General features: G+C 66.6%; 49 protein-coding genes, 1 tRNA gene and 2 riboswitches. Of the genes, 33 read left to right on the plus strand and 17 right to left on the minus strand.

Features of this window, described 5'->3' with window-relative positions; all coding sequences use genetic code 11:
- Positions 1–874: L-serine ammonia-lyase (locus ACTJK0_RS10460; RefSeq protein ID WP_440745105.1), on the plus strand; the 874-nt coding region annotated here is incomplete at its 5' end.
- 63 nt (positions 875–937) lie between these two features.
- On the opposite strand, the gene ACTJK0_RS10465 is transcribed toward ACTJK0_RS10460, so the two are convergent.
- On the minus strand, positions 938–1,480 hold the full coding sequence (locus ACTJK0_RS10465) for a TspO/MBR family protein (RefSeq protein ID WP_440745106.1): 543 nt from the start codon (positions 1,478–1,480) through the stop codon (positions 938–940).
- Between the two features lie 120 nt (positions 1,481–1,600).
- On the opposite strand from ACTJK0_RS10465, the gene ACTJK0_RS10470 reads away from it, so the two are divergent.
- From ACTJK0_RS10470 to ACTJK0_RS10480, 3 genes are all read left to right on the plus strand, one after another.
- Positions 1,601–2,734, plus strand: a complete 1,134-nt coding sequence (locus ACTJK0_RS10470) for a peptidoglycan bridge formation glycyltransferase FemA/FemB family protein (RefSeq protein WP_110543989.1) — start codon at positions 1,601–1,603, stop codon at positions 2,732–2,734.
- Positions 2,735–2,854: 120 nt separating this feature from the next.
- Positions 2,855–4,171 (plus strand): peptidoglycan bridge formation glycyltransferase FemA/FemB family protein, encoded by a 1,317-nt coding sequence (locus ACTJK0_RS10475; protein ID WP_440745107.1) that lies wholly within the window; start codon positions 2,855–2,857, stop codon positions 4,169–4,171.
- A gap of 34 nt (positions 4,172–4,205) precedes the next feature.
- The gene (locus ACTJK0_RS10480; protein WP_110543986.1) at positions 4,206–5,693 is read left to right on the plus strand and encodes a threonine/serine exporter family protein; all 1,488 of its coding nucleotides are present in this window, start codon (positions 4,206–4,208) and stop codon (positions 5,691–5,693) included.
- Positions 5,694–5,710: 17 nt separating this feature from the next.
- Here the strand turns inward: ACTJK0_RS10480 and ACTJK0_RS10485 are convergent, their stop codons facing one another.
- The gene (locus ACTJK0_RS10485; protein ID WP_440745108.1) at positions 5,711–6,550 is read right to left on the minus strand and encodes a siderophore-interacting protein; all 840 of its coding nucleotides are present in this window, start codon (positions 6,548–6,550) and stop codon (positions 5,711–5,713) included.
- A gap of 14 nt (positions 6,551–6,564) precedes the next feature.
- A complete protein-coding gene (locus tag ACTJK0_RS10490; RefSeq protein ID WP_440745109.1) occupies positions 6,565–7,335 on the minus strand; it encodes a uracil-DNA glycosylase in 771 nt (256 codons plus the stop codon).
- A gap of 141 nt (positions 7,336–7,476) precedes the next feature.
- On the opposite strand from ACTJK0_RS10490, the gene ACTJK0_RS10495 reads away from it, so the two are divergent.
- The 6 genes from ACTJK0_RS10495 to ACTJK0_RS10520 all read left to right on the plus strand — a co-directional run bounded on the left by ACTJK0_RS10495 (position 7,477) and on the right by ACTJK0_RS10520 (position 13,283).
- The gene (locus tag ACTJK0_RS10495) at positions 7,477–7,806 is read left to right on the plus strand and encodes a DUF3263 domain-containing protein (protein WP_043451408.1); all 330 of its coding nucleotides are present in this window, start codon (positions 7,477–7,479) and stop codon (positions 7,804–7,806) included.
- Between the two features lie 49 nt (positions 7,807–7,855).
- Positions 7,856–8,497: a LytR C-terminal domain-containing protein gene (locus ACTJK0_RS10500; RefSeq protein ID WP_440745110.1), complete on the plus strand. Its 642-nt coding sequence runs from the start codon at positions 7,856–7,858 to the stop codon at positions 8,495–8,497.
- A gap of 162 nt (positions 8,498–8,659) precedes the next feature.
- On the plus strand, positions 8,660–8,866 hold the full coding sequence (locus ACTJK0_RS10505; RefSeq protein ID WP_134165653.1) for a cold-shock protein: 207 nt from the start codon (positions 8,660–8,662) through the stop codon (positions 8,864–8,866).
- Between the two features lie 50 nt (positions 8,867–8,916).
- A complete protein-coding gene (locus ACTJK0_RS10510) occupies positions 8,917–10,173 on the plus strand; it encodes an ABC transporter substrate-binding protein (RefSeq protein ID WP_440745111.1) in 1,257 nt (418 codons plus the stop codon).
- 289 nt (positions 10,174–10,462) lie between these two features.
- Positions 10,463–12,097: a chaperonin GroEL gene (gene groL, locus ACTJK0_RS10515; RefSeq protein WP_110543978.1), complete on the plus strand. Its 1,635-nt coding sequence runs from the start codon at positions 10,463–10,465 to the stop codon at positions 12,095–12,097.
- A 136-nt stretch (positions 12,098–12,233) separates the two neighbouring features.
- Complete coding sequence (locus ACTJK0_RS10520) at positions 12,234–13,283, plus strand: RNase H family protein (RefSeq protein ID WP_440745112.1); 1,050 nt, start codon at positions 12,234–12,236, stop codon at positions 13,281–13,283.
- Between the two features lie 8 nt (positions 13,284–13,291).
- Here the strand turns inward: ACTJK0_RS10520 and ACTJK0_RS10525 are convergent, their stop codons facing one another.
- From ACTJK0_RS10525 to ACTJK0_RS10555, 7 genes are all read right to left on the minus strand, one after another.
- Positions 13,292–13,579, minus strand: a complete 288-nt coding sequence (locus ACTJK0_RS10525) for a WXG100 family type VII secretion target (RefSeq protein ID WP_440745113.1) — start codon at positions 13,577–13,579, stop codon at positions 13,292–13,294.
- Positions 13,580–13,685: 106 nt separating this feature from the next.
- Positions 13,686–15,197 carry a sensor histidine kinase gene (locus ACTJK0_RS10530; RefSeq protein ID WP_440745114.1) on the minus strand — a complete coding sequence of 504 codons (1,512 nt, stop codon included), beginning with the start codon at positions 15,195–15,197 and terminating at the stop codon, positions 13,686–13,688.
- Positions 15,198–15,199: 2 nt separating this feature from the next.
- A complete protein-coding gene (locus tag ACTJK0_RS10535) occupies positions 15,200–15,910 on the minus strand; it encodes a response regulator transcription factor (RefSeq protein ID WP_043451424.1) in 711 nt (236 codons plus the stop codon).
- 73 nt (positions 15,911–15,983) lie between these two features.
- The gene (locus ACTJK0_RS10540) at positions 15,984–16,484 is read right to left on the minus strand and encodes a DUF427 domain-containing protein (RefSeq protein WP_440745115.1); all 501 of its coding nucleotides are present in this window, start codon (positions 16,482–16,484) and stop codon (positions 15,984–15,986) included.
- A 62-nt stretch (positions 16,485–16,546) separates the two neighbouring features.
- Positions 16,547–18,193 (minus strand): DNA repair helicase XPB, encoded by a 1,647-nt coding sequence (locus ACTJK0_RS10545; protein WP_110543969.1) that lies wholly within the window; start codon positions 18,191–18,193, stop codon positions 16,547–16,549.
- Between the two features lie 13 nt (positions 18,194–18,206).
- Positions 18,207–20,687 (minus strand): helicase-associated domain-containing protein, encoded by a 2,481-nt coding sequence (locus ACTJK0_RS10550; RefSeq protein WP_440745116.1) that lies wholly within the window; start codon positions 20,685–20,687, stop codon positions 18,207–18,209.
- Positions 20,688–20,697: 10 nt separating this feature from the next.
- Positions 20,698–20,931 (minus strand): hypothetical protein, encoded by a 234-nt coding sequence (locus ACTJK0_RS10555; RefSeq protein ID WP_110543966.1) that lies wholly within the window; start codon positions 20,929–20,931, stop codon positions 20,698–20,700.
- A 240-nt stretch (positions 20,932–21,171) separates the two neighbouring features.
- Here ACTJK0_RS10555 and ACTJK0_RS10560 point away from each other — a divergent pair, with 240 nt between their 5' ends.
- Both ACTJK0_RS10560 and ACTJK0_RS10565 read left to right on the plus strand, forming a co-directional pair.
- Positions 21,172–21,555: a cold-shock protein gene (locus ACTJK0_RS10560; RefSeq protein WP_018762148.1), complete on the plus strand. Its 384-nt coding sequence runs from the start codon at positions 21,172–21,174 to the stop codon at positions 21,553–21,555.
- A 6-nt stretch (positions 21,556–21,561) separates the two neighbouring features.
- Positions 21,562–22,104, plus strand: a complete 543-nt coding sequence (locus ACTJK0_RS10565) for a DUF3027 domain-containing protein (RefSeq protein WP_440745117.1) — start codon at positions 21,562–21,564, stop codon at positions 22,102–22,104.
- 100 nt (positions 22,105–22,204) lie between these two features.
- On the opposite strand, the gene serC is transcribed toward ACTJK0_RS10565, so the two are convergent.
- Positions 22,205–23,335: a phosphoserine transaminase gene (serC, locus tag ACTJK0_RS10570; protein WP_440745118.1), complete on the minus strand. Its 1,131-nt coding sequence runs from the start codon at positions 23,333–23,335 to the stop codon at positions 22,205–22,207.
- A 281-nt stretch (positions 23,336–23,616) separates the two neighbouring features.
- Here serC and ACTJK0_RS10575 point away from each other — a divergent pair, with 281 nt between their 5' ends.
- The 10 genes from ACTJK0_RS10575 to ACTJK0_RS10620 all read left to right on the plus strand — a co-directional run bounded on the left by ACTJK0_RS10575 (position 23,617) and on the right by ACTJK0_RS10620 (position 34,922).
- Positions 23,617–24,318 (plus strand): metal-dependent transcriptional regulator, encoded by a 702-nt coding sequence (locus ACTJK0_RS10575; protein ID WP_110543960.1) that lies wholly within the window; start codon positions 23,617–23,619, stop codon positions 24,316–24,318.
- 124 nt (positions 24,319–24,442) lie between these two features.
- A riboswitch (cyclic di-AMP (ydaO/yuaA leader) is annotated at positions 24,443–24,667 on the plus strand.
- A 10-nt stretch (positions 24,668–24,677) separates the two neighbouring features.
- Positions 24,678–25,496 (plus strand): M23 family metallopeptidase, encoded by an 819-nt coding sequence (locus tag ACTJK0_RS10580; RefSeq protein ID WP_440745211.1) that lies wholly within the window; start codon positions 24,678–24,680, stop codon positions 25,494–25,496.
- Positions 25,497–25,624: 128 nt separating this feature from the next.
- Positions 25,625–25,805: riboswitch (cyclic di-AMP (ydaO/yuaA leader) on the plus strand.
- A 70-nt stretch (positions 25,806–25,875) separates the two neighbouring features.
- Entirely contained in the window at positions 25,876–26,559 is a 684-nt protein-coding gene (locus ACTJK0_RS10585) for a C40 family peptidase (RefSeq protein WP_440745119.1), read from the plus strand.
- 161 nt (positions 26,560–26,720) lie between these two features.
- Positions 26,721–27,488 carry an NlpC/P60 family protein gene (locus ACTJK0_RS10590; RefSeq protein ID WP_440745120.1) on the plus strand — a complete coding sequence of 256 codons (768 nt, stop codon included), beginning with the start codon at positions 26,721–26,723 and terminating at the stop codon, positions 27,486–27,488.
- Positions 27,489–27,757: 269 nt separating this feature from the next.
- Entirely contained in the window at positions 27,758–28,258 is a 501-nt protein-coding gene (locus tag ACTJK0_RS10595; RefSeq protein ID WP_440745121.1) for an HNH endonuclease, read from the plus strand.
- 65 nt (positions 28,259–28,323) lie between these two features.
- Entirely contained in the window at positions 28,324–29,034 is a 711-nt protein-coding gene (gene mobA, locus ACTJK0_RS10600) for a molybdenum cofactor guanylyltransferase (RefSeq protein ID WP_440745122.1), read from the plus strand.
- Positions 29,031–29,324, plus strand: a complete 294-nt coding sequence (locus ACTJK0_RS10605) for a DUF6457 domain-containing protein (RefSeq protein WP_181422470.1) — start codon at positions 29,031–29,033, stop codon at positions 29,322–29,324. Before mobA ends, ACTJK0_RS10605 begins: the two co-directional genes overlap by 4 nt.
- Positions 29,321–30,841 carry a molybdopterin molybdotransferase MoeA gene (locus ACTJK0_RS10610; protein ID WP_440745123.1) on the plus strand — a complete coding sequence of 507 codons (1,521 nt, stop codon included), beginning with the start codon at positions 29,321–29,323 and terminating at the stop codon, positions 30,839–30,841. The genes ACTJK0_RS10605 and ACTJK0_RS10610 overlap by 4 nt, the downstream gene beginning before the upstream one ends.
- 50 nt (positions 30,842–30,891) lie before the next feature.
- Complete coding sequence (gene fdhD / locus ACTJK0_RS10615; protein ID WP_440745124.1) at positions 30,892–31,767, plus strand: formate dehydrogenase accessory sulfurtransferase FdhD; 876 nt, start codon at positions 30,892–30,894, stop codon at positions 31,765–31,767.
- A 122-nt stretch (positions 31,768–31,889) separates the two neighbouring features.
- Positions 31,890–34,922 carry an alpha-mannosidase gene (locus ACTJK0_RS10620; RefSeq protein WP_440745125.1) on the plus strand — a complete coding sequence of 1,011 codons (3,033 nt, stop codon included), beginning with the start codon at positions 31,890–31,892 and terminating at the stop codon, positions 34,920–34,922.
- Between the two features lie 209 nt (positions 34,923–35,131).
- Here ACTJK0_RS10620 and ACTJK0_RS10625 read toward each other — a convergent pair whose 3' ends face one another.
- Positions 35,132–35,869 (minus strand): hypothetical protein, encoded by a 738-nt coding sequence (locus tag ACTJK0_RS10625; protein ID WP_440745126.1) that lies wholly within the window; start codon positions 35,867–35,869, stop codon positions 35,132–35,134.
- Complete coding sequence (locus tag ACTJK0_RS10630) at positions 35,866–36,597, minus strand: hypothetical protein (protein WP_440745127.1); 732 nt, start codon at positions 36,595–36,597, stop codon at positions 35,866–35,868. The genes ACTJK0_RS10625 and ACTJK0_RS10630 overlap by 4 nt, the downstream gene beginning before the upstream one ends.
- A gap of 249 nt (positions 36,598–36,846) precedes the next feature.
- Between ACTJK0_RS10630 and ACTJK0_RS10635 the strand changes: the two genes are divergently transcribed.
- Together ACTJK0_RS10635 and ACTJK0_RS10640 are read left to right on the plus strand one after the other, a co-directional pair.
- Positions 36,847–38,508 carry an ABC-F family ATP-binding cassette domain-containing protein gene (locus ACTJK0_RS10635; protein WP_440745128.1) on the plus strand — a complete coding sequence of 554 codons (1,662 nt, stop codon included), beginning with the start codon at positions 36,847–36,849 and terminating at the stop codon, positions 38,506–38,508.
- A 2-nt stretch (positions 38,509–38,510) separates the two neighbouring features.
- A complete protein-coding gene (locus ACTJK0_RS10640; RefSeq protein ID WP_440745129.1) occupies positions 38,511–40,424 on the plus strand; it encodes an ABC transporter ATP-binding protein in 1,914 nt (637 codons plus the stop codon).
- On the opposite strand, the gene ACTJK0_RS10645 is transcribed toward ACTJK0_RS10640, so the two are convergent.
- The 3 genes from ACTJK0_RS10645 to ACTJK0_RS10655 form a co-directional block, all read right to left on the minus strand.
- Positions 40,421–40,852 (minus strand): NUDIX hydrolase, encoded by a 432-nt coding sequence (locus tag ACTJK0_RS10645; protein WP_440745130.1) that lies wholly within the window; start codon positions 40,850–40,852, stop codon positions 40,421–40,423. The two genes, ACTJK0_RS10640 and ACTJK0_RS10645, sit on opposite strands and share 4 nt — an antisense overlap.
- Entirely contained in the window at positions 40,849–41,343 is a 495-nt protein-coding gene (locus ACTJK0_RS10650) for a DUF6314 family protein (protein WP_440745131.1), read from the minus strand. Before ACTJK0_RS10650 ends, ACTJK0_RS10645 begins: the two co-directional genes overlap by 4 nt.
- Before the next feature lies 1 nt (position 41,344).
- Positions 41,345–41,417: transfer RNA gene (locus tag ACTJK0_RS10655), tRNA-Arg, on the minus strand.
- Positions 41,418–41,500: 83 nt separating this feature from the next.
- On the opposite strand from ACTJK0_RS10655, the gene ACTJK0_RS10660 reads away from it, so the two are divergent.
- Positions 41,501–42,286 carry a DUF998 domain-containing protein gene (locus ACTJK0_RS10660; protein ID WP_440745132.1) on the plus strand — a complete coding sequence of 262 codons (786 nt, stop codon included), beginning with the start codon at positions 41,501–41,503 and terminating at the stop codon, positions 42,284–42,286.
- On the opposite strand, the gene ACTJK0_RS10665 is transcribed toward ACTJK0_RS10660, so the two are convergent.
- Positions 42,283–42,909 carry a hypothetical protein gene (locus ACTJK0_RS10665; protein ID WP_110543939.1) on the minus strand — a complete coding sequence of 209 codons (627 nt, stop codon included), beginning with the start codon at positions 42,907–42,909 and terminating at the stop codon, positions 42,283–42,285. The two genes, ACTJK0_RS10660 and ACTJK0_RS10665, sit on opposite strands and share 4 nt — an antisense overlap.
- Before the next feature lie 32 nt (positions 42,910–42,941).
- Here ACTJK0_RS10665 and ACTJK0_RS10670 point away from each other — a divergent pair, with 32 nt between their 5' ends.
- The 8 genes from ACTJK0_RS10670 (at position 42,942) to ACTJK0_RS10705 (ending at position 52,685) form a co-directional block, all read left to right on the plus strand.
- Positions 42,942–43,772: an inositol monophosphatase family protein gene (locus tag ACTJK0_RS10670; protein ID WP_440745133.1), complete on the plus strand. Its 831-nt coding sequence runs from the start codon at positions 42,942–42,944 to the stop codon at positions 43,770–43,772.
- Between the two features lie 120 nt (positions 43,773–43,892).
- Complete coding sequence (pcrA, locus tag ACTJK0_RS10675; RefSeq protein ID WP_440745212.1) at positions 43,893–46,409, plus strand: DNA helicase PcrA; 2,517 nt, start codon at positions 43,893–43,895, stop codon at positions 46,407–46,409.
- A gap of 21 nt (positions 46,410–46,430) precedes the next feature.
- Complete coding sequence (locus ACTJK0_RS10680) at positions 46,431–47,150, plus strand: hypothetical protein (protein ID WP_440745134.1); 720 nt, start codon at positions 46,431–46,433, stop codon at positions 47,148–47,150.
- Between the two features lie 223 nt (positions 47,151–47,373).
- Positions 47,374–48,543, plus strand: coding sequence for an ADP-forming succinate--CoA ligase subunit beta (gene sucC / locus ACTJK0_RS10685; protein WP_440745135.1), 1,170 nt, complete (start codon positions 47,374–47,376; stop codon positions 48,541–48,543).
- A gap of 11 nt (positions 48,544–48,554) precedes the next feature.
- A complete protein-coding gene (gene sucD, locus ACTJK0_RS10690) occupies positions 48,555–49,457 on the plus strand; it encodes a succinate--CoA ligase subunit alpha (RefSeq protein ID WP_440745136.1) in 903 nt (300 codons plus the stop codon).
- A gap of 142 nt (positions 49,458–49,599) precedes the next feature.
- Positions 49,600–50,331, plus strand: coding sequence for a FadR/GntR family transcriptional regulator (locus ACTJK0_RS10695; RefSeq protein ID WP_440745213.1), 732 nt, complete (start codon positions 49,600–49,602; stop codon positions 50,329–50,331).
- 217 nt (positions 50,332–50,548) lie between these two features.
- Entirely contained in the window at positions 50,549–51,898 is a 1,350-nt protein-coding gene (locus ACTJK0_RS10700) for an MFS transporter (RefSeq protein WP_440745137.1), read from the plus strand.
- 10 nt (positions 51,899–51,908) lie between these two features.
- The gene (locus ACTJK0_RS10705) at positions 51,909–52,685 is read left to right on the plus strand and encodes an SDR family NAD(P)-dependent oxidoreductase (RefSeq protein ID WP_440745138.1); all 777 of its coding nucleotides are present in this window, start codon (positions 51,909–51,911) and stop codon (positions 52,683–52,685) included.
- The last annotated feature ends 20 nt before the right edge of the window (positions 52,686–52,705 follow it).

Raw genomic sequence — 52,705 nt, forward strand, 5'->3', positions numbered from 1 at the left:
CGAGGAGGAGATCCGGGCCGGGCTGCTGCATATCTGGTCCGTGATGGAGGCGTGCGTGGCCACCTCGCTGAAACGGGACGGGGTGCTGCCGGGCGGGTTGAAGGTCCGCCGCCGCGCCCCGGACTGGTTTGAGCGGTTGAAGAAGGAATGCGCTACCGGCCCGCACGGCAAGGACCGGGGCCAGGACCAGAACAGCGACCCTGCCACCGGCCGGGACGGGGACGGGGATGCGGCGTGGGATGCGGGGCCGTTCGATCAGCGGTATTGGCAGGAGTGGGTTAACTTGGTGGCGTTGGCGGTGAACGAGGAGAACGCCTCCGGCGGCCGGGTGGTCACCGCTCCGACGAACGGGGCGGCCGGGATCATCCCGGCGGTGCTGTTCCATGCCCTGCATTTCGCCCCGGGCATGGAGAACGCGTCCGGCCGGGACCGCCAGGATGTGGTGGTGCGGTTCCTGCTGGCCGCCGGCGCGGTGGGGGTGCTGTACAAGGAACAGGCCTCGATTTCCGGGGCCGAGGTCGGCTGCCAGGGCGAGGTCGGGTCGGCGTCGTCGATGGCCGCTGCGGGTTTGGCGGAGGTGATGGGCGGGTCACCGGCGCAGGTGGAGAACGCCGCGGAAATCGCGATGGAACACAACCTGGGCCTGACCTGTGATCCGATCGGCGGGCTGGTCCAGGTCCCCTGCATCGAGCGGAACGCGATCGCCGCCGCGAAAGCGATCAACGCCGCGAAAATGGCGCTCTGGGGCGACGGCACCCACCGCGTCTCCCTCGACGAAGTCATCATCACCATGCGCGAAACCGGCAAGGACATGAGCGACAAATACAAAGAAACCGCCATGGGCGGCCTCGCCGTCAACGTCGTCGAATGCTGACAACCCGCCCACACAGCAGCGGCACGGCGGCCTGAGCGGACCGGGCGTACACAGTCCCATGCCCTAGTTGTGCACTGCTGCCCACCAGTTCAGGCTCGCAGCGAAGACAAGCCACGAGACATACGGCAGCAGCAGCAGGCCGGCTGTCCGGCTGATGAGGCCGAAGTACATAACCGTCAACGCTACTGCGGCAATCAACGCGAGGATGATGGCCATCCCCAGCCACAGGGCCGCCGTGCCGAGAGATGGATAGAGGGCAAAAAACGCCGGCGTCCAGGCGAGGTTGAGCACCAGTTGGATGGCGTACACGGTCACGGCCCGGCGGGTCATGGCGGTCCGCTGGCGCCAGACCAGCCAGGCGGCTACGGCCATTGCCACATAAAGGACAGTCCAGACCGGTCCGAACACGAAATTGGGCGGGGTCCAAGGGGCCTTGTCCGCCGAGGCATACCAACCGTTGACGTTTGCTGCGGACGCCAGGCCGCCCAGGCCGGCCACCAGCAGGGACGCCACCAGGAACCCGGCAAGGCCCGCCGCCTGGATACCTGCGCTGTAGGGCCGTCCGCTCTTCACGTCCACACTGCCCAGTTCCCGGTCCGGCCTCATACCCCCACCCTTGTTGCTGGCATGAGCCCCGTCAAGGAGGCACCCCACCGGCCGCCGGCGCCATGCCAGGCAGCCCGGGAGAAATGTCCGGGATGGCTGAGGCTTTAGACTTGAGGCTGCATGTCCGCACGCATCCAGAACTACCGAAACCGCGCACACACCCGATTGGACACGGCCCCCTTGCGAGAATTCACCGCACGTTTTGCCACTGCCGAGGAAATTGAGAACTGGGACAAGCACGTCACTGCCAACCCGAACGGCGGCAACATGCTGCAGTCCGCAGCCTATGCATCGGTCAAGAACGGAAGCGGATGGAAAGTCCGGTTCCTGGTGCTGGAAGGCCACGGAACCGCCAGCTACAACCTGGTCCTGGAGAAGTCGTTCCCGGTCCTTGGACGGCTGTGGTACCTCATCAAGGGCCCCGACGTCGCGGACGCAGCGGACCTGGGCCCGGCCCTCGCAGCATGCGCAGCCTTTGTCCGCAGCCAGAAGCTGAATGTCTTCACCATCAAGGTGGAACCGGACATCGTCGACTCGGTAGAAGCCCGGCAGGCACTCAATGCAGCCGGGCTGGTCAAGGCGCCGAACATCCAGTCCAACGACTCCACCGCGCTGCTGGACATCTCAGGACCGGAGGACGAGGTGTTCAAAGCCATCTCCTCCCGTGCACGGAACGCAGTCCGGCGCGCCGAGCGGGAGGGATGCCGGGTGGTCCGGCAGGAGCAGGGACCTGAGACCTACCGGGCCCTGTACGACCTGATGGCTGACACCGTCAACGCCAAGGGCTCCATGCCCCTCCGCAGCTACGAGTACTACGCACGGTTCTGGGACGAGTTCTGCAACCGCGGCCAGGGCAACTTCTTCTTCGTCCACGAAGACGGCAAACCCAGTGTGGGCGCCTTCGTCATCAACTACGGTGCCAAGGCAACGTACAAGGACGGCGGCTCCACCCAGAACCGGAAGCAGTACGGGGACTCGCACCTGGTGCAGTGGACCGCGATCCGCCGGATGCAGGAACTTGGCTGCACAGAGTACGACTTCTGCGGCACCCCGCCCGCTGCCCGTATCAAGGACAAAACCCACAACCTCTACGGCATGGGCATGTTCAAGACCAGCTTCACGAAAACCGTCACTGACTTTGTGGGGTGCCACGACTACGTCCTGTCCCCGCTCCGGCACCGGCTTTGGACCAAGGGTGGAGAAAAAGTGTTCCGCCGGATCGAAACCGCCCGGACCGGCCAGCAGTTCTACTGACCTCCGCCGCCAACTAAACCAATGCGCCTGCCGGCCTGCACCCATGACTGCGGCCCGGGCACGAGTACCGTCCGTCCAGCGCCTGCCCCAGGCCGCGAAGAGCCAGAAGAAGGTAACCCCTTGAATCCAGATTCCGCCGCCGGCGGGCTTGAGTATGCCAACCTCAGTGACGCCGAATTTGAGGCCTTCGCGCTGAAGCACCCCCAAAACTGCTTCCTGCAGTCGATCGACTTTGCCCGCTTCCAGCGCGCCCGCGGCCAGCAGGTGGAGCTCTTCGGAGTGAAACGCGACGGCGAACTCGTGGCCGCAGGCAAGCTCAACTACACCACCACCCGGCTGGGCTACACGGTCTGCGAATGCGCCAAGGGCCCCCTGATGGACTATGCGGACCGGGACCTGGTGGGTGCCGTCGTCGAACTTCTCCGCAAACATGCGGCAGGCCGCAAAGCCGCTGAACTGCGGATCTCGCCCAACCTCCGGTACATCGCGCGGGACGCCGACGGCGCCGAACACCCCGAGATCGAGGACAACAGGCCGCTCGTTGCGGACCTCGAGCGCCTGGGCTTCCGCCACCAGGGCCTGGACATGAACTTCGTCAACGTCAACTGGATGTTCGTCAAGAACCTCGTGGGCATCCAGGACTCCGAAGAACTGATCATGGGCACCAGCTACCGGACCCGGAAAGCCATCCGCAAGGCCGAAAAGAACGGCGTCTTCCTGGAACAGGCCACCCTGGAAACCCTGGATGACTTCTACGGCGCGCTGAGCCGGGCCGGGGACGAAAAAGGCTTCGTCTACCGTGAACGCGCCTACTACGAGCACCTGCTGGGCACCACCTCCGCCGAATTCACCAAGCTGATGATGGCCAAGATCGACATCCCGGCGTACCGCAAATCAATCACCGAACGCCTGGCCGCGGAATCAGCCGCCGCAGCCGACCTCCGGCGTGAAGTCGAGGAGACCGGCAGCAAGAAGAAAGCCAACCGGCTCAAGGTGGTCCAGGACCTGGTGGACAGCTACGAGCGGAGCCTGAAGGACATCGAAAGGTTCCCCGATTCCGTGGGAACCGCCACCGTGGCTGCCATCCATTTTGTCTGCTACGGCGACGAGGTGGTCTGCGTCATCGGCGGCACCGTCCAGGACTACATCTACTTCAACGGCGCAACCTCCCTCTACTGGGGCATGATGCTGCACGCCCTCGAGAAGGGGTACCCCCGGTACAACTTCTACGGCACCTTCGGCATCTCCGGGCAGGACGAGGAAGGACACGGCGGCTACGAATTCAAGAAGGGATTCGGCGGCGAGGTGGTCCAGCTGGTGGGGGACTTCGTCCTCCCGGTACGGCCCGCCGTGTTCCACGCCAACCGGCTCGCCAGGTCCGCGGCCGGAGCCGCCCGCACGCTGCTGGGCAAGCTGCCGCTGAAGCGTGCAGCCTGACCGTCCATAAACCGCACACAGGGAGGAAGCGGGCATGACTGACCGGCCTGAACGGCCAGGGTCCAGGCCGAAGACTGACGGCCTGCCCAGGACTGAACCGCTGACTCCTGCGCAGCTCCGGCAGGACGCTGCCGCCAGGAGAATGCTCCGCCGCCTGGTCCAGGGGGAGAATCCGCCCACGGCGCCCTTAAGCATCGTGGACCGGCTCGCCGGCAGTCCTTACGCCAACCCCACCATCCAGGTGGGCGGCGTGGACACCTCGGCCCGGAAGACCCTTGACTTCGCCCTGCACCTGGCCGAAACGATGTTCCGCTACGGCGCCGGCGCCCTTGAAGTGGAAACCAGCATCATTGCCGTCACCGCGGCGCTGGGCCTGAAGAACATCGAGGTCGACATCACCAACCAGTCTGTGGGGATCAACTATGCCCCCAAGGACCAGACCCCCATCGCGCTGCTGCGCGTGGTGCGGTCCTGGACCAACAACTATGCCGGCCTGGCCAAGGTCCACCAGCTGGTCACCGACATAGTGGCCGGCGGCGTGGGGCGCGATGAGGCGATCCGCCGGCTCAACGAAGCGATCACCAGTCCCAAACCGTATCCGCGCTGGATGGTGACGGCGGCGTTCGGTGTTTTCGCCGCCGTGTTCGTCGGGGTGCTGGGCGGAGGGCCTGTGTCCTCGGTGGTCGCCTTCGTGGCAAACATCGGCATCAGCCTGCTGGCCCGGCAGCTGGGACGCTGGCGCGTCCCGGACTTCTTCATCACCGCGAGCTGCTCGTTCGTGGTCACCATGCTGGCCCTGTTGCTCTGGCAGTTCGGTCTCACCGCCTCACCGTCGATCGTGGTGGTGGGCGGCATCCTGCTGCTCCTTCCCACCGGCCGGCTGGTTTCCTCCGTGCAGGATGCCATCAACGGCTTCCCGGTGACGGCCGCTGGGCGGTTCCTCTCCACGCTGCTGACCTTCGGCGCCATCGTTGCCGGCATCGCCGTGGCCTTCGTCGTGGGGGAGCTGACCGGCCTGGAGCGCATCGACGTCACGCAGACCTTCCCGCCCGCCTACGATCTGTGGGTCCTCATCGTCTTTGTGGCCGCCGCGGTGATGGCCATCGGCATCACGGAGCAGACCACCTGGAAGCTGCTCCTGCCCACGGCCGGGGTTGGCGTGGCTGGCTACCTGGTGCTGCTCGGCTGCGGCGTGCTGGGCATCGGGGACCGCTTCGCCCCCGCCATCGCCGCCGTGGTCATCGGCCTCCTGGCGCGGGTGGTGGCCCTGCGGATGGGGGCGCCGCAGCTTGTTGTGGCTGTTCCCGCGGCCCTGATCCTGCTGCCCGGGCTCACAATATTCCGGTCCATGTACGTGCTCACCGTAGAAGAGTCGGAAATCCTTGCCGGCGCAGGCGGCATGCTGAACGCCGGGGCCATCGTGCTGGGTACGGCAGCCGGCATCGTCCTGGGCGACGTGCTCGCCCGGCCGCTGACCCGCAGCCTGGCGAGCAACGAGCGGCGCCGGGCGCGCCGCCGGTAGCGTGTGCGGCGGGCGGCCTAGATCTGGCCGACCGGCAGTTTCTTCTCGGCCTGGAAGACGTCCTCCACCCGGCCCTGCGCCCAGTAGCCGGACAGCGAGACCTGCCGGCGTTCCAGTCCGCGCTGCTTGAAGAGGACCTCGCGCAGCGCCTTCATGTAACCGCGCTCGCCGTGCGCAAAGACATCCACGGACCCGCCGGGCCAGTCCGCATCCGCGACCGCCTTGATCAACAGGTCGCTGGACCCTGCGGGGACGCCGTTGCGCGGCAGCCAGGTGACATCCAGCCCTGCGGGAGCGGAAATAGGCTGGACGTCGGCCTCGGACCCGACCTCCAGGAAAGCCATCCCCGCAGCTTCCGGCGGCAGTGCCTCGATGCATGCGGCGATGGCCGGGAGCGCTGCCTCGTCGCCGGCAAAGAGGTACCAGTCCGCTTCCGGGTTGGGGTTGTAGGCGCCGCCGGGACCCGTGAAGGTGAGGGTGTCGCCAGGCTCTGCCCTGGCCGCCCACGGGCCCGCCAGGCCTTCGTCGCCGTGGACCACGAAGTCAATGGCCAGTTCCTGCGCCTGAGGGTCAACCCAGCGCAGGGTGTAGGTGCGGGTGAACGGCCACTGGTCACGGGGCATGGTTTCCCTGATTTCCCACAGATCCAGGGGCGAGGGGTACTCGACGCCGGGCTGGGGGAAGACAATCTTTACGTACCGGTCCACGAACCCGTTGTTGGTGAAGTCCCGGAAGCCGTCCCCGCCTGCCACGATCCGGACCATGTGCGGCGTCAGCTGTTCCTTGCGCAGGACGGTCAGGTTGACCTGCGGGCGGCTCTTCTTGGTTGCGCTGGTGGCGGCGGGAACGGTGCTCATAAGGCAAGCCTAAGCTAGGGCGACGGCGGGAGTTCCCAGGTTACGTCCATTGCCCCCTGGTCCCGCAGCAGCTGGTTCACGCGGCTGAACGGCCGGGAGCCAAAGAAGCCGCGGGAGGCGGACAGGGGGCTGGGATGGGCGCTGGTGACAGCGGGGACGCCGGCCAGGAGCGGCCGGACGCCCTCAGCCTCCTTGCCCCACAACACGGCCACCAGCGGCAGTCTGGTTCCGTCCGCTGCGGTGCGGGCCGCCAGCGCGGTGACTGCCGCCGTCGTAATCCCCTCCCAGCCCTTGCCCCGGTGCGAACCGGCAGCTCCGGCACGGACCGTGAGCACGCGGTTCAGCAGCAGCACGCCCTGCTCCGTCCAGGCTGACAGGTCGCCGTGTACGCGCGGCGGAATGCCCAGGTCTGCCTCCAGCTCGCGGTAGATGTTGGCCAGGCTGCGGGGGATGGGCCGGACGTGCGGGTCGACGGAAAAGGACAGTCCAACGGCGTGGCCGGGCGTGGGGTAGGGGTCCTGCCCGACGATGAGGACCTTCACGTCTGCCAGGGGCTGGCGGAAAGCGCGCAGGACGTTCGACGGCGAGGGCAGGAGCTGGTGCCCGGCCGCCTCTTCCGCGGCCAGGAAGGCCAGCACCTTCCGGAGCTGGCCTTCAACGTCCTGCAGCGCGTCGGCCCAGTCCGGGGACATGAGGTCGGCCAGCGGCAGGCCGGCCAGGTCAGCGAAGCGGAGGGCGTCCGCGGGGTCCTGCTGCAGCTCGAACAGCGCATCCGATTCAAACATCGTTCCATTCTTGCAGGACCCTCCCGCAGGCCGGCCGGGGAAGCCGGGCGGCGGCGTGCGGCAAGGTGCGAATGACACCAGTGTTATTCGGCCGCTAGCATAGGGGTAAGACATTTACCGTAACCAGCGAAGGAGTGTGCCGTGGCGGAACCGGCGCGGGAACACCTGCCGGAGCAGGATCCACGGAAACCCCTCCTGGCGGATTTCGCCCTCCGTGAGTCCTCCCTCTCGGAGCGGGAGCAGCAGATGCTGGCCCTGGAACGGCAGTGGTGGAAGTACGCAGGGGCCAAGGAACAGGCCATCCGGGAGCTCTTCGATCTCTCCGCGACCCACTACTACCAGCTCCTCAACGCGCTGATCGACCGCGAGGATGCGCTGGCCCACGATCCCATGCTGGTCAAGAGATTGCGTAGACTACGTACGTCGCGCCACCGTGCGCGCACCGCCCGCCGCCTGGGATCCGACGCTTAGGACGCTCCGGCGGGACAACAGCCACACTCTACAAGGATGTCCTTCCACCATGACCCGATACGCCCGCGATGAATTCGACAAGGTCCCCGAGGCCGCGTCGCGACAAGGTGTCCACCGGACGGCCACGGCCCCGTCCCGCGTGCGGCTCTGGCCCATCCTCGCGGTAGGCGTGGCGGCCCTGGCCATCGGGCTGGTGTCTTTCCTGATCCTTCCCAAACTTGGTTTCAGCGCTGCTGCGAGCCAGGCATCGGCCAGTGTGGAGTCAACCCCGCTGGCCGGAACAGGATCCACGCCGCAGGCAACACAGGCTCCCTCCACAGCTCCCGTCTCCCCGGCGCCCTCAGCAGCTGCCGGGCCAACCCAAAGCAACAGCGCCGAGCCTGAGCCCACTGCATCTGCCACCCAGCCGGCCGCCGTCGACCGGACCCAGCCGGTGGCGGTCTATAACGCCGCGGGAACGGCAGGGCTGGCCGGCCGCGTGGGCGGGATGGTCCAGGCTGACGGCTGGCGGCTGGGCCAGGTGGGCAACTGGTCCGGTGCTCCGCAAAAATCTTCCGTGGTCTTCTACGCCGGCCCCCAGCAGCTGGCAAGCGCACAGGAGCTCGCAGCGCTGCTGAACATCCCCACCGTGGTCAACAGCACCGAGTTCCAGGTTCCGCTCGTAGTGGTACTGGGCCCCGGATACCGGTAGCGGCTGCCCTTCCCGTTACGCCTGGATAACGTTCCGGGCTCCAGGCGACCGCCGCCCGCAGCCCCTGGCGGGCATTGGCTAGAGTGGGTGCCAGGCCACGGCCGGCCGCGGTTTCCGCAGGCGGTGGGCCCACCCGGCATCCAACGGAAAGAGTTGTTCATCATGGCACTGGGAACCGTCAAATGGTTCAACGCTGAAAAAGGCTACGGCTTCATCACCGTTGACGGCTCCGGCGATGACGTCTTTGTCCACTGGTCCGCGATCCAGGGGGAAGGCTACCGGGCCCTGGACGAGGGCCAGCGGGTGCAGCTGGAAGTTGGCGAGGGCGAAAAAGGTCCGCAGGCAGAAAACGTCCGGCCCGCCCAGTGATGCCGTTTTCCCGTTCCCACTCTTCCTGTTTCCCCGGCAGCCGTTCCGCCGTGCACCCTTCCCCACTCCGCGCCGGTGCTGCGCTGGCCGTGATCCTGGGAACGGTTCTCCTTGCCACAGGGTGCTCCGGCGCTGGTGGCAATGCCAGGGTGGAAGCCGTTGAGGCATCCGGTGACGGTGTCCTTCGGGTGGGCCTGATCCTGGACAACACCGGCGACGCGGCCTTCCTCAATGCACCGCAGTTGGCCGCCGCGAAGGCCGCCGTCGAGGACATCAACGCCGCCGGCGGGCATAAGGGCCGGCCGGTGGAGTTGCTTCCAGTGCATCCGGGGGAGGAGGCCGCAGCCCAGGCAAAGGACCTGCTGGCCGCCAAAGCGGACGTGGCCATTGGACCCACGGATTCCAGCCACGCTGCCCCCGCCATCGAGGTGCTGTCCCCGGCCCGCGTACCGCTAATCTCGCCGGCCAACACCGCGGCCGCCCTCTCCGGGATAGCCAGCGGCGGCTACTATTTCCGGACCGCGGCAGCCGATGTGGCACAGGGACCGGTACTTGCCAAACTCGCCAAGGACGCAGGGGCAGCGACCATCAGCGTGCTGTACCAGGAAGGGTCGTACGGCAAGGACCTGTCGGCCGCCGTTGCGGAGGCGGCGCAAAAGTCCGGACTCACGGTCCTCCCCGCCACAGCTTTCAAGCCCGGCGATTCTGCTTCAGCCGCACGCTCTGCCGTCAAGGCAAAGCCGGACGCGGTGGTCCTGGTCGCGCGGGAGGGTGCGCAGGCGGCACTGGCCGAGCTGAACAACGCCGGCCTGGCCGGTTCACGCCTCATACTCAGTGACGGTGCCTTTGCCCGCTACGGATCCGGACTGCCTCCCCGGGCCCTGGAGGGTGCCCGGGCACTGGTTCCGGGCCAGCTTCCCTCTGCCGCGCTGCAGGGAAAACTGCTGAAGATGGACCCGAGCCTGAAGGACGTTTCATACGCCGCCGAAACCTATGACGCCGTGACACTCGCGGCCTTGGCCGCCGCCCGCGCCCAGGACGACGCCGGGCGCTCCATCGCCGCCAACCTGATTGCGGTCTCCGGCGGATCGGCGGGCGCGGGAGCGGCCGCCGCACCCTGCCTGGGCTACAAGGCATGCCTTGGCGGCCTGGCCGCCGGCCCGGACATCAACTACGACGGCGAATCGGGCCCGGTTGCCTTCGATTCCAATGGGGACATCACCTCAGCCGTGTTCTCCGTGTTCAGCTACGGACAGGACAACAACCCCAGCCCCACTGGCCGGGAGGTTGCCGGCCGCACCGGCTGATCGCCCTGGGCGAAGCGATTGCTCCGGGCGCCCGTCCCGTGTCATTTCGCTTGCACTCTCACCTGGGGAGTGCTAATTATTGAGTTAGCACTCTGACGTACCGACTGCTAAAGCAAAGCTGGTTTCCGCCGGCCGCGCGCGGCACCGGTCGAGGAGCGAAAGAAACACCTTACTTCAGTGAGATCCGCATCCGGAGGCATACAGAGGCCGCCGGGTAAAGGATCGTCCGTCGCGGGCACTGCAGCGAAGGTTCATTCTTAACGACTGTCCCGAAAGGACTACTGCCGTTATGGCCAAGATCATTGCATTTGATGAAGAGGCACGCCGCGGCCTTGAGCGTGGCCTGAACACCCTCGCCGACGCCGTTAAGGTCACCCTCGGCCCGCGTGGACGCAACGTCGTCCTCGAAAAGAAGTGGGGCGCCCCCACGATCACCAACGATGGTGTTTCCATCGCCAAGGAGATCGAGCTGGACGATCCCTACGAGAAGATCGGCGCAGAGCTGGTCAAAGAAGTTGCCAAGAAGACCGACGATGTGGCCGGCGACGGCACCACCACGGCCACCGTTCTGGCACAGGCCCTGGTCAAGGAAGGCCTGCGCAACGTTGCCGCCGGCGCCGACCCGCTGTCCCTCAAGCGCGGCATCGAGAAGGCCGTTGAGGCCGTCACCGCCGAACTGCTGAACTCCGCCAAGGAAATCGAAACCAAGGAAGAGATCGCGGCCACCGCCTCCATCTCCGCCGGTGACGACGAAATTGGTGCCCTCATCGCCGAAGCACTGGACAAGGTGGGCAAGGAAGGCGTCATCACGGTCGAGGAGTCCAACACCTTCGGCCTGGAGCTCGAGCTCACCGAAGGCATGCGCTTCGACAAGGGCTACATCTCCGCCTACTTCGTCACGGACGCAGAGCGCCAGGAAACGGTCCTTGAGGATCCGTACATCCTGATCGTCAACTCCAAGATCTCCAACGTCAAGGAACTGGTTGCTGTCCTGGAGAAGGTCATGCAGTCCAACAAGCCGCTGCTGATCATCGCCGAAGACATCGAGGGCGAGGCCCTGGCCACCCTGATCGTCAACAAGATCCGCGGCACCTTCAAGTCCGTTGCCGTCAAGGCCCCGGGCTTCGGTGACCGCCGCAAGGCCCAGCTCGCCGACATCGCCGTCCTCACCGGCGGCCAGGTCATCTCGGAGGAAGTTGGACTCAAGCTGGAGAACGCCGGCCTTGAGCTCCTGGGCCAGGCCCGCAAGGTTGTTGTCACCAAGGACGAGACCACCATCGTCGAAGGTGCAGGCGACGCCGACCAGATCGCCGGCCGCGTTTCCCAGATCCGCGCCGAAATCGAAAACTCCGACTCCGACTACGACCGTGAGAAGCTGCAGGAGCGCCTGGCCAAGCTGGCCGGCGGCGTTGCAGTCATCAAGGCCGGTGCTGCCACCGAGGTGGAGCTCAAGGAGCGCAAGCACCGCATCGAGGACGCAGTCCGCAACGCGAAGGCTGCAGTTGAAGAAGGCATCGTCGCCGGTGGCGGCGTGGCCCTGATCCAGGCCGGTGCCAAGGCATTCGCCAACCTTCAGCTGTCCGGCGACGAAGCAACCGGCGCCAACATCGTCCGCGTTGCCATCGACGCCCCGCTGAAGCAGATCGCCTTCAACGCCGGCCTCGAGCCCGGCGTGGTCGTCGACAAGGTCCGCGGCCTGCCCGCAGGCCACGGCCTGAACGCAGCAACCGGTGAGTACACCGACCTGCTGGCCGCCGGCGTCAACGACCCCGTAAAGGTCACCCGCTCCGCCCTGCAGAACGCGGCATCCATCGCCGGCCTGTTCCTCACCACCGAGGCAGTAGTTGCTGACAAGCCTGAGAAGGCTGCAGCCCCTGCCGGTGGCGACGACATGGGCGGCATGGGCGGCATGGGCGGCTTCTAAGCCTCCCGGCCGGGACCAGTTCCGCCAGCTACGAAAATGCGGCCCCCTCGCAGGAGGGGGCCGCATTTTTTGTGTCCGACCGGCCTGCCTTGCGTCCCCGCACCCCTTTGTCAGCCGCTTCTGGCAGGATGGATCAGTGACGATTACTGCAGCGGCTGACGGTTCGGCCTTGGGAAACCCCGGCCCGGCCGGCTGGGCCTGGTATGTGAACGATGAGTGCTGGCGCGCAGGCGGCTGGCCGCACGGGACCAACAACCAGGGGGAGCTGATGGCTGTCCTTGACCTGTTGCGTGCCACGGCGCACCTGCCGGGCGAGGACCTGCGGATTCTGTGCGACAGCCAGTACGTGATCAACTCGATTACCAAGTGGATGCCGGGCTGGAAGCGCAAAGGCTGGCGCAAGGCGGACGGCAAACCGGTCTTGAACGTGGAGCTGCTGAAGGAACTCGACCGCGAACTGGCCGGCCGGACCTACACATTCGAATGGGTCAAAGGCCACGCCGGCCACGAACTCAACGAGGCCGCCGATGAACGGGCGCGGGCAGCCGCCACGGCTTACCAGCAGGGAGTGGCGGCACGCTCGGGTCCCGGATTCCCCGGCGCGCACCAGCACCTTGCCGCCAGCCAGCCTGCAACGCTGGACGTCCCGGCTGCCGGGGCCGCCCGCCCGGCTGCCGGGCCCGACCGCGCGGCTGCAGTGATGGGTGGAAACCCTGGAGGGGCCGGAAGCAGCAGGGCCCGCGCCGCCGCCGGACCGGCCCAGGCCTACGACGAACCCGACCTGTTCAGTGAATTCGATGCTGACGACCTTGAGGTGGCCGAGGCAGCGCAACACACCGGCTCCATCCCGCCCGAGGCTCTGGTGGAAGAGCTCGAACGTGAGCTGCTCGGTCCGCTGGTCCGCGGGGACATCGGCCGGACGGCTGTGCTGCTCCACCCGGACTTCATGGAGATCGGCAGCTCCGGACGGGTCTGGACCCGGGACGCCATGATGATGGCGCTCGAGGAGGACCCCGGTGAACGGACCGACATCGAAATCCTCGGCGCCGACCGCGTTGGCGCCGGCGCGGTCCTGCTGACGTACCGAAGCTTTGCGCGCTCCGGCACCACCCTGCGCAGCTCCCTGTGGGTCCTGGACGGTGACCGGTGGCGGCTGCGGTTCCATCAGGGCACGCGGGAGGCATAGGCCAAGGGTCAGCTGAAGCGCTGCGTGTTGCCCTGCTCCGCTTGGGCATATGTGGCAGCGGCCGAGGCGAGGGCGGCATTGATGGAGGCCAATGATGCCTCCACCCGGCCCTGCGTGATGGTCCACTCGGTGATGAGCGCCTGGAAGTTGGTGGCCGCAGAACCCCGCCACGAGCCCTGCAGCTCATCCAGGCCGCGCTTCATGGCGTGGACGTCGGCGCTGATGCGGTCCACGGTGGACTGGACGTTGGCAGACTTCAGCTGCAGTAATTCGGTGTCGACGGAAATGATGCTCATGGCTGTGCCTTTCGGTACGGCGGGCGGGACCCGCCCCGCTCCCGGCAGTTCCGGGCTGCTTCAAGGAGCCTATGGAGCGAGGGCGTGCCCCGGCCATGCGTGGCGGCTATATGTGGATAACGGACCCGTCGCTGCCCTTGACTCCCGCAGTGCTGCCGGAGGCCGCTTCCTGTCCATCCCCGGCGTCGGCCGCTAAGGCGTCTTCCCGCCGTGGAAGGCTGACCACCAGGGTCGCCCCGCCGCCGTCGGTCTTTTCCACCCGCACGGTCCCGCCATGGGACCCGACTATTGCCGCCACGATGGCCAGCCCCAGGCCGCTGCCGCCGGTCTCCCTGGTGCGCGAGGTGTCCGCCCGGTAGAAGCGCTCAAACACCTTGGCCGCGTCCTCATCGGAAATGCCGGGCCCGTGGTCGCGTACTTCGATGACCGAGCGCCCGCCGGCGTCAGTCGTGCGGACGCCCACCGCGAGCTCGATCGGGCTGCCCTCAGGCGTGTAGCGCAACGCGTTGCCCACCAGGTTGCCCACCACCTGGCGCAGCTTGGCCTCATCACCGAGGACGGGCGCGGGTCCTGCCGGTCCGCCGTCGAGCCCCGTCAACGAGATGACCCTTGAACGGTCACTGGCCTGGGTGTCCACTACGGCGTCGTGGGCAATCAGCTGAAGGTCCACCGGTTTCTGCTGCAGGGGCCGCTGCTCATCCAGGCGGGCCAGCAGCAGCAGGTCCTCCACCATCGAACCCATGCGCTTTGCTTCGCTTTCGATCCGGCCCATGGCCGTGGCCACGTCCTCCTCGGTGGAGAGGGCGCCGTGGCGGTAGAGCTCGGAGAAGCCCCGGATGGTCACCAGGGGAGTGCGCAGCTCGTGCGATGCGTCAGCGGCGAAGCGTCGCATCCTCGCCTCGGACGCGGTCCGGGCCGCGAAAGCCGTCTCGATGTGGGCGAGCATGGCGTTAAGGGAACTGCTCAACCGTCCCAGCTCACTGGCCGGATTTTCAACCTCCACGCGGCGCGAGAGGTCACCCGCGGCGATGGCCGCTGCTGTTTTTTCGACCCGCGCAAGCGGCCGGAAGGAACGCGACACCGTCCAGCTGGCAATCAGCGAAGCGAGCAGCAGGGTCAGCAGCCCCACCCCCGTCACCACCACGGTGGCATGCTTGAGGACGTCGTCAACGCTTTCCAGGGGCAGCCCAATGACCACAACCGCCGTTGTTTGGCCGTTCTGGACCGTCACGGCCACCACCCGCCAGTTCTCCCCGTCCGTCCCCCGCACTTGGAAAGGGGCCAGCCCGCGCGCCTGGGCCTGCTCCACGGTGATGGCACTGATGTCCGGATGGTCGTCCGGGTCCCCGCCGAAGGTCAACGGCTGCTCACCCGGGGCGAAGAGCATCAGCGAATAGTCGGTGGGAACCGGGCTGGGTGCCTGCAGCTGGGTGAAGGAGCGCTGCTTCCGCGCAGAGTCGACGGCGGCGTTCAGCTTGTCATCCACCTGTCCCTGGAGATAGCTGTGCAGGAGCGTCAATGTAACGGCACCCGTCACGGTCAGGGCCACGATCAGCAGGGCCATGATCATGGCCACCAGCTGCGACCTGAGCGAGGCCGACTTCCACCGTTTGAGCAAGGTCAGCGCTTTTCAGCCGTCCGCAGCACATAGCCGACGCCGCGCTTGGTCTGGATCAGGGCCGGCGCTTCGGGATCGATATCCACTTTGCGCCGGAGGTAGGAGATGTAGGACTCCACGATGGACGCGTCACCATTGAAGTTGTACTCCCAGACGTGGTCCAGGATCTGCGATTTGGACAGCACCCGGTTGGGGTTGAGCATGAGGTACCGCAGCAGCTTGAACTCCGTGGGGGAGAGCTCGATCACGGTGCCTCCGCGGCGAACCTCGTGCGCGTCGTCGTCGAGTTCGAGGTCGTCCACGCGGATGATGGCATCGTCATCGAGCATCGGCTGCGTGCGGCGGAGCACGGCCCGGATGCGGGCCACCACTTCGTCGAGGCTGAAGGGTTTGGTGACGTAGTCGTCGCCCCCCACGGTCAGGCCCGTGACTTTATCCTCGGTGTCATCCTTTGCAGTCAGGAAAAGGACGGGGAAGTGCTTTCCGGAGGCACGGAGCCGCCGCGTCACGGTGAAGCCGTCCATGTCCGGAAGCATGACGTCAAGCACCGCCAGATCGGGGGCGTGGGTGTCCGCAGCGGCGAGAGCATCGCGTCCATTGGCTGCAGACACTACCTCGAAGCCAGCGAACCGCAATGACGTGGAGAGGAGCTCGCGGATGTTGGGTTCATCATCGACGACGAGCAGCCTGGCTTCTGGACCGTTCTTGTTCATGCTCCCATCATGCTCCCAGTCTCTGGGAGTTGTCTGGATATTCGTTGTGAGCATGATGATGGGCGGCTTGTGATTACCAGTCCATGGTTCCCGGTTCGCCCTTGAAGGGCCCCGCCACTTTGCTGGTGATCCAGCCGCCGTAGAAGCGGCCCGGTTGGGCAACCACCCGCTCCCCATCCACTTCGCAGTAATCCATCCGGCCCGGGTACACGGCCACCCGGCCCGCCAGGGCCTCGAAGCCCGACGCCGGTTCCGGGTAGGACCACGCGGCGCTCTCAGCTTCCTTCCCGCCGCCGCGGACTGTCAGGTACTTGGCAGCACCCTTGAATTCGCAGAAACTGCTGCCTGCGGCCGGCTCCAGCGCCCCGGGGAGGAAGGCTTCCTGCGGGACGTAATACACCGGCGGATGGCTGGTCTCCAGGACTCGGAGCGAATCAGTGGTGTCAAGGATCAGCTCTCCGCCCAGGATGATCCGGATGCGCTCGGTGCTCGGTTCGATCCGCGGTGGCCGGGGATAGTCCCACACCGACTCCTGCCCGGGGCCGGGTACGTCTGGAACAATTCGTGGACTCATGTCTCCAGTGTGCGTCCCGCCCCGGCGTTTCGCACCCGGGAACGCAATGTGCTGCAAGAGGATTACTCCGCGGCCTGCACGTCCTTGGCATCCATGATCCGGTAGGCGTATCCCTGCTCGGCGAGGAACCGCTGCCGCTTGGCGGCGAATTCCTGGTCCAGGGTGTCACGCGCCACCAGCGAGTAGAAGCGCGCGGCCCGGCCGTCCTTCTTGGGCCGCAGGAGCCGTCCCAGCCGCTGGGCCTCCTCCTGCCGGGACCCGAAGGAGCCAGAGACCTGGATGGCCACCGAAGCCTCCGGAAGGTCGATGGAGAAGTTGGCCACCTTGGACACCACAAGGGTCTGCAGCTCGCCCGCGCGGAATTGGTCAAAGAGCTTCTGCCGTACCTTGACGGAGGTGTCGCCCTTGATCACCGGAGCCTCCAGGCGCTCGCCGAGCTCGTCCAGCTGGTCGATGTACTGGCCGATCACCAGCAGCTGTTCACCCGCATGCCGGGCCACCAGCTGTTCCACGACCTGCGTCTTGGACTCCGAAGTGGCGCACAACCGGTACTTGTCGGCGTCGTCGGCCATCGCATAGGCAACCCGCTCATCCTTGGGTAGGTCCACGCGGACTTCCACGCAGTCAGCGGGCGCAATGTAGCCCTGGGACTCGATGTCCTTCCACGGCGCGTCATAGCGCTTGGGGCCGATCAGGCTGAACACTTCGCCCTCGCGGCCGTCTTCGCGGACCAGCGTGGCGGTAAGCCCAAGGCGGCGCCGGGCCTGCAGGTCCGCCGTCATCCTGAAGATCGGGGCCGGCAGGAGGTGTACCTCGTCGTAAATGATCAGCCCCCAGTCGTGGCCGTCCACCAGCTCCAGGTGCGGGTAGATGCCGCCGCGCTTGGTGGTGAGTACCTGGTAGGTGGCGATGGTCACCGGCCGGACCTCCTTGAGGGCGCCGGAATATTCGCCTATTTCCTCCTCCGTGAGGGACGTCCGCCGCAGCAGCTCGTCTTTCCACTGCCGCGCGGCCACCGTGTTGGTGACCAGGATCAGCGTGGTGGTGGAACCGGTGGCCATTGCTGCAGCCCCAACCAGGGTCTTGCCCGCGCCGCAGGGCAGCACCACAACGCCACTGCCGCCCGCCCAGAAGTTTTCACTCGCCAGCCGCTGGTACGGCCGGAGCTTCCAGCCGTCCTCGTTGAGGGAGATCAGGTGCGGGGTTCCGTCCACATAGCCGGCCAGGTCCTCCGCCGGCCAGCCGAGCTTCAGCAGCAGCTGCTTGAGCTGCCCCCGCTGGGAGGCGTGCACCACCACCGTCTCACCGTCGATCCGTGGACCCAGCAGCGGCGCGATCTTTTTGGCACGGATGACTTCCTCCAGGACAGGGTAGTCATCCGTCCGCATGACCAGGCCGTGCCGCGGATCCTTCTCCAGGCGCAGCCTGCCGTACCGGGACATGGTTTCTTCGATGTCGATCAGCAGGGAATGGGGCACGGGGAAGCGGGAGTACTTCAGCAGCGCATCCAGCACCTTTTCGGCGTCAAGTCCTGCGGCCCTCGCATTCCACAGCCCCAACGGCGTCAACCGGTAGCTGTGCATGTGCTCCGGCGCACGCTCGAGTTCTGCGAACGGGGCAATGGCGTGCCGGGCCTCGGTGGCCAGCTCGTGGTCCACCTCGAGGAGGATGGTCTTATCGCTTTGGACGATCAGGGGGCCGTCGGTCACGGAGTGGATTCCTTCACTGGCGCAGTTCCTCTGCGGCCTCGATATCGATAATGCGGTGGACGGACAGGACCCGCTCGGTGTCCTTGGCAGGGTCAAACACCCGGACCCGGCCCCCGCTCACCGATAGCGGAACAACAACCTCCACGCTGGCATTCCCCAGGCTGTCCACGACGTTCATCTGGATCCGCTGCTTCAGCCGGATGGCCGTCTGCAGCGCCTCAAGGCCAAGCTGGGTGGCGGCCTCGCTGCCGGCCGCAGCAAAACCGGTGGAATGCCCGACGGCGGCGTCCGCCTTCCGCAGGACGTCGAGTTGGGCGTTCACTTCCTCTGCCGCGGGCGCCGTCCGCGGCGCGGTGTAGACGGGGCGCAGGTTTTCGTGCGGAACGGACGGGCGGCGAAGATGAGCGGCCGGCTCCATCCCGTCCACGGACGGGGACAGGCCCAGGCTGCGGAGGGCGGCGGCGAGTTCCCGGGGCGGAGCCGAGGACGTGACAACCGTCGGGGCAAGCAAGGCCAGGCCGAGCTGGGCAGCCTTCGGTCCTGCCACCAGGTCCCGGAGCATCGCTTCGTCGTCGCTGTGGATAAAACTGACGGACTGCCCCACCCGGAGCCTGCCGTGCCGGGATGCTGTGTCCTCCACCAGGTATTCCAACGGCTGCGGGACCGCGGTGGCGGAGTGTTCGCGGAGGAACGCCAAGAGCGCCGCCGCATCATAACCTTGCTCGAGCGCGCGCTTGATGGACCCTGCGGAGAACCGGTAGATGGTGGCCGGCCCCTGGCCTTCGGCGTCCGCCATCAGCAGGAGTTTCCCGGCGAGGGAGGGAGCAAGGTAGCCCGGGGCCACCGCGGTCAGGTCGGCCTGCAGCAGCACATGGTTCAGGGCGGCCGGCAGATGCTCGCCAAGGATGGCCAAGGCGGCGTCCGGATTGTCCTCGGCGAAGGCGCTGCCCAGCTGGCTCAAGGCACCCGAACCCACCAGGCCCAGCATCTCCGCCTCGGCCAGGACTCCGCGGATCAGGGAACTGAACCGCCGGGCCATCCGTGGCTGCGACCACTCCGCGCGCTGCAGGATGGATGCAGCATCAAGGACGGGAGCGGCGCCGTCGCCGGCAGAAGCCTCTGACGTCAGCTCATGCAGGATCTCAAGGATTCGTTTGCGGACCACGGGAGCGTCGGGCCGCTGCGCGCCGGCTGACAACGCCGCGATGGTAGTCCCGGCGGCAGACCGTCCGGACGCTGCGCCGGGAGCGGCGTTCACGGGCTGGCCCACCATGGACGGCACACGTTCGCTGGCGAGCCAGGCATTTACCAGCCACAGCCATTGTTCCTGCCTCGGAAGGACCAGCCACTCCAGTTCGGGCGGCTGCACCCACGACGACGAGTCCACGTCCAGGCGGATCAATCCCGCCAGGCCGCACAGTTCCAGCAGCCGGCCCACGGTTCCCTGGTCGACGCGCAGCACCTCGGACAGCCGGCGCATTTCCCGGACCCCTACGCCCCCGCTGCGCAGCGTCGCCAGCGGATGGTCGCCGACGGTGTGCACGAGTTCGGACACCAGGCGCAGGGTCTCAGAAAGGGCGCTCAGGGCCGCGTTCCTGCGCAGTGCCGCGGTAGTGCGGCCAAGCTCCGGGACCGGTGGTTCGAGGGTGAAATCGTTAACGACGGCCCCTCCGCGCAGGGCCAGCCCCACGCTGTGCGGCAACTCCACGTGCGCCGCGTCCAGCGGGACCAGCAGCCCCCGGGCAAGGAGCCAGTCCACGGGACCGACGTCGGCGCCCTCCGAGAGGACCGAAGCTTTCCTTTGCGCCTGGGGGACGGCACCCATGGCCCAGTTGCGGAACCGGGCGAGCAGCGCCGTCGTCCGTTGCGGAGCTTCGGCGAGGATCGCCTGCAGTGCCTCCGGAGTTGCCGTCCAGTGCTGGAGCGCCAGAGCAGCCTCCATGGGCGTGGTGGCGTCCTGGATGGGGAAGCCCCTGCGGTGCAGTTCCGACACCAGTTGGACGGCCCGCTGCGCGAACGCCGGCTGCAGGCGGACCAGCTCCGTATAACTGCGGCCGAGGCCGGCGGGATAAATGCCTACCACGTCCTTGAGGGACCCTACCGGGAGGTAGAAAGGCTGGTTCGCGGCCGGGGGAGGAGTTCCGTGCGGGGGAGGCGCGGGGTGCACCAGGGCAAGCTCCTGCAGTGTTCCCAGGATGTCCTCGACGGTGGCCAGGGAGGCGCCTCGGATCAGGTGCTGCAGGCCCTCCGCCGAGGCGCTGTGGCCCGTGTCCGTATTGGTGCACAGGTGCAGCGTCTCCAGGACCTGCATTTGCGGCCGGTTGAGCCGCTCAAGCGCCCGCTGGACGCTGACACGGGAACTGGCGCGCGCCGCCAGGGCAGCGAAATCCGGAACCGCCGGGGACATGAGGTCCGGCCGCGCGGCGAACAGGGCACGCAGCGAATCGTCGCTGCGTGCCTCCAGATCCTTGCCAAGCGCACGAATAAGGGACATCAGTCCAACGTTACCGCTGCTGCGCCCGTCCAGCCCGGCGCCGGGCTGCCACGCCGTCCAGGACCAGCAGGAGCATCAGGATGAAGGCTGCCGGCAGCCCGTAGAGGGCGGTGTAGGTGATCCAGGTGGGCGCGGCCACGCCGGCAAAGGCCATCGCCATGACCGTTCCTACGGCCACGAGCGAAAGCACGGCAATAACTGCGGCAAGGACCGTCAACGGCCGCCGGTAACGCGAGGAAGTCATGGACGTAACGCTACAGCGGGGCGGCCCGTGCCGGTGAGTGGCCGTGGCGGGAGAGGGCCAGGGCTTGCGCCTGCGGCGGAACAAAGCCGCCGGAAACAGGAACAGGGCATGCGGCAGGATAACCTTGAAGGATACAGACCAACACGGTTTGCGCCGGCCATACCTTGAACCCGCACAACACTGCGGATGCGGTGGCCGCGGGCCGTGTCTCGAGACAGCAGAACGAAGAAGGTTGATTACGTGCCTACCGGCAAGGTCAAGTGGTATGACAAGGACAAGGGCTTTGGGTTCCTCGCGGGCGAAGACGGCCAGGAGGTCTTCCTGCCCAAGTCGTCACTGCCCGAGGGTGTGACAGAGCTCAAGGCCGGCACCCGCGTGGAGTTCGGCGTGGCGGACGGCCGCAAAGGCGCCCAGGCCCTGGGCCTGCGGGTGCTGGACAAGACCCCCTCCATTGCCAAGGCAAAGCGCCCCAGCGCAAAGGACCTCGCCCCGCTGGTACAGGACCTCGTGACCGTGCTGGACAACCTGTCCGGCACCCTGTCCAAAGGCAAGTACCCGGACGGCAACAAGGGCAAGGCCATTGCTGCCGCGCTGCGCAAGGTTGCCGACGAGCTGGACGTTTAAGCGCCCATGAGCCCCCAATCTGAACAGCCAGGCGCGCCGGTGCAGGAGCAGGCTGCCAAGACCCTGCCCAAGCGCAAGGCAGGCGTGCCCGTTTGGCGTACGGGCAAGCCCGACGCTTTCCTGGCCGCGGCGGTGGAGACTGCACGGACCGCGGTGGAGAGCATTACGCCCGCCGCCACCATCGGGGTGCACCTGGCAGCCAGGAGCGAGGGCGACCGGCTGGTCACGCACCTGTTCGAGTCGCGGCTGCCCGGTTACGCGGGGTGGCAGTGGTATGCGGTACTGACCCGCAACTCGCGCTCCAAAGTGGTCACGGTGAACGAGCTCGGCCTGTTGCCGTCAGAGGATTCCATCCTGGCCCCCGAGTGGGTGCCGTGGGCCGAACGCGTCCGCCCCGAGGATGAGCAGCAGGACTCCGAAGCTGACGCCCGGGAAACAGGCGTCGCGGAAGTGGACGGTGAGGTTGCGGCGGAAGTGGCGGGGGACGCCCAGGCTTCTGAGCAGGCGGAGGAGCCGAAGGACGACGACGGCCCGCAAGCTGGAGTCTGACCGCACCTTCGCCGGGGAAACCGGCCACGGCCAGCGGAACCAACGAAAACGGCGCCGACCGGGACAAACCCGGGCGGCGCCGTCGTACGTTAAGGCCTGCCTACTTGCGCAGCTCGCCCACCACGTAATCGATGCTGGACAGCAGGGCCGAGACGTCGCTGGGCTCGATGGCCACGAAAGTGGCAATCCGCAGCTGGTTGCGGCCCAGCTTCCGGTAAGGTTCGGTGTCCACGATGCCGTTGGCGCGCAGGACCTTGGCCACTGTTGCGGCGTCAACCGACTCATCGAAGTCGATGGTGGCAATGACGTTGGAGCGTTCCTCCGGCTTCGCCACGAACGGGGTGGCGAACGCGGACGCGTCGGCCCAGCTGTAGATGCGTCCGGCGGAGTCGGCGGTCCGCTTGGAGGCGAAGTCCAGGCCGCCGTTGGAGTTCAGCCACTGGACCTGGGAATCCAGGGTTACCAGGGTGGACAGCGACGGAGTGTTGTACGTCTGGTTCAGGCGGGAATTGTCGATGGCGGTCTGGAGGTCCAGGAAGTCCGGAATCCAGCGGCCGCTTTCCTTGACCCGCGCTGCACGCTCAATGGCGGCGGGGGAGAAGAGGCCCAGCCAAAGGCCGCCGTCGGAGGCGAAGTTCTTCTGCGGGGCGAAGTAGTAGACGTCGCTTTGGGCAACATCGACGTCCAGCCCGCCGGCTGCCGATGTCGCATCCACCAGGACCAGCGCGCCCTCGTCGGCTCCGGAAACCCGCTGCACCGGCGCGGCCACGCCCGTTGACGTCTCATTCTGGGGCCAGGCGTACACGTCCACCCCGGCCTCGGCCTGTGCTGCCGGCCGGGTGCCCGGCTCCGATTTGATGATCGAGGAAGCTTCAAGGAAGGGCGCCTTGTTGGTGGCCGCGGCAAACTTGGACCCGAACTCGCCAAAGGACAAGTGCTGGGCTTTCTTCTCCACCAGCCCGAAGCTGGCGATGTCCCAGAACGCGGTGGAGCCTCCCACGCCCAGGACTACCTCGTAGCCTTCGGGAGCGCGGAAGAACTGGCTGAGCCCTTCCCGGACTGAGCCCACCAGGTTCTTGACCGGTGCCTGCCGGTGGGACGTGCCCAGGATGGTTCTGGATGCTGCTGCCAGGGCATCGATCTGCTCCTGCCGGACCTTGGACGGACCGGCCCCGAACCGCCCGTCCTTGGGCAGGAGGTCGGCAGGGATCGTGATGCTGGTGTCGCTCACAGGGGCTCCAATTCGGCGGGGACGAAAGCTTTGGTCCGGACGGGCGGGTCGTGGGTGGCCGGCAGCCGGTGACGGGCTGCAATACAGGCCGTCCCCATTCTGCCTGAACTGCTGTGCAGGCGGGAGTTGGGGGCGTCAAAGTCCAGACATTGAGACGGGCGGGGAACGCCGCGGCTATTCGGACTAAGTCAAAATAGGCTAAGCTTGCCCCCGAACTACCTCGCGGGAAGAGGCGATACGGTGGGACAACGCAAGGTACTGCGCTCGAGGAGCTGAGCTGGATGACGGATCTGATCGACACTACGGAGATGTACCTCAGGACCATCCTGGAGCTTGAGGAAGAAAACATCGTCGCCCTGCGGGCCCGTATCGCCGAGCGTCTGCGCCACTCCGGCCCCACTGTTTCCCAGACCATCGGAAGGATGGAGCGCGACGGGCTGGTTATCGTCTCGGGTGACAGGCATCTGGAACTTACGGACACGGGCCGCAAGCGCGCCACCGAGGTCATGCGCAAGCACCGGCTGGCCGAACGCCTTCTCGCCGACGTGATTGGGCTGGACTGGGCTTACGTCCACGACGAAGCCTGCCGTTGGGAGCACGTCATGAGCGAACGGGTGGAGCGGCGCATCTACGAGCTGCTGGACCATCCCACGGAGTCGCCGTACGGCAACCCCATTCCCGGCCTGGCAGACCTGGGCGGGCAGCCAGGTCCCGGCTTCGCTGACGGCGCCATCAGCCTGGTGGAAGCCATGAAGAACTATGGACCGGCCTCGGGTGTCACCGTTGTCCGGCTTGCGGAGCCCATCCAGGTTGAACCGGAACTGTTGGCCCAGCTCGACGAAGGGGGGATCCGCCCCGGCGCCGCAGCGGCACTGGAGCGTGTGGGTGATTACATCTCCGTTCGGGTCCCCGGGATCGAAGGTGCACTCGAGTTGCCGCCCGAAGTGGCCGCGCACGTCTTCGTTGCTGTTGCCCGTTCCTGAACGCCCGCTGCATATCTTAATCAGCGGTTTCGGCCAAAGATAACGGAATTGTTACCTAGGGTCTTAAGCCCCTATAGTAGAAGCGATCGTTGATACTTAAGCGTTACCTGACCCGGAGCCGAGCTCTGCCAGCGGGCCAGGTGCATGAGTCGTTACTGGCAGAGGCGGGGGAACCACAAACGGCAGCGGGGGACTGCCTTGGGGTGAAGTCCGTCAGCAGCATGCCTCTCCAGTGAAGGATTCTTCCGGGAATACCCCTGTGCAGAAGCTTGCCCATGACGGGCCGGGTCTTTGAACTCTCTGACCCGAATCCGACAGCTAACTCCGCAGGCTTTTCCAGAGAGGAACCCTTCTTGACCATGCAGACCTCCCGGGGCCGCCGCCGCGCGGACGGCCCTCCCGCGCCCCGGGGTGCCGAGGATGTCGCAGCGGAGCGCCCCCGCGACCTGCACCGCGACTCGCTCCGCCGCCGGGGTCCCTTCCGGCAGATGACGGACTTCGCCGCCGCAAGTGGCATCGGCCAGAAGGCTGGCATAGCCCTCGCCGCCACTGGCCTGGTGCTGACGGTGACCGTGCCTGCAACCGGCCCTGTGATGGCAACTGACGCCGGTGGGAATACGCCCATGGCCGCCTCCGCGGTCAGCCCGCAGCCGCAGATTTCTGCGGATATTGGCGCGCAGATCGACTTTAGCCGTTCCGCCGTGGTCACCAAGGCGGACCCCGACGGCAAGCTGAAACAGCTCCTCAGTGCCCAGTCGGCCGGATCGGTGACCCGCGCGGCTTCTGCCGGCACCCTGGCAGCGCCGTTGGCCACCCTCACCACCGCTTCCCCTTTCGGCTACCGGGTAAGCCCGATCACCGGTGGTACGGGTGACTTCCACCGGGGGCAGGACTTCGTCGCGCAGTGCGGCACGTCTGTCCTGGCGGCGGCCACGGGAACCGTTACCTTCGCCGGCTGGCACCAGTTCGGTGGCGGGAACCGGGTGGTCATCGACCATGGAAATGGCCTGGAGACTACTTACAACCACCTCTCATCCTTCAACGTCAAGGTTGGCCAGACAGTCTCCCGCGGGGACGTTGTGGCACTCAGCGGCACCACCGGCGCCTCCACGGGCTGCCACCTGCACTTCGAGGTGCAGGTCAACGGCGAAGTGGTCGATCCGATGGGCTGGCTGTAACCAAATGACTGCGCACTCTCAGATCCTCGTAACCCGTCGTGACCTGAATGTGACATTGAAGCAAAACTGCTGTACCGTCTAACTCGCGTCAACTTTTCCGAAGTTGACGCTCTTGAGTGGATTGCCTAACTCTGCCACCGCTCAAGGTCCGTTCGCATTTCATCGTCTGGCAGGGGCGGGGGAACCAATTTTGGCCTTCATTCCAGGAGGCCTTGGGGTTAAGTCACGAGCTTTTTTAGGAAAGCACTGTGGCCGGGTGACTCCCATCCGAATCCGACAGCTCACCTCGCAGGCATTGGGAGAGGCTACCTTCGTGTCTTCACGCCATCATTCTGCGCGCCACCGTGCGCAAACGGTTCGCACCAACCCCCTGGATGCCATGTCCAAGGCTGTAAGTGCCAATGCCGGGACCGTGGGCCGCCAGGCTGCCGTTGTGGCAGCTGCATCGGGCCTCATCCTGAGCATGGGCCTGCCCGCGACGGCTGCTGACACCACTGCTGGTGTTTCTGCATCCACTGAGTCCGGCTCCGCCCAGACCGCCCTGGCTGTCACCGCTGCCCCCACGGCGACGGTCTCCTTCGAGCGTCCCGTCGTCAAGACCACCGCTGCACCCAAGGTGGAAGCGGTCCGCACCCAGTCCACCGATTCGGCCAACCCCGCCGCGGCAACCCAGGGTGGGTCGACCGCTGCCAAGACGGCTGAGACTGTCTCCGCCGTGTCTTCTGCGGCCACTTCCGGGATTGCAGCCATTGCCTACACCGGCATCGGCCACTCCTATGTCTGGGGCGGCACCAGCCCCGTTACGGGCTGGGACTGCTCCGGATTCGTCCAGTGGGTTTACGCGCAGGCCGGCATCAGCATCCCCCGCACCAACGCGTGGAGCATCATGACTCCCACCTCCACCCCGCAGCCGGGTGACCTGGTCGTCCAGAACGGTGGCGCACACGTTGGCATCTACGTCGGCAACGGCATGATGATCAGCGCGCTGAACCCGTCGCAGGGCACGCTGCTCCACTCCCCGGCAGCTACCGGTTCATCCTCGTACTACCACTACGGCAACTAGTTCTTGGGCTTCACGCTCCAAGGGCTATTTCTTTGCCCAAAGCTTTTTCGCTAGATCACATCCCCGTTCGGGATGCGCCGGCGTACCCCCAAGATGCCGGCGCGTCCAACCTTCCCTGCCTGCCTACAAGCGGTCCAGGGGAAATACGAAAGAGAGAACTGATGACGACACGTGCTACCGCGCGCCACCGTGCCGAGGTCACCAAAACCAACTCGATCGCTGTCATTGCCAAGGCGGTCAGCGACAACGCCGGCGGCATGGGCCGCCAGGCGGCAGTTATCGCGGCTGCCTCCGGCCTGGTCCTGACCAGCGGCATCGCCGCCAACGCTGCCGACGCCAACGTCAAGCGGGACTCCGCTCCGGCGTCCGCGCTGGAAGTTGAATCCGCCATCGACGCTCCGATCTCCGCAGCGTCCACCATTGCCATCAGCTACGAAAAGCCCGCCGTGACCACTACGCCGGCTCCCGTGGCCGAGCCTGAGCCCCAGGTCGAGGTCCAGGAAGCTGCTCCCGTGGCCCAGCCCGTTGCTGTTCCCAAGGTCACGGCCAAGGTTGCCACCGTCGCCGCTCCCGCTGCCCCCGCCGCGCAGGCATCAGCCAGCGGTAAGGGTGCTGCGATCCTTTCCGCCGCTTACGCCCAGCTGGGCGTGCACCAGGACTGCACCATGCTGGTGACGAACGCCCTGGCCGCTGTCGGCATCCACTTCCATGACTGGCCTGCCGGCTACCTGTCACTGGGTGAAACCGTGCCCATGTCCCAGGCCCAGCCCGGTGACCTGCTGTACTACGCTGATGGCGGCGGCGGCATGGCCCACATCGCTGTTTACGCCGGAAACGGCATGGCCGTTCACGGCGGCTTCAACGGCAATGACACCGTGGTCTTCAGCGCCAATGTCGGCTCCGGACCGGTGGCCATCCGCGTCAGGTAGGCATTTTTCGTGCCGGCCTGATCCAGTGCCGCCCGCGAATTGCTGCAAAGGGACCCCCGCCACCAGGCGGGGGTCCCTTGCGCTTTAAGGGAGTTTCGGGCGGGGCCCTTGCCTTTTCCCCGTCTCCGGCAGGGACTGGGCTCCGCGGCGGCGATTACCTGATTCTGCACTTCTTTGTTTACTCTTGTGATGTCGATCCATAGCCCGGACATGCCGAGGGCAGCCGGCCCTCGTGCCCCTGACGGGTGCGGCCGTGAAGAGGTAAGTGCATGCGCACTCTCGTTCTGAATGCTGGATATGAACCGCTGGCGGTTGTGACTTTCCGCCGGGCGCTGGTGCTTGTGCTCGCGGGCAAGGCGAGCGTGGTGGCCGAGGGTGACGACCCCGTGGTGGGCCCCACTGACGTGCTGGGCCGCCCGTCCGTGATTCTCCTGAACCGCTACATCAGGCCCCGGTACAACCACTCCACCGCGGTCAGCCGCCGCGGAGTGCTACGGCGCGATGGGCATAAATGTGCATATTGCGGCAAGGCGGCACACACCATCGACCACGTGCACCCCAAATCGCGGGGCGGCGCCGATTCGTGGGAAAACCTGGTGGCCGCCTGCCTGCGGTGCAACAACGTCAAAGGCGACCATACTCCCGGGGAAATGGGTTGGACCCTGCGTTTTGTGCCGGAGCCGCCGCACGGAACCATCTGGCAGATCAAGGAACTCGAGAAGCCCACGCCTGCCTGGGATCCCTTCCTTCTTCCGGAACGCGCTGCCTGACCAGCCCGGCCTGTGCCGCCGCCGGCTGTGGCGCTTCCGGCCGTGCCGGTCGCTAGGCTGGGGTCATGCAAGCGAACACGTTGGCGTTTGATGCCCTGATCCTGGCCGGCGGCCGGTCCTCACGGCTGGGAGGGGTGCCCAAGCAAACCCTCGTCTTCAGCGGCCAGACCCTCCTGGAGCGGGCGCTTGCCGCTGCGTCCGGGGCGCGGCTCACTGTCGTTGTTGGGGACCCTGGCGCGCCTGGCGAAGCCCCAGCGGAGTTGCCGGGGGTTATGCAGCCGGCCGCGGTGCTCTCCTGCCGGGAAGAGCCGCCGTTCTCGGGTCCCGCCGCTGCCATCGCTGCCGGCCTTGATACCTTGGCGAAAAATGGTGGTGGTTCGCCCCTCACATTGGTCCTGGCCTGTGACATGCCGCTGGCGTCGGAGGCAGTGGCTGCTCTCCAGCGCGCCCTGGCCGACACCCCTGGGGCAGTCGTCGGGGAGCGCAGCGTCATGGCATCCGCCGAAGACGGCAGGCCGCAGCCCCTGGCTGCTTTTTACAGCACAGCCGAGTTAACACATGCCTGCCGGGAACTCGCCGCCCGGAACGCACTGGTCAACGGCTCTGTCCGGGCGCTCCTTGCTAATCTGGACGTGCAGCTTGTCACAGTCCCCGCCGGCTCCACCTCCGATGTGGATACCTGGGATGACGCTGCCGCGCTGGGGATGGCCGCCGGAAACCAGCGCGGAAGCCAGGACCGGCGGACGGGCGACACTAACGTGGGAGGCAATTCGTGAAAAGCCAGGACGAAACGCTTGAAGAGTGGTGCCGGGCCCTGCTCCAGGCGTACAAGCTGGAGAATGTCCAGATCGACGTCAACGCGGTGCTCTCCCTTGCCGGCGTTGCCGCCCACTCCGTGGTCCGGCCGGCCGCGCCGCTCACCACGTTCATTGCAGGCTTCGCCGCGGGTCTGGCCGCCGCCCCGGGCAGGGAGATCGATCCTGCATCCATGGACGCGGCACTGGCCGTCGCCCGGTCCCTGGCACAGAACTACGGCACTGAAGCCGCCGGGGCTCCCGGCGAATGACAGCGGAACCCCGCAGTGATCCCCACGCACCGCCGGGCAGCGAAGGAGAGGTGCTGACGGCCCGAACGCCGCAGGACAACGCCGGACACACTGACGTGGTGGGCACGACCGGCACATCCGCAGCCGAACAATCCGATTCTGACGTGGACGAACCTGGCCATTCTGCCGGCGGCCAGGGCGATGCAGGGCATCACCATGGAGCCCATACCTGGTCAGAGGCTCGTCAGGTGGCGTATGACGCCGCAGCTCCCATCCCGTCCGGGCCAGTGGCGCTCCGGCTGGCGTTGGGCCGGAAACTTGACCGGGACATCCTGGCTCTTCAGGACATGCCGCACTATGCATCCTCGGCCATGGATGGTTGGGTGGTCAATGGAAGCGGCCCGTGGATCCCGGTGGAGCCGGGTGTCCGGCTGGCACCGCACCAGGCCAGTCCCATTGCCACCGGTGGACTAATTCCTCCCGGCGGCAAGGCCGTCCTGCGCACGGAAAGTGCCGTCCTTGGCCGGGACGATGAGGGGCTCGCTGTCCTGATGACCGGAGGCAAAGCCCGTCCCGGGGAACCCCGCGCGGGCGAGCACATCAGGAAGGCGGGGGAGGAGGCCCTGGAAGGGGACATCCTGGTACAGGCAGGGGTGGAGCTCAACCCGGCACATCTGGCACTGGCGGCACTGGCCGGCCACGACGAAGTGCAGGTCCAGGGCAAACCCGTGGTGCGGCTGGTGCTGACGGGGTCCGAGGTGGTGGAACAGGGCAGGCCCGCGCCGGGCCAGGTGCGGGACACGTTCGGACCGCAGTTGCCGGACGTCGTCGCCATGCTGGGTGGAATCCCCGGCGGTCAGCAGAGAATTGGCGACTCCTACGCCGAGTGGCTCGCGGCACTGGAAGACGTTCTCCCCGACGAGCCGGACGCACCCGACCTGCCGGCCGACGTCGTCATTACCACTGGCGGCACCGGGCGCTCGGGAACAGACCACCTCCGGCGTGCGGTAGCCGAACTGGGCGGCCGGCTCATCATCGACGGCGTGGCCATGCGCCCGGGCCATCCCGCAGTCCTGGCCGAACTTCCGGATGGCCGGTTTGTCCTGGGGCTTCCCGGCAACCCGCTGGCGGCCATGATGGCGCTCTCCACCGTGGGTGCTCCCTTGCTTGCCGCCCTGGGGCATGGGGCCATGCCGCCGGTGCATGAGGTGCCGTGCGGAACAATGATCGAACCCGACCCCGGCCGGACCCGGCTCATGCCCTTCCGGTTGCTCTACGGCATGGCGTCCCCGGCGCAGCATACGGGCCCGGGAATGATGCGCGGACTGGCCGCCGCCGATGGCGTGCTGGTGGTGCCCCCGCATGGAGTGCAGCTGGGCGAGCCGGTCCCGGCTTTCGCCCTGCCGTGGGGACCACCGATACCGCAGCCGCGGGAAGGGGCGCCCAAGGCGAAACCGCGAAGCAACCCGCGCCCCGGCCAGCCCAAAGCTAAGCCGGCATCCAGCGGCCCGGTGGACTGGAGTGCGCTTCTGGGCTGAGGCGGGGCCCCGTGGTGCCATGATGGAGTTATGAACAGGCAGGGTGGAACATGGGACGCGTAACGCAGCGCCGCAAGGTGCACAAGTATGTCCTGGACGGTTCGCCCGGTGCCCTGGAGCACCCGGTCCGCCACCGCGAAGACGTCCTCGCCGTAGAGGAACCGCTGGAAATCCGGCTGGGCAGGCTTTCCTATTCGGTCACCATGCGGACGCCCGGGGACGACTTCGACCTGGTGGCCGGCTTCCTGGTGTCCGAGGGCGTCATCTGGGCTCCCGAGCAACTGGTGTCCCTGCGGTTCTGCGCCGGCGAAGACGAAAACGGGGTCCAGACGTTCAACGTGGTGGAGGCGCAGCTGCGGCCGGACGTCCCGCTTCCGGACACCGGCCGGAAGGTCTACACGTCCAGTTCCTGCGGCATCTGCGGGACGGACTCCATCGATGCGGTCCAAAAGTCCTCCCATCACAGCCCCGCGGCTGACCCCCTTACGGTGGATGCGAAGGTCCTGGCCTCCCTGCCGGGGCTGCTGCGGAAGTCCCAGCGCGTCTTTGACGACACCGGTGGCGTCCACGCGGCCGGCCTGTTCAGGATTGACGACGACGGCGAGCCCCGGCTGCTGTGCCTGCGGGAGGATGTGGGCCGGCACAATGCCGTGGACAAAGTGGTGGGCTGGGCGCTGCGTGAAGGCCTCCTGCCACTGGCCGGAACCGTCCTCCAGGTGTCGGGGAGGGCATCCTTCGAACTGGTGCAAAAGGCATCCCTGGCAGGCATTCCCGTCCTGGCTGCAGTCAGTGCCCCATCCAGCCTCGCCGTGGAACTGGCAGAGGCGAATGGACTCACCGTGGCCGGATTCAGCCGCGGAACCAGCTTCAACGTCTACGCCGGTGATGCCCGCATCCTTCGGCCGGCCGCCGTCCCTACCAGGTAGGCCTGGCCGTGTCCGATATTTGTTCCCTCGTCCGCAGGGGTTGGTTGCCGGGCAGGCGGCGGGTAGATTTGTCCATCGAATGGACGCGCTGATTCAGTTCCGAGCCTAAAAGAGGACCTATATTGCATGACGACCGGACCATCACGGAAGTCCGACTGGCCAGGTTTGTGCGTGAACGCATTGCTCCTGCCATCTACGCCAGGACGGTCCCGCTTTCCCTGAGCAGCTGGGATGTCGCCGACGAACCGGTCCCCGCGCTCGAAGCGATGCGGCAGGAGTTCCGGCCCCAGGAGCACGGTGCCGCGTGGGGGCGGCCATGGGGCACCACGTGGCTCCGGTTGCAGGGCGAGGTGCCCGAATCCTGGGGCAGCGGCCCGGACACCGCCGTGGAGGTGGTGGTGGACCTGGGATTCACCACGGAAGCGCCCGGATTCCAGTGCGAAGGGATCGCCTGGCGCCCGGACGGCAGCATTATCAAGGCAATCTCGCCCCGCAACCAGTACATCCCGCTGAAGCTGCTGGGCACCGGGATGGCAGTGGACTTCTACGTGGAGGCTGCCGCAAACCCCGATATGGCCCAGGGCTGGACCTTCGCGCCCACTCCGCTGGGTGACAAGGCGACTGCCGGGGGAGCGCCGCAGTACCGGCTGGGAACCATCGCCATCGCTGAACTCAACCAGTGCGTGTGGGAGCTTCAGCAGGACGTCTGGACGCTGGCGGGGCTCATGGAACAACTTCCGCTGGAGCTGCCGCGCCGCCACGAGATCCTCCGCGCCTTTGAGCGCATGATGGACGTGATGGACCCAGATGACGTTGCCGGGACCGCCGCAGCGGGCCGGCAGGCGCTGGCAACGGTCCTGTCCCGGCCCGCATACGCTTCCGCGCACCAGCTGGTGGCCACCGGGCACGCGCACATCGATTCGGCCTGGCTCTGGCCCGTGCGGGAAACCATCCGCAAATGCGCGCGGACCTTCTCCAACGTGGTGGCGCTCATGGATGAAGACCCGGATTTTGTCTTCTCCTGCTCTTCAGCCCAGCAACTGGCCTGGATCAAGGAGTCCTACCCCGAGCTCTTCAGCAGGATCCGGGAGAAGGTCCGGGCGGGGCAGTTCATCCCCGTGGGCGGAATGTGGGTGGAATCCGATACCAATATGCCCGGCGGCGAAGCCATGGCCCGGCAGTTCGTCGAGGGCAAGGCGTTCTTCCTGGCGGAATTCGGAATTGAGTGCAGGGAAGCGTGGCTGCCGGATTCCTTCGGCTACAGCGCGGCGCTGCCGCAGATCGTGAAGGCCGCCGGCAGCCGCTGGTTCCTCACCCAGAAGATTTCCTGGAACCAGACCAACAGGATGCCCCACCACACCTTTGAGTGGGAGGGCATCGACGGAACCCGGCTGTTTACCCACTTCCCGCCGGTGGACACCTACAATTCGGACCTCAGCGGACGGGACCTCGCCCACGCCGAACGCAACTACCGGGACCATGGCCGCGGCACGGTGTCACTGGTGCCGTTCGGCTTCGGCGACGGCGGCGGTGGCCCCACCCGTGAAATGCTTGCTGCTGCTGCGCGCACGGCAGACCTGGAAGGATCCCCGAAAGTCAGGATCGGTTCCGCGGAGAGCTTCTTCCGGCAGGCCGAGGCAGATTACCCGGCACTGCCGGTCTGGGTGGGCGAGATGTACCTGGAACTGCACCGCGGCACGTACACCAGCCAGGCCCGGACCAAGAAGGGCAACCGCCGCAGCGAACATTTGCTGCGTGAGGCCGAGCTGTGGTGCGCCACGGCCGCGGTCCGTGCCGCGGACGGTTTCGAGTACCCCATGGCGGAACTCAGGCGCCTCTGGCAGTTGGTGCTGCTGCAGCAGTTCCATGACATCCTTCCCGGCAGCTCCATAGCGTGGGTCCACAAGGACGCAGAGCGGAACTACCAGGCCATCGGGACCGCCCTTGAGTCCCTGATCAGCCAGGCTGCCACCGCCCTGCTGGGCTCCGGCGACCGGCAGTTCCTGCTCAACGCCGCACCACACGCACGCGATGGCGTCGCGGCGCTGGGGGCCGGGGAGCCGGTGCCGCACCCAAATGCGGCACAGACAACGCAGCACGACGGCGGGTATGTCCTGGACAACGGGATCATCCGCGCCGTGGTGGACGCCGACGGCCTGCTCACCTCGCTGCGTGATTACGCCAGCGGCCGCGAAGCCATCGCACCCGGCCAGCGGGGCAACCTGCTGGAACTGCACCGGGACACCCCCAACGAGTGGGACGCCTGGGACATCGACGAGTTCTACCGTCGCAACGTCACACCGCTGGTCCGCGCCGAGTCGGTCCGGCTAAGCAGCGACGACGGCAACGCCGTGGTGGTGGTGGAACGCCGCGTGGGCACGTCCACGCTGACGCAGCACATCACCCTCGCCCCCGGAAGTCCGTCCCTGGAAATCGCCACGTCCGTGGACTGGCAGGAGCGCGAGAAGCTGCTCAAGCTGGGCTTCGCGCTCGACGTCAGGGCAGACCGGTCGGCCGCCGAAACGCAGTTTGGCCACGTCTTCCGGCCCACCCACACCAACACGTCCTGGGAGGCTGCAAAGTTCGAGATCTGCGCCCACCGCTGGATCCACGTCGGCGAACCCGGTTACGGTGTTGCACTGTCCAACTCCTCCACGTACGGCCATGACGTGTGCAGGAGCATCAGGGAGTCCGACGGCGGAACCACCACCACGGTGCGCCTCTCCCTGCTGCGGGCTCCAAAGTTCCCGGACCCCGACGCGGACCGCGGCCCGCACGAACTGACCGTGACCATCCGCCCGGGCGCCAGCATCGCCGACGCGGTCCAGGAAGGCTACCGCACCAACCTTGCTCCCCGGCTGGTCAGCGGCGCGGCTGCAGTGGAACCACTTTTTTCCGTCAGCAATCCGGCGCTGGTCGTTGAAGCGGTGAAACTGGCACAGGATGGCTCGGGCGATGTGGTGGTCCGGCTTTACGAGTCGCTGGGAGAGCGCTCGGCGGGAAGCATTACGGCCCATTTCCCCGTCAGCAACATCCTGGCAACTGATCTGCTGGAGCGTACAGTCGAGGCTCCGGGAGTGATGCCGGGCGCCCGGGGCGCCGACCTCTCGCTCAGGCCCTTCCAGCTGGTAACACTGCGTTTTGTCCGCGGGTGAAAGCCGGGAAGATGCTGTCCGGGCCGTTAAACAGGCTGAGTGGGGGCGGTCCCCAACGATCCGCCACCACTCATCCCCCCAATGTGTGCGAAGGCCCCCGGGGCTGCCCGCGTTCCAGAATTTATCCCCGTTCGAAAACGCCTGGCCGCCCCGCCTTCACACATTCATGATTGTTTCACATTCTAATGATTTTGTGAAAGGCGGGAAGGTTACTTTCCGGTAGATTTCCTGCGCGCTGCAGCGATCCTCCCGTTAACCACCTTGGCTACCCAGATCAGGGCCAGCCCAACCACGAAGCAGAGCACTGCCGTGTAGTTGATGATGAATTCGATATGGCCCAGGGAGGGCGGAATCAAGGGGAACAACAGGGTCAACCCGGTGGCCACGGCACCGAAGCCCAGCAGGCCCGCAGCAACCCGGACCAGGGCGGGAAGCCGGCTTGCCACCGCGCGCACCATCGCCGGCAGCAGGGCCAGCGTGACATAAGCGGGGTAGGCCCGGCCGGCGGCCCCGTAGTATTCGAGCATTGCCGAGTTCCAGGGATCCGTGCCCACTACCCCGGTCAGCCCCGCGGAGGACCCGTTCGTGTCCATCATGAAGAACAGTGCAAGCATGCACGCGGAAATGGCCGCGAGGACCACAATGCCGGGCCGGCCCGTGATGAGCTTGTACGCGTCCTCGGCGCCGAACCCCTTGGAGATGCGGATGCCCATGAAGAAGATGGCGCCGAAGATCACGAAGCGCAGCACCAGGTTGGCCACGTTGATTCCGCCCAGCGCCCGGTCGATCGCCAGGTAGGGGCCCTGGATGCTTAACAGGATGGCTAGTGTCATCAAGGCGAAGATGCCAAAAAGGGAACGGTTCTCACCCCGGAGGGTGCTGGGGATCCGCGCGGCGGCAACCAGAGCGCAAATCGCCAGGGTGCTCCACTGAAGTGTCTCGATCATCCCAGGTTCTCCCAAATCTTGTCTGTCTGCGCTTGGTCCTGCTCCTGGCGGCGCAGTACCTTGCCCATGGCCTGAAGCCGTTCCCCGGCAAGGGCCGTTAAGTCTCCATCGGACAGGCTGTCCAGTGCAGCCTGCCGGGCGCCGGGAGGCCAGCCGGCCTCCTCCTCCGTGATGATCCCCGTGGCCACCAGGCCGCCGGCAGGTCCCACTCCGGCTGCCATCGCCGTTGCGACGGCCAGTTCGGGGGACAGCCGGTTGGCGGTCAACTGGGCGGAATAGTTCTGCGGGGCCACGCCGGTGGCGGTCGAAACCCGGTGCCGTACTTCGCCGTCGTCAATCGCATCCACCCAGTTCTTCACCGACGTCGGGTGGGGGGCGGGGCTAAGGGCAGGAGCTGTCCCGACCTGTGCCGGTTCCATGGCCGGCCGGACCAAAAGTGCCCGGAGCAGGTCTGGGGTGGAAACCTGGCTGACCAGCTCCGTCCTGGTGGGCGGCCGCGGCGGGCCGGCCAGGACGTGGAATGAGTCAAACCCTGCCAGGGCGTTGACGGGGTTGATGTTGTAGGCGCGGCTGATGCTGACCACCGTGCTGACGGAGACTTTGCCCCGGACCATTTGCTGTGCCAGGGTGGTCCGCTTGATCCCGGAAACCCGGCAGACGTCCGCGGTGCTGGCATCAGGTGCGATGCTCTGCAGCCAGCGCTGGAACGCCTTGGCGGGAATGGTCATGGGGACTCTCTGCCTAGCCGGTGGGATATGACCGAGTTTACCGCGCCGGCCGCGCACCGGCCGTGCCGGCGATTTTGCCCGTGATGCACGTTCGACTATAGTTGATGGTCGAGCCCGTTGGTCCGTACACCCCCCAAGTCCGGACCAGCGGGTTCTTCTATGTCCTGCAGCCCCAGCGGCGCCGCGGCCTTTCCTGCCGCCTCTGCCGGCCGTTAACGGCTGTCCGGGCAGCGGCGAAAGGACCAACCGATGACTGCAACCCTTGTTGCCAAGGACCTCTCCGGCGGCCACGGCCACCGCACGCTATTTTCCGGGCTGTCACTGACGGTGTCCCCCGGCGACGTCGTGGGCGTCGTAGGCGCAAACGGGGCCGGGAAGTCCACACTGCTGCGCCTCCTCGCCGGGGTTGACCAGCCACAGCAGGGCTCTGTCAGCCTTGCCCCCTCCGATGCGTTTGTGGGCTGGCTGCCGCAGGAGCATGAACGTGCGGCGGGCGAAACCGTGGCGGCGTACATTGCCCGGCGGACCGGCTGCGCGGACGCAACCGCCGAGATGGAAGCCACCGCTGAAGCTTTGGGGTCCGGGGCTCCGGGGGCTGACGATGCCTACTCCCGCGCCTTTGACCGCTGGATGGCCTCCGGTGCCGCCGACCTGGACGAACGCATCCCGGCGGCGCTCGCCGACCTTGGCCTGGACGCCGGCCCCGACGCGCTGATGACAGGTCTCTCCGGCGGCCAGGCCGCCCGGGTGGCCCTCGCTGCGCTCCTGCTGAGCCGCTTCGACGTCGTACTGCTGGACGAGCCCACCAACGACCTCGACCTCGCCGGCCTGGCCACCTTGGAAAACTTCGTGAAGGGGCTGCGCGGCGGCGTGGTGTTGGTCAGCCATGACCGCGAATTCCTCGCCCGGTGCGTCACCCGCGTGGTGGAGCTTGACCTGGCCCAGAACAGCGTGGCGGTGTACGACGGCGGCTACGACGCCTTCCTCGAGGAACGCGCCGTGGCCCGCCGGCACGCCCGGGAAAAGTACGAGGAGTTCTCCGCCACCAAGGCAGACCTGGTGTCCCGGGCACGCACGCAGCGTGAGTGGAGCTCCCAGGGGGTCCGGAATGCCATGAAGAAAAACCCCGACAACGACAAGATCCGGCGCGCCGCCAGCACCGAGTCCTCCGAGAAGCAGGCGCAGAAGGTCCGGCAGATGGAATCCCGCATCGCCCGGCTGGACGTGGTGGAGGAGCCCCGGAAGGAATGGCAGCTGCAGTTCAGCATCGGCCAGGCACCGCGCTCCAGCGCCGTCGTCGCCACGTTGCGCGACGTCGTGGCACGCCAGGGGGACTTCACGCTGGGGCCTGTGAACCTCCAGCTCAACGGCGGGGAGCGGGTGGGCATCACCGGGCCAAACGGCGCCGGCAAGTCCACCCTCCTGCGCCTGCTGCTGGGAACTCAGGCACCGGACGACGGCGACGCCTCCATGGGTGCCACCGTCGCCATCGGCGAAATAGACCAGGCCCGGGGACTGCTGGACGGGGCCCAGCCACTGGGCGACGCCGTCGAAGCCGTGCTGGCCGACTGGAACAGCGCGGACGTCCGCACCCTTTTGGCGAAGTTCGGACTCAAGGCGGACCACACGTCGCGGACAGTGGATTCGCTGTCGCCGGGGGAGCGGACGCGGGCAGCCCTGGCCCTGCTCCAGGCACGCGGCGTGAACCTGCTGGTGCTGGACGAACCCACCAACCACCTGGACCTGCCGGCCATTGAGCAGCTCGAAGAGGCCCTGGAAAGCTACGACGGAGCGCTGCTGCTGGTCACCCACGACCGCCGGCTGCTCGAAAATGTCCGACTCGACTACCGGTGGCACCTGGAAAACGGCACGGTCCAGGAGCTCCACCACACTGCAAGCCAGGAGAAATAACCATGAGCATGGACCGCGTGGCGTGGAGCTCGCTCTACAACATCAGCACGGCCAAGAGCGGCTCCAAGCCGTTCTCCAAGGAAACCCTCAAGCGGGTCCTGGCCTTCGCCGCTCCGCACAAGGGCAAGCTCATCGCCTTTGTGCTCTCTTCCATCGCAGCGGCCTTCCTGGCCGTCGCCACCCCGGTGCTTGCCGGCCAGGTGGTTGACGCCATCATCGCCAAGACGGATGCCGGTACCGTGATCTGGCTGGCCGTGCTGATCGCCATCGTGGCGGTGGGCGAAGCGGGGGTGGGGCTGTTGACCCGCTGGCTGTCCTCGACCATCGGCGAAGGCGTCATCGTGGACCTGCGCACCCGGGTGTTCGACCACGTGCAGCGCATGCCCATTGCCTTCTTCACCCGCACCCGGACGGGAGCCTTGGTCAGCCGACTCAACAACGACGTTATTGGAGCGCAGTCTGCCTTTGCCGGCACGCTCTCCGGCGTCGTGAGCAACTCCGTGGCGCTGGCCCTGACCCTGATCGTGATGCTCAACAAGTCCTGGCTGGTCACCGTGCTCGCCATGGTCCTGCTGCCGATCTTCCTGATCCCGGCCCGGCGCATGGGCTCCAAGCTGGCGGACCTGCGCCGCGAAGCTGCCGCGCACAACGCCGCCATGGGCACCCAGATGACGGAGCGGTTCTCCGCGCCCGGCGCAACGCTGGTGAAGCTGTTCGGCCGCCCGGATGAGGAATCCCGCGAGTTCGCTGCCCGCGCGGGCCGCGTCCGCGACATCGGCGTCCGCATGGCGATGCTGCAATTCACGTTTGTCACGGCCCTGACCCTGGTCTCCGCGCTCGCCCTCGCCCTGGTTTATGGACTGGGCGGCTGGCTCGCCCTGGGCGGCCAGCTCGCGCCCGGCGACGTGGTGGTCCTGGCGCTGCTCCTGACCCGGCTCTACGCTCCTCTCACGGCGCTGTCCAACGCCCGGGTGGAAGTCATGAGCGCGCTGGTCAGCTTTGAACGGGTGTTTGAAATCCTGGATTTGAAGCCGCTTATCCAGCAGAAGCCGGATGCTGTGCCCGTTCCTGCCGGGCCCGTGTCCGTGGAGTTCGACAACGTCCGCTTCGCCTATCCCTCCGCGGACAAGGTCTCTTTGGCCTCGTTGGAGGAGGTCTCCACCCTGGACACGCGGGGCGGCGAGGAAGTGCTGCACGGCGTCAGTTTCCGGGTTGAGCCAGGCCAGACGGTGGCGCTGGTGGGCTCCTCCGGGGCCGGTAAGTCCACCATTGCCCAGCTGCTGTCGAGGCTTTACGACGTCGACTCGGGCGCCGTGCGTCTTGGGGGCACCGCGCCGGGGACGGGGCTGGACGTCCGGGACACCACCTTCGATTCGCTGCGGGACACCCTGGGCATGGTCACCCAGGACGGCCACCTGTTCCACGAGACCATCGCCTCCAACCTCCGGCTGGCCCGGCCGGATGCCACGGACGAAGACATGTGGGACGTCCTGCGCCAGGCCCGGCTGGAGACGATGATCAGGTCCCTGCCGGACGGACTGGAGACGGTGGTGGGGGAGCGCGGCTACCGGCTTTCCGGCGGCGAACGCCAGCGCCTGACCATCGCCCGGCTCCTCATTGCCCAGCCGCGGGTTGTCATCCTCGATGAGGCCACTGCCGCGCTCGACTCCACGAACGAAGCCGCCGTGCAGGCGGCCTTGGGCGCCGCGCTCGAGGGGCGTACCGCCGTCGTAATTGCGCACCGGCTGTCCACAGTCCGTGCCGCGGACGCCATCCTGGTGGTGGAGGGCGGCCGGATCGTGGAACGTGGAACCCACACCGAGCTGCTGGCGGCGGACGGCCGCTATGCCGAGCTGTACCGGACGCAGTTTGCCGAGGCCACCGCTGTGGCGCACGAGGCTGTTCCCGAGTTCTAGGATCCGGACTTCGTGGCCTGTGCCGCCAGCAGGGGCAGGATGTGGTCCGTCAGCAGCGGAGCGAGGTCCCGGGGGAGTGGGGCACCGTTGGCGGGCCCGCTGATGTCCAGCCAGCGGATCTCGGCGATTTCGGCCGCGGGGGTGGCCTGCCACGTACCCGGGGCGATGAAGACGGTGGCTTCGATATCGGTGGCGGCCTCGTTCGCGGCGTCGGCGATCCAGACCCCCAGCAGTTCAAGCTCCCGGGGGCGGACCACGATGCCCACTTCTTCGGCGAGCTCCCGGGCTGCCGCCTGGACGGCCGTTTCGCCGGGCTCGGGCTTGCCGCCGGGGTGCATGAACATGGCTGTGCCGCGTTTCCGCACGGTCAGCAGCCGCCCGGCATCATCGAACACGCAGACGGCGGACACCACAATCCGGTCCCTCATCCGGGAATCCTCGCCAGGTGCGATGTCAGCAGCAGGTCCTTGCGCGGGCCGGTCACATCCCAGCTGTAGCTGAAGGCGTCCGGTCCCTCCCACCTGTAGGACACGCGGTAGGTGTCGGGATCGCACCAGTGGGCGTCCCGGCTGGTGTCAGGGGTAAAGCTCATACGGTGGAACGGCCTGCCGTCGGGAAAGAATACGTCCAGCGCATCCGGGCGTGGCGCGGGCCTCAGGAGGTAGTCACGCGAGGCGGGTCCGGTGAAAGTAGGCCAGCGCATGGTGCCTTCCTCATGAAGGGTCAGGCCGTCGTCGTCCGTGGGGGTGAAAAGAACGACGCCGGTAAAGGTCCCGCGGGTGCCGTCCGATCGATCCAGCAGGTCCCGCTCCACCCGCCAGCGGCCCGCGGGCGGCTGCTGCCCGGAAATGCCGTCACGGCCTGCGGCGCTGCCCAGGAGGTAGTCGCGGAGGCTTGGCTCCGGAGAAGAGGAGTTCAAGTGCCCTCGATTGGAATCGAACCAACGACACCGGCTTTAGGAGAGCCGTGCTCTATCCACTGAGCTACGAGGGCGCGCATCCGGGGGTTCGGCGGGGCCGGTCCGTCCGGACACGGTTACAAGCATACAAGGTACCGGCGCGTACTACGCTCAAGGCATGAGTCCAGCCCCCACTGCCGCTCCCGCCGTTGCCTTCATTCCGAATGTCGCGTCCACCCGGCAGTACATTGGCGCCTGGGCGGTGCTGAGCGTGCTGCAGTACTTCGCTGCGGAGGCCGCCGTAGCCATGGCGTGGGCAGGTCCCCGTCCCTATGACCTGCGGACCGGATACATCAGCGACCTGGGGGCCTTGTCCTGCGGAATCTACGCCGGCCGTGAGGTGTGTTCGCCGCTGAACTGGCTGATGAACGCCTCGTTCGTGGTCCAGGGGCTTGGGATGCTGCTGGGCGCGGTGCTGCTGACAACGGGGCTGCTGCGGGTGGCTGCCCGGGCCGGCACCCCAGTGCACCCGGGGCGAAGGAAACCGTGGCTGGCAGCCACTGCCGTACGGCTGCTCACGGGGGCCGCGGGGCTTGGAACCGTGGTGGTTGGCCTGGTGCCCGAAGACGTTGGCTCCCCATGGCACTACTGGGGCGCCGTCATGTACTTCCTGGCAGGGGGCGCTGCATTGCTGGTGCTCGGCCTGCTCTGGCTGCGGAAGACGGGGATGGCGTGGTTCATCCTGGCGTGCGGCACCGTCTCGCTGGCGGCGCTCGTCACCGGGGGCCTGACGCACATGGAGGTACCGGAACCCGGCACCCTGGAGCGGCTGATGGGCTACCCGGTCACGCTGGGGACGGCGACGGCTGGCCTGGTGATTGCCCAGCGCGTGCACCGGCACAGGAAGCAGCGGCGGGCTGCGGCAAGGGCAACCGCTGCGGCGCCCCGCGGTAGCTCCACCTAACGCCGGGTCCGCCCCCGCCGGTTAAGGAACACAGCCGCAGCCCCGGCCAGGAGGCTCAGCACCAAAAGTACCCATCCTGCGATGGTGAGGCCGGACGCCAAGGCGACCTGGCCGGCGTCGGGACCGGGCGTACCCATCATGGCGTCAATGGCCACGTTGCCCCACAGCCGAACCACCACGAACAGGAGAGGGAGCGCCCACAGCGCCCACCGCAGTGCCTTCCTGGCCACGTTGGTGCCGATGAGCAGCAGCCAAGTGAAGCCGAAGATCAGCGGGAAAAGGGTTCCGGCGGTCTTATGGACATAGTTCAACTGGCCCAGGGCATCGCTGTTCATCACGCCCTGCAGCCGGCTGATGTAGCCGGCATCGAATCCACCCACCAGCGAGTCCGGCATGGCCATTTCCTGGGAGAGCTGCGTCAGCTGGGTGAGCGTCAGCAGGTGCAGATACCAGAACAGGAACAGGCTGGCCACGACGCCGGCAATGACAATCAGGTTGCTGTTGCCCTGCGCCTTCTCCGGGGTGCGCTCCGTGGTGGGGTTGACCACCGGCGGCAGGTGATGCTGGGGCACCACCGCGTTGGCGCCGTGTTTCTTGATCCGCTGGGCAGGGGTTTTGGCCATGGCACCATTATCCCGCCCCATAAACTGAAGCCATGACCACTGGCCGACACAGCGCAGCTGTTCTTGACCCTTCCCTGGACGACTACGAACTGGCGGCGGCGCTGGTCCGCGAAGCCGGGCAGCTGGCGCTGCTCATGCGCATGGCCGGCCTGCAGTCTGAACAGAAGACGTCCGTTTCCGACGTTGTGACCGCCGCGGACCACGCCGCCGAGGCCTACGTGCTGGAGCAGCTGCAGCGCTGCCGGCCGGAGGACGGCATCCTGGGCGAGGAAGGCGCCTCCGTCCAGGGCACCAGCGGCCGCACCTGGGTCATCGACCCCGTGGACGGCACCTACAACTTCCTGCACGGCTCCACCTACTGGTGCTCGGCGATCGCCCTCAAGGACCGTGACGATGTGGTGCTGGGTGCCATCTTCCAGCCTGAGGAGGACAAGCTGTGGCTTGGCGGCCGTGACCGGCCGGCCACCTTGAATGGGGACGCCCTTACCGTGTTCAGCGGCGACGGCGGCAAGCGCAACGCAACAAGCGTCGCCGAGCTCGGCGCGGCCACTTACATCCACCCCACGTGGCTGATGGATCCCATGTGCGCCATGCCCTGGCATGCCGCGGCCACGTCCGCAGCCTCCCTCCGCATGCTGGGGTCCGGTTCCTGCGACCTGGGCCGCGTGGCCGACGGGCAGCTGGGGTGCTGGTTCCAGCACAGCTGCCCGGAATGGGACTGGCTTCCGGGCAAGGCGATCGTCCGGGCGGCCGGCGGCGCAGTGGACACCGTCCGCGTCAATGGGCTGGAGTGGTTCCTCGCAGGAGGTACGACGGCGGTGCAGGAGTTGCGGCGGGCCCTTCAGTCAGGTTCGGTGGCCTGAGCCGGTTCCGCACTCCGGGGCTTTGCCCGGATGGCGCGCGCAGCTTCCGTGCGCAGGGCGTAATCCACAGGCCGGAAGGTGTTGTCAGTCCCACCGCCTAGACTTGTAGGCACCATGGATATGTTGTTTGACCCGTACTCTGACGGACCGTTCAAGGCCGCGCCCGCTGCCACCGCCCGCACCAGGACGGGGCCGGAGGGGGTCGCCACCGCATCCGGGCCGGGCGGACATCCGGGCACCGAGACCGGTGGCCAGCAGAATTCCGGAGGCCACCACCAGTCCGGCGGCCACCAGGGCAGCCGGCGCCCGGACGCCGATGAGCTGCTGCAGGGGTTGAACCCGCAGCAGGAGGAAGCGGTGAAGCACGCAGGCTCGGCGCTGCTGATCGTCGCCGGTGCCGGCTCCGGCAAGACCCGCGTGCTCAGCAACAGGATCGCCTACCTGATCGCCACCGGCCGGGCCCACCACGGCGAGATCCTGGCCATCACCTTCACCAACAAAGCCGCGGCGGAGATGCGGGAGCGCATCGAGGCCCTGGTGGGCGGCCGCGCCAAGATCATGTGGATCTCCACGTTCCACTCATCCTGCGTTCGGATCCTGCGGCAGGAAGCCGCGAACGTAGGGCTGAAATCCAATTTCTCCATCTACGACTCCGCCGACTCCCTGCGCCTGGTCACCCAGGTCTCCAAGGCCCTGGACCTGGACCCCAAGAAGTTCGCGCCCAAGGCCATCCAGCACAAGATTTCCGCGCTGAAGAACGAACTCCTCGACGCCGACTCCTTCGCCTCGGCCGCCAACTACAACGACCCCTTCGAACAGGCCGTGGCGGACGTGTACAAGGGGTACACCCAGCGCCTCCGCCAGGCCAACGCCATGGACTTCGACGACCTCATCGCCGAGACCGTCTACATGTTCCGGGCCTTCCCCGCGCTCGCCGAATCCTACCGCCGCCGGTTCCGCCACGTCCTGGTGGACGAATACCAGGACACCAACCACGCCCAGTACGCACTTGTCCGGGAGATCGTCGGCGAAGGCCCCGGCGCCTCTGAACTCACCGTGGTGGGCGATTCTGACCAGTCCATCTACGCATTCCGCGGCGCGGACATCCGGAACATCGTGGAGTTCGAAAAGGACTACCCCGAAGCCCGCACCATCAAGCTGGAACAGAACTATCGCTCCACGCAGAACATCCTCAATGCCGCCAACTCGGTCATCTCGCGCAACCCCAACCGGCCCGAAAAGCGGCTGTGGACCGCCGAGGGCGAAGGCCACAAAATCATTGGCTACGTGGGCGAGAACGAGCATGACGAAGCACAGTTCATTGCCAAAGAGATCGACCGGCTCCAGGACGAGGACAACCTGCGTCCCGGCGACGTCGCCATCTTCTACCGCACCAATGCACAGTCCCGTTCCATCGAAGACGTCCTGGTCCGCGTCGGCCTGCCGTACAAGGTGGTTGGCGGCACGCGCTTCTACGAGCGCAAGGAAATCAAGGACGCCCTCGCCTACCTGCGCGTCCTGGTGAACCCGGACGACGACGTCAACCTCCGCCGGGTCCTGAACGAGCCCAAGCGCGGCATCGGCGACAGGGCCGAAGGGGCTGTCGCCGCCCTGGCTGAGCGGGAGCGGACGTCCTTCATGGCATCTGCACGGCGCGCCGACCAGGCACCCGGCATGGCCACCCGGTCGGTCAACGCCGTCCTTGGCTTCGTGAAGATGCTGGACGACCTCGCCGAAGTGGCTGCCGGGTCCGGCGCAGCCGCTGCCCTCGAAGCCGTCCTGGAACAGACCGGCTACCTCGCTGCGCTGCGCTCCAGCACCGACCCGCAGGACGAGTCCCGGGTGGAGAACCTGGCCGAACTGGTGGCCGTGGTACGCGAATACGAGCAGGAAAATCCGGAAGGCACCCTGGCCGCGTTCCTGGAACAGGTATCCCTGGTGGCCGACGCCGACCAGATCCCTGACGCTCCCGGCGCCGACATCGACGCCGCCGTGGCCGAGGCCAAGCGGCTCGGCGTGGTGACGCTGATGACCCTGCACACAGCCAAGGGCCTGGAGTTCCCGGTGGTGTTCCTCACCGGCATGGAGCACGGCCTCTTCCCGCACCAGCGCTCCGCCACCGACCCCAAGGAACTGGCCGAGGAACGCCGGCTGGCCTACGTGGGCCTCACCCGCGCCCGCAAACGGCTGTACGTCACCCGGTCCGAGGTCCGCAGCATGTGGGGCCAAAGCCAGTACAACCCCGCCAGCCAATTCCTGGAGGAGATTCCCGCCGAGCTCCTGGAATGGAAGCGTGAAGGAACCAGCCGCCAGTCGTGGGGAGGCGGCGGCTCCATCGGATCCGGCCGCTACAGCGGCTCGTTCTGGGGCGCCGGAACTGCCCGGGGCGCGGCGGCGGACTCGTCCGCCGGTTTCAACGCCGACGTCCCGGCGTTCATCGCCAAGAACCGGGTGCAGCCGCAAAAGGAAATCATCGCCGTCAGCGTGGGGGACAAGGTCAACCACACAAGCTTTGGCAACGGAACTGTCCTGGCACTTGAAGGGGCCGGTGACAAGACCGTGGCCAAGGTCAAGTTCGACGTCGGCGAGAAACGCCTGCTGCTGCGCTACGCCCCGCTGACCAAACTGGACGCCTAGGCACGCCAGCGGCCGGGCATAATGGACCCCATGCGACGGACTGTACGGGGGACACTCGCCGCCCTTTTCCTTGCCACTTTCCTTGCCACCGCCACAGGGTGCAGCGTAACCACTGCGGACCCCTCCTACGTCCCGCCTGATCCGCTGCAGCCCATGGAGCAACTGGAAAAGGCTCCCCTCACCGACGCTAAGGCTTTCTCCAGCGGCACCGGAGTTCTCTCCTTCATCACCCAGGACCGGACCATCGCCTGCTCCCTGACGTCCGCGCGCGGGGAACACGTCGACCTGCCCTACGAACAGAACCGCTACGGCGACGCCGCCAACAACAAACTGCCCATCGTTCCCGTGGCCCACTGCGAACTCGCCACCTACCCGGCGCCCCAGCCTGCGGACGTCAAAGACGACTGCGCCGGAACCCACCTTGGCTACCTGGGCGGCACCGTGCTGCTCTCGCCCGACACCGCGCGCTACGGGGAATGCCGTTCCGGCGTCACAAGCATGGAGGCAGCCTACGGACCCTGGGGCACCAAGGCGGGGCCCCTTACCCAGCTTCCGGTCCTCGCGGATGGGCAAAACCTCGAACGCAACGGTCTCCGATGTTCCGCCTACAACGGCGGCGTGGCGTGCGGGAACGTCTCGGCGGGCGTCGGATTCTTCATTTCTCCGGAACGTTACGAACTGATCCCGGGCACGGCCAAAAGCAGCCCGCCACCGCAGCCGGAGGCGCCAAAAACCCCGTAAATTCGCGGTTTTTCTACGCCCCATAGAATAGTGTGCTTACTCACATAAGCGGTAGTCTGGGACGGCCCGGTCCCTCCAAAGGACTAGAGTTCCCCATGGAGCATCACGCCGCGTGGCTCGTTTCCAACAGGCCGCCGGTGCGTGCAATCCGCAGCCCGGTCATCGTCTTACCGATGGTGTCCGACTGTACAGAAACTACTTCGACGTAGAAGGACACTAAACCGTGGACCTGTTTGAATACCAGGCGCGCGATATGTTCGAGGCGCACGGTGTACCCGTGCTTGCCGGCATCGTGGCGTACACCCCAGAAGAAGCAAAGGCAGCTGCCGAAAAGATTGGCGGCGTCACCGTTGTTAAGGCACAGGTCAAGGTAGGCGGCCGCGGCAAGGCCGGCGGCGTCAAGGTCGCAAAGTCTGCCGACGAGGCGTTTGAGCACGCCTCCAACATCCTGGGCATGGACATCAAGGGCCACACCGTCAAAAAGGTGATGATTGCCCAGGGTGCGGACATCGCCGAGGAGTACTACTTCTCCGTCCTGCTGGACCGGGCCAACCGCAACTACCTGGCCATGTGCTCGGTTGAGGGCGGCATGGAAATCGAGCAGCTCGCCGTCGAACGTCCCGAAGCGCTGGCCAAGATCGCCATCGACCCCGCCGTGGGCATCGACCAGGCCAAGGCTGACGAAATCGTCGCAGCCGCCGGCTTCGCCGAGGAACTGCGCGGCCAGGTTGCCGGCGTCATCCTCAAGCTCTGGGACGTCTTCAAGAAGGAAGACGCCACCCTGGTGGAGGTCAACCCGCTGGTCAAGACCGGCAATGGTGACATCCTGGCCCTGGACGGCAAGGTCTCCCTGGACGAGAACGCGGACTTCCGCCACCCGAAGCACGCGCAGCTTGAGGACAAGGACGCTGCAGACCCGCTTGAGGCCAAGGCAAAGGCGCAGGACCTCAACTACGTCAAGCTCGACGGCGAAGTGGGCATCATCGGCAATGGCGCCGGTCTGGTCATGTCCACGCTGGATGTCGTCGCCTACGCCGGCGAGAACCACGGCAACGTCAAGCCCGCGAACTTCCTGGACATCGGCGGTGGAGCCTCCGCAGAGGTCATGGCCGCCGGCCTGGACGTCATCCTGGGTGACGAGCAGGTCAAGTCCGTGTTCGTGAACGTCTTCGGCGGCATCACCGCCTGCGACGCCGTCGCCAAGGGCATCGTCGGTGCACTGGCCGAACTGGGCAGCTCCGCCAACAAGCCGCTGGTTGTCCGCCTGGACGGCAACAACGTCGACGAAGGCCGCCGTATCCTCACCGAGGCCAACCACCCGCTGGTTACCCTGGCCGCCACCATGGACGAGGGCGCCGACAAGGCCGCCGAGCTCGCCAACGCAGCGAAGTAAAGGGACGCACCATGTCTATCTATCTGAACAAAGACTCCAAGGTCATCGTCCAGGGCATCACCGGCGGCGAAGGCACCAAGCACACCGCCCTGATGCTCAAGGCAGGCACCAACATCGTCGGTGGCGTCAACGCCCGCAAGGCCGGCACCACGGTCCTGCACGGCGAGCAGGAAATCAACGTCTACGGCACCGTCAAGGAAGCCATGGCTGAAACCGGCGCCGACGTCTCCATCGTCTTCGTGCCGCCGGCATTCACCAAGAACGCCGTCGTCGAGGCCATCGAGGCCGGCATCGGCCTGGTCGTAGTCATCACCGAGGGCGTTCCCGTCCAGGACTCCGCCGAATTCTGGGCCCTGGCCCAGTCCAAGGTGGACGCCGACGGCAACCAGGTCACCCGCATCATCGGCCCGAACTGCCCCGGCATCATCACGCCCGGCGAAGCCCTGGTGGGCATCACCCCCGCCAACATCACCGGCAAGGGCCCCATCGGCCTGGTTTCCAAGTCCGGCACGCTGACCTACCAGATGATGTACGAACTGCGCGACCTGGGCTTCTCCACCGCCATCGGCATCGGCGGCGACCCCGTCATCGGCACCACGCACATCGACGCCCTGGCCGCGTTCGAGGCTGACCCCGAGACCAAGGCCATCGTGATGATCGGCGAAATCGGCGGCGACGCCGAAGAGCGCGCTGCCGACTTCATCAAGGCGAACGTCACCAAGCCGGTCGTCGGCTACGTGGCCGGCTTCACCGCCCCCGAAGGCAAGACCATGGGCCACGCAGGCGCCATCGTCTCCGGCTCCGCCGGCACCGCCCAGGCCAAGAAGGAAGCCCTCGAAGCCGCCGGCGTGAAGGTCGGCAAGACGCCGTCCGAGACCGCCAAGCTGCTCCGCGAGGTCTACTCAGCCCTCTAGCAGTAACTGCACAACGCGGGGCTNCAGCCCCGCGTTCGCTGTTTAACGAACGACGACGCCGGGCAGCGTGCGCCCAACTGTGTCGAGTAATGTTGGTGAAGGAAAATCGGGGCGCCTTGGGCGCGCAGGCAGGGGAATGACGATGGCAGCAAAGCGACCCACCCTGGTCGACGCCGTCGTGGACAAGGTGATGGAGCAGATCCTCAGCGGAGACATCAAGGCCGACGACGCCCTGCCGCCGGAGGCTGACATCGCCAAGGAATCGGGTGTCAGCAGGTTGACGGCGCGCGAAGCCATGAACGTGCTGAAGGCGCAGGACATTGTTTACGTAAAGCGCGGCCTGGGCACCTTCGTTAATCCCCCTGAACGCTGGACCGGACTGGATGCCATCATGCGGGCTGCGTCCAGGGGAGTGGCGTCCGACCAGGTGGCCCTCCGCCTGCTTGAGGTCCGCCGCATGGTGGAGACAGGGGCAGCCGAACTCGCAGCCTCGCGCCACCGCCCGGCTGACCTGACCGCCCTGCAGGACAGTGTGGAGCAAATGGAAGCGGCGCACCAGGCCGGGGACGTCGATGCGCTGACCGTAGCCGACATCGCCTTCCACGACACGGTACTGCGCGCCTCCGGCAACCCGTTCGTACCAGCACTGTTGGGCCAGCTCTCAACCCTGCTGTACGCGATGCGGCGGGAGACCTCCGCGTTCCCGGACGTGCAGCGCCACGCTATCCACCACCACAAAATGGTCCTGGCCGCCATCGCCGCCGGTGATCCCGCCACCGCCCGCTCCACCATGGACGCCCACATCACCCAGACCTTCGAGGATTACGAGCACTACCTCGCCGTGTCCACCCGCTCCGGAACCACCACGCGCTAACAGCCGCAGGGCCGCGTCGCTCTTTCGGCATGACAGGCGGTTTGTGCCCCCCCACATTACTGTGTTGACGCTCGCATACCCCTGTGACTAGAATCTCAGTCAGACATCAGACATCTGATATCAGCATCACCCACAGCCCAATGCCGCCAGCCAAAGGAGTCGTTATGCGCGCGCATTCCCTTTTCAAGGGTTTCCCCATCCCGGCGGGAGGCCTGCGATGACCGCCCGTACTGCTGCTCCCGCACTGAGCGAGTTGGGTGAGACCACCCTCCGCAAGGTCCGCCGGAGGCTCATGCCCCTGATCGTCCTGCTGTACTTCGTCGCCTACCTTGACCGGAACAATGTGGGCTTTGCCAAGCTCGGCATGCAGGGTGATATCGGACTGACCGAGGCCGCGTACGGCCTGGGCGCCGGCATCTTCTTCCTGGGCTACGCCTTGCTTGAGATCCCCAGCAACGGCGGCATGTACCGGTACGGTGCCCGCAAGTGGATCGCCAGAATCCTCATCACCTGGGGCATCTTCGCCACCGCCATGTTCCTGGTCAACGGAGAAGCTACCTTCTACGTCATCCGCTTCCTCCTCGGGGCAGCAGAAGCCGGTTTCTTCCCCGCCATCCTCTTCTACCTGACGCTCTGGTTCCCGGCCGCGCAGCGGGTCACGGTGCTGGGCATCTTCATCCTCGCCCAGCCCATCTCCAACGCGCTTGGAGCCCCGGTATCCGGCATGCTCCTGAACCTCGAAGGGGTCGCCGGACTCCATGGCTGGCAGTGGCTCTACATCCTTGAAGGCATCCCCGCCATCATCCTGGGCATCATCACCCCGTTCGTCATGACCGACCGCCCCGAGCACGCCAAGTGGCTCAAGCCCGAAGAGCGTGAATGGCTTTCCACCACCATGGCCGCCGAGCTGGCGCACAAGCAGAAGTCCGGCAACCACAACTTCCTGGCCGGCCTGAAGGACCCCCGCACCATCGCCTACTCGGCGCTGTACTTCGGCCTGGTCTGTGGCATCTACGGCCTGGGACTCTGGCTTCCCACCATCGTCAAGGCGCTGGGCAAATTCGACTCGACCCAGGTGGGGTTCATTGTCTTCATCCCGTACGCCATCGCAGCGGTGTTCGTCTACTTCTGGAGCAAGCGGTCCGACCGTACCGGCAACCGCGTGTGGCACGCCAGCGTCAGCATGGTGCTCGCCGCCGTCGGCCTCCTGGGGGCAGGTTTCCTGCTCCCGGTCAACGCGGTCCTCGCCATGGTCTTCCTGACCCTCGCGGCCATGGGCATCTACTCCGCGATCGCACCCTTCCTGGCCATGCCCTCGGCCGCCCTCACCGGCGCCGCAGCTGCCGCGGGGCTTGCCATGGTCAACTCCCTGGGCAATCTGGGCGGCTTTGTAGCGCCCTACATTGTGGGCATCCTCAAGGACGCCACCGGGAACAGCCAGACCGGCCTCGTCTTCCTGGCCGCCTGCCTGGCCGTCACCGCCGCCGCCACCTACCTTTACGCACGCAACCGGCCCGAAGGTGTCTCTGCCCCCAGTGCCACCCTTCCCGCCGCCGAAACCCACTAGGACACTTCCCATGACTACAGAGCACAGCTTTCCCGCAGAACGCACCGCCGTCCTGACCGGCGCAGCATCCGCCCGCGGCATCGGCTGCGCAACCGCTGACCGCCTCGCCAGCGAAGGCTGGTCCATCGCCATCCTCGACCTCAACGCCGAAGACGCCAAAGCCGCCGCGGCGGAAATCGGTGCCAACCGTGCCGTCAAGGCGATCGGTGTCGGCGCCGACGTCTCCGACCAGGCATCGGTGGACCGGGCCATTTCCGAGATCGAGCGCGAGCTTCCGCCCATCGTGGGACTTGTCAACCTTGCCGGCATCAGCTCGCCAACCCCCTTCATGGAAACCACCGTGGAAGAGTGGGACAAGGTGTTCGCCATCAACATGCGTGGCACCTTCGTCGTCTCCCAGCGGGTCCTCAAGGGCATGATCGAGCGCGGGCTGGGCAGGATTGTCAGTATTTCGTCCATCTCGGCCCAGCGTGGTGGCGGTACCTACTCCAAGGTGGCCTACAGTGCATCCAAAGCCGGCATCCTCGGATTCACCCGCGCCCTGGCCCGCGAAGTGGGCGAGCACAACATCACCGTGAACGCCATCGCGCCGGGCCCGATCGACACGGACATCATGGGCGGGACGCTGAGCGACGAACGCAAGGCCCAGATGTCGGAGGGAATCATGATGGGCCGGGTGGGAACGCGCGAGGAAGTAGCGGCCCTGATCGCGTTCCTGCTGGGGGAAGACGCCGGTTACATTACCGCAGCCACCTACGACATCAACGGCGGCCTGCAGGTTTCCTGACCGTCCAGGCCACCGCGGTG

The sequence above is a fragment of the Paenarthrobacter sp. 22069 genome, from assembly GCF_052046035.1.
Classification (GTDB): Bacteria; Actinomycetota; Actinomycetes; order Actinomycetales; family Micrococcaceae; genus Arthrobacter.

Bases quoted from the DNA above. Each gene is read 5' to 3' on its own strand.
- ACTJK0_RS10465 (WP_440745106.1), bottom strand. From the start codon at position 1,480: ATGAGGCCGGACCGGGAACTGGGCAGTGTGGACGTGAAGAGCGGACGG.
- ACTJK0_RS10470 (WP_110543989.1), top strand. From the start codon at position 1,601: ATGTCCGCACGCATCCAGAACTACCGAAACCGCGCACACACCCGATTG.
- ACTJK0_RS10480 (WP_110543986.1), top strand. From the start codon at position 4,206: ATGACTGACCGGCCTGAACGGCCAGGGTCCAGGCCGAAGACTGACGGC.
- ACTJK0_RS10485 (WP_440745108.1), bottom strand. From the start codon at position 6,550: ATGAGCACCGTTCCCGCCGCCACCAGCGCAACCAAGAAGAGCCGCCCG.
- ACTJK0_RS10490 (WP_440745109.1), bottom strand. From the start codon at position 7,335: ATGTTTGAATCGGATGCGCTGTTCGAGCTGCAGCAGGACCCCGCGGAC.
- ACTJK0_RS10500 (WP_440745110.1), top strand. From the start codon at position 7,856: ATGACCCGATACGCCCGCGATGAATTCGACAAGGTCCCCGAGGCCGCG.
- ACTJK0_RS10505 (WP_134165653.1), top strand. From the start codon at position 8,660: ATGGCACTGGGAACCGTCAAATGGTTCAACGCTGAAAAAGGCTACGGC.
- groL (WP_110543978.1), top strand. From the start codon at position 10,463: ATGGCCAAGATCATTGCATTTGATGAAGAGGCACGCCGCGGCCTTGAG.
- ACTJK0_RS10525 (WP_440745113.1), bottom strand. From the start codon at position 13,579: ATGAGCATCATTTCCGTCGACACCGAATTACTGCAGCTGAAGTCTGCC.
- ACTJK0_RS10535 (WP_043451424.1), bottom strand. From the start codon at position 15,910: ATGAACAAGAACGGTCCAGAAGCCAGGCTGCTCGTCGTCGATGATGAA.
- ACTJK0_RS10540 (WP_440745115.1), bottom strand. From the start codon at position 16,484: ATGAGTCCACGAATTGTTCCAGACGTACCCGGCCCCGGGCAGGAGTCG.
- ACTJK0_RS10550 (WP_440745116.1), bottom strand. From the start codon at position 20,687: ATGTCCCTTATTCGTGCGCTTGGCAAGGATCTGGAGGCACGCAGCGAC.
- ACTJK0_RS10555 (WP_110543966.1), bottom strand. From the start codon at position 20,931: ATGACTTCCTCGCGTTACCGGCGGCCGTTGACGGTCCTTGCCGCAGTT.
- ACTJK0_RS10565 (WP_440745117.1), top strand. From the start codon at position 21,562: ATGAGCCCCCAATCTGAACAGCCAGGCGCGCCGGTGCAGGAGCAGGCT.
- ACTJK0_RS10575 (WP_110543960.1), top strand. From the start codon at position 23,617: ATGACGGATCTGATCGACACTACGGAGATGTACCTCAGGACCATCCTG.
- ACTJK0_RS10580 (WP_440745211.1), top strand. From the start codon at position 24,678: ATGCAGACCTCCCGGGGCCGCCGCCGCGCGGACGGCCCTCCCGCGCCC.
- ACTJK0_RS10585 (WP_440745119.1), top strand. From the start codon at position 25,876: ATGTCCAAGGCTGTAAGTGCCAATGCCGGGACCGTGGGCCGCCAGGCT.
- ACTJK0_RS10590 (WP_440745120.1), top strand. From the start codon at position 26,721: ATGACGACACGTGCTACCGCGCGCCACCGTGCCGAGGTCACCAAAACC.
- ACTJK0_RS10595 (WP_440745121.1), top strand. From the start codon at position 27,758: ATGCGCACTCTCGTTCTGAATGCTGGATATGAACCGCTGGCGGTTGTG.
- mobA (WP_440745122.1), top strand. From the start codon at position 28,324: ATGCAAGCGAACACGTTGGCGTTTGATGCCCTGATCCTGGCCGGCGGC.
- ACTJK0_RS10610 (WP_440745123.1), top strand. From the start codon at position 29,321: ATGACAGCGGAACCCCGCAGTGATCCCCACGCACCGCCGGGCAGCGAA.
- fdhD (WP_440745124.1), top strand. From the start codon at position 30,892: ATGGGACGCGTAACGCAGCGCCGCAAGGTGCACAAGTATGTCCTGGAC.
- ACTJK0_RS10625 (WP_440745126.1), bottom strand. From the start codon at position 35,869: ATGATCGAGACACTTCAGTGGAGCACCCTGGCGATTTGCGCTCTGGTT.
- ACTJK0_RS10630 (WP_440745127.1), bottom strand. From the start codon at position 36,597: ATGACCATTCCCGCCAAGGCGTTCCAGCGCTGGCTGCAGAGCATCGCA.
- ACTJK0_RS10635 (WP_440745128.1), top strand. From the start codon at position 36,847: ATGACTGCAACCCTTGTTGCCAAGGACCTCTCCGGCGGCCACGGCCAC.
- ACTJK0_RS10640 (WP_440745129.1), top strand. From the start codon at position 38,511: ATGAGCATGGACCGCGTGGCGTGGAGCTCGCTCTACAACATCAGCACG.
- ACTJK0_RS10645 (WP_440745130.1), bottom strand. From the start codon at position 40,852: ATGAGGGACCGGATTGTGGTGTCCGCCGTCTGCGTGTTCGATGATGCC.
- ACTJK0_RS10660 (WP_440745132.1), top strand. From the start codon at position 41,501: ATGAGTCCAGCCCCCACTGCCGCTCCCGCCGTTGCCTTCATTCCGAAT.
- ACTJK0_RS10665 (WP_110543939.1), bottom strand. From the start codon at position 42,909: ATGGCCAAAACCCCTGCCCAGCGGATCAAGAAACACGGCGCCAACGCG.
- ACTJK0_RS10670 (WP_440745133.1), top strand. From the start codon at position 42,942: ATGACCACTGGCCGACACAGCGCAGCTGTTCTTGACCCTTCCCTGGAC.
- pcrA (WP_440745212.1), top strand. From the start codon at position 43,893: ATGTTGTTTGACCCGTACTCTGACGGACCGTTCAAGGCCGCGCCCGCT.
- ACTJK0_RS10680 (WP_440745134.1), top strand. From the start codon at position 46,431: ATGGACCCCATGCGACGGACTGTACGGGGGACACTCGCCGCCCTTTTC.
- sucD (WP_440745136.1), top strand. From the start codon at position 48,555: ATGTCTATCTATCTGAACAAAGACTCCAAGGTCATCGTCCAGGGCATC.
- ACTJK0_RS10695 (WP_440745213.1), top strand. From the start codon at position 49,600: ATGGCAGCAAAGCGACCCACCCTGGTCGACGCCGTCGTGGACAAGGTG.
- ACTJK0_RS10700 (WP_440745137.1), top strand. From the start codon at position 50,549: ATGACCGCCCGTACTGCTGCTCCCGCACTGAGCGAGTTGGGTGAGACC.
- ACTJK0_RS10705 (WP_440745138.1), top strand. From the start codon at position 51,909: ATGACTACAGAGCACAGCTTTCCCGCAGAACGCACCGCCGTCCTGACC.